This is a genomic window from Chryseobacterium indologenes (assembly GCF_001295265.1).
GTDB lineage: Bacteria > Bacteroidota > Bacteroidia > Flavobacteriales > Weeksellaceae > Chryseobacterium > Chryseobacterium indologenes_A.
Window position 1 is genome coordinate 346,029 of record NZ_LJOD01000001.1, and the last position, 57,671, is coordinate 403,699.

General features: G+C 36.2%; 50 protein-coding genes and 1 tRNA gene (2 of these 51 cut by a window edge). 21 read left to right on the top strand and 30 right to left on the bottom strand.

Annotated features, from left to right (window positions below; translation table 11 throughout):
• The 7 genes from AOB46_RS01535 to AOB46_RS01565 form a co-directional block, all read right to left on the bottom strand.
• Positions 1–1,009: the 5' portion of an ABC transporter permease gene (locus tag AOB46_RS01535; RefSeq protein ID WP_062696279.1), read on the bottom strand. The gene continues 173 nt to the left of window position 1, outside the view; 1,009 of the gene's 1,182 nt are visible here — the first part of the coding sequence; its start codon is at positions 1,007–1,009; the stop codon falls past the left edge of the window.
• A 1-nt stretch (position 1,010) separates the two neighbouring features.
• On the bottom strand, positions 1,011–1,967 hold the full coding sequence (locus AOB46_RS01540; RefSeq protein ID WP_062696777.1) for an HlyD family secretion protein: 957 nt from the start codon (positions 1,965–1,967) through the stop codon (positions 1,011–1,013).
• Positions 1,968–1,989: 22 nt separating this feature from the next.
• The gene (locus AOB46_RS01545; RefSeq protein ID WP_062696280.1) at positions 1,990–3,399 is read right to left on the bottom strand and encodes a TolC family protein; all 1,410 of its coding nucleotides are present in this window, start codon (positions 3,397–3,399) and stop codon (positions 1,990–1,992) included.
• 343 nt (positions 3,400–3,742) lie between these two features.
• Positions 3,743–4,231, bottom strand: a complete 489-nt coding sequence (locus AOB46_RS01550; protein WP_062696281.1) for an ecotin — start codon at positions 4,229–4,231, stop codon at positions 3,743–3,745.
• A gap of 43 nt (positions 4,232–4,274) precedes the next feature.
• Positions 4,275–10,157, bottom strand: coding sequence for an alpha-2-macroglobulin family protein (locus tag AOB46_RS01555; RefSeq protein WP_062696282.1), 5,883 nt, complete (start codon positions 10,155–10,157; stop codon positions 4,275–4,277).
• 24 nt (positions 10,158–10,181) lie between these two features.
• Positions 10,182–10,640: a hypothetical protein gene (locus AOB46_RS01560; RefSeq protein ID WP_062696283.1), complete on the bottom strand. Its 459-nt coding sequence runs from the start codon at positions 10,638–10,640 to the stop codon at positions 10,182–10,184.
• A 32-nt stretch (positions 10,641–10,672) separates the two neighbouring features.
• Entirely contained in the window at positions 10,673–10,948 is a 276-nt protein-coding gene (locus AOB46_RS01565) for a hypothetical protein (protein WP_062696284.1), read from the bottom strand.
• 18 nt (positions 10,949–10,966) lie between these two features.
• Between AOB46_RS01565 and AOB46_RS01570 the strand changes: the two genes are divergently transcribed.
• Genes AOB46_RS01570 through AOB46_RS01585 form a run of 4 tightly spaced genes read left to right on the top strand, consistent with a single transcriptional unit; the run spans position 10,967 to position 13,777 of the window.
• A complete protein-coding gene (locus AOB46_RS01570) occupies positions 10,967–11,722 on the top strand; it encodes a hypothetical protein (RefSeq protein ID WP_062696285.1) in 756 nt (251 codons plus the stop codon).
• A gap of 3 nt (positions 11,723–11,725) precedes the next feature.
• Positions 11,726–12,805 (top strand): DNA replication/repair protein RecF, encoded by a 1,080-nt coding sequence (gene recF, locus AOB46_RS01575; RefSeq protein ID WP_062696286.1) that lies wholly within the window; start codon positions 11,726–11,728, stop codon positions 12,803–12,805.
• Positions 12,802–13,482 carry a hypothetical protein gene (locus AOB46_RS01580; RefSeq protein WP_062696287.1) on the top strand — a complete coding sequence of 227 codons (681 nt, stop codon included), beginning with the start codon at positions 12,802–12,804 and terminating at the stop codon, positions 13,480–13,482. The genes recF and AOB46_RS01580 overlap by 4 nt, the downstream gene beginning before the upstream one ends.
• 1 nt (position 13,483) lies before the next feature.
• Positions 13,484–13,777, top strand: a complete 294-nt coding sequence (locus AOB46_RS01585; protein WP_062696288.1) for a hypothetical protein — start codon at positions 13,484–13,486, stop codon at positions 13,775–13,777.
• 166 nt (positions 13,778–13,943) lie between these two features.
• On the opposite strand, the gene AOB46_RS01590 is transcribed toward AOB46_RS01585, so the two are convergent.
• Positions 13,944–14,753: a hypothetical protein gene (locus tag AOB46_RS01590; protein WP_062696289.1), complete on the bottom strand. Its 810-nt coding sequence runs from the start codon at positions 14,751–14,753 to the stop codon at positions 13,944–13,946.
• Between the two features lie 153 nt (positions 14,754–14,906).
• Between AOB46_RS01590 and AOB46_RS01595 the strand changes: the two genes are divergently transcribed.
• The 6 genes from AOB46_RS01595 (at position 14,907) to AOB46_RS01620 (ending at position 19,204) form a co-directional block, all read left to right on the top strand.
• Positions 14,907–15,170 carry a hypothetical protein gene (locus AOB46_RS01595; protein WP_062696290.1) on the top strand — a complete coding sequence of 88 codons (264 nt, stop codon included), beginning with the start codon at positions 14,907–14,909 and terminating at the stop codon, positions 15,168–15,170.
• A gap of 39 nt (positions 15,171–15,209) precedes the next feature.
• A complete protein-coding gene (locus tag AOB46_RS01600; RefSeq protein WP_062696291.1) occupies positions 15,210–15,695 on the top strand; it encodes a pentapeptide repeat-containing protein in 486 nt (161 codons plus the stop codon).
• A gap of 70 nt (positions 15,696–15,765) precedes the next feature.
• The gene (locus AOB46_RS01605) at positions 15,766–16,329 is read left to right on the top strand and encodes a pentapeptide repeat-containing protein (protein WP_062696292.1); all 564 of its coding nucleotides are present in this window, start codon (positions 15,766–15,768) and stop codon (positions 16,327–16,329) included.
• Positions 16,330–16,365: 36 nt separating this feature from the next.
• Positions 16,366–17,289, top strand: coding sequence for a hypothetical protein (locus AOB46_RS01610; RefSeq protein ID WP_062696293.1), 924 nt, complete (start codon positions 16,366–16,368; stop codon positions 17,287–17,289).
• 471 nt (positions 17,290–17,760) lie between these two features.
• Positions 17,761–18,171 carry a 5-fold beta-flower protein gene (locus AOB46_RS01615; protein WP_062696294.1) on the top strand — a complete coding sequence of 137 codons (411 nt, stop codon included), beginning with the start codon at positions 17,761–17,763 and terminating at the stop codon, positions 18,169–18,171.
• Positions 18,172–18,394: 223 nt separating this feature from the next.
• Positions 18,395–19,204 (top strand): helix-turn-helix domain-containing protein, encoded by an 810-nt coding sequence (locus AOB46_RS01620; RefSeq protein ID WP_062696295.1) that lies wholly within the window; start codon positions 18,395–18,397, stop codon positions 19,202–19,204.
• Between the two features lie 126 nt (positions 19,205–19,330).
• Here the strand turns inward: AOB46_RS01620 and AOB46_RS01625 are convergent, their stop codons facing one another.
• From AOB46_RS01625 to AOB46_RS01635, 3 genes are read right to left on the bottom strand one after another with little or no spacing between them, the layout of a single operon-like run.
• Positions 19,331–21,364 carry a recombinase gene (locus tag AOB46_RS01625; RefSeq protein WP_062696296.1) on the bottom strand — a complete coding sequence of 678 codons (2,034 nt, stop codon included), beginning with the start codon at positions 21,362–21,364 and terminating at the stop codon, positions 19,331–19,333.
• Between the two features lie 13 nt (positions 21,365–21,377).
• Complete coding sequence (gene mtgA / locus AOB46_RS01630; RefSeq protein WP_062696297.1) at positions 21,378–22,022, bottom strand: monofunctional biosynthetic peptidoglycan transglycosylase; 645 nt, start codon at positions 22,020–22,022, stop codon at positions 21,378–21,380.
• A 45-nt stretch (positions 22,023–22,067) separates the two neighbouring features.
• The gene (locus AOB46_RS01635; RefSeq protein WP_062696298.1) at positions 22,068–23,114 is read right to left on the bottom strand and encodes an ABC transporter substrate-binding protein; all 1,047 of its coding nucleotides are present in this window, start codon (positions 23,112–23,114) and stop codon (positions 22,068–22,070) included.
• 59 nt (positions 23,115–23,173) lie between these two features.
• Between AOB46_RS01635 and AOB46_RS01640 the strand changes: the two genes are divergently transcribed.
• Positions 23,174–23,247: transfer RNA gene (locus tag AOB46_RS01640), tRNA-Arg, on the top strand.
• A 228-nt stretch (positions 23,248–23,475) separates the two neighbouring features.
• Here AOB46_RS01640 and AOB46_RS01645 read toward each other — a convergent pair.
• Positions 23,476–24,474 carry a YhdH/YhfP family quinone oxidoreductase gene (locus AOB46_RS01645; protein ID WP_185113837.1) on the bottom strand — a complete coding sequence of 333 codons (999 nt, stop codon included), beginning with the start codon at positions 24,472–24,474 and terminating at the stop codon, positions 23,476–23,478.
• A gap of 111 nt (positions 24,475–24,585) precedes the next feature.
• On the opposite strand from AOB46_RS01645, the gene AOB46_RS01650 reads away from it, so the two are divergent.
• Complete coding sequence (locus tag AOB46_RS01650) at positions 24,586–24,936, top strand: winged helix-turn-helix transcriptional regulator (protein WP_062696299.1); 351 nt, start codon at positions 24,586–24,588, stop codon at positions 24,934–24,936.
• An 801-nt stretch (positions 24,937–25,737) separates the two neighbouring features.
• On the opposite strand, the gene AOB46_RS01660 is transcribed toward AOB46_RS01650, so the two are convergent.
• From AOB46_RS01660 to AOB46_RS01670, 3 genes are all read right to left on the bottom strand, one after another.
• Positions 25,738–26,046, bottom strand: a complete 309-nt coding sequence (locus AOB46_RS01660; protein WP_062696301.1) for a hypothetical protein — start codon at positions 26,044–26,046, stop codon at positions 25,738–25,740.
• 16 nt (positions 26,047–26,062) lie between these two features.
• Positions 26,063–26,419 carry a transposase gene (locus AOB46_RS01665; protein WP_316934271.1) on the bottom strand — a complete coding sequence of 119 codons (357 nt, stop codon included), beginning with the start codon at positions 26,417–26,419 and terminating at the stop codon, positions 26,063–26,065.
• A gap of 72 nt (positions 26,420–26,491) precedes the next feature.
• Entirely contained in the window at positions 26,492–28,192 is a 1,701-nt protein-coding gene (locus AOB46_RS01670) for a hypothetical protein (protein ID WP_062696303.1), read from the bottom strand.
• A 500-nt stretch (positions 28,193–28,692) separates the two neighbouring features.
• Between AOB46_RS01670 and AOB46_RS01675 the strand changes: the two genes are divergently transcribed.
• The 3 genes from AOB46_RS01675 to AOB46_RS01690 all read left to right on the top strand — a co-directional run bounded on the left by AOB46_RS01675 (position 28,693) and on the right by AOB46_RS01690 (position 32,514).
• Complete coding sequence (locus tag AOB46_RS01675) at positions 28,693–30,225, top strand: LuxR C-terminal-related transcriptional regulator (RefSeq protein ID WP_117590546.1); 1,533 nt, start codon at positions 28,693–28,695, stop codon at positions 30,223–30,225.
• Positions 30,226–30,492: 267 nt separating this feature from the next.
• Positions 30,493–31,362 carry an AraC family transcriptional regulator gene (locus AOB46_RS01680; RefSeq protein WP_062696305.1) on the top strand — a complete coding sequence of 290 codons (870 nt, stop codon included), beginning with the start codon at positions 30,493–30,495 and terminating at the stop codon, positions 31,360–31,362.
• Positions 31,363–31,896: 534 nt separating this feature from the next.
• The gene (locus AOB46_RS01690; protein WP_062696307.1) at positions 31,897–32,514 is read left to right on the top strand and encodes a hypothetical protein; all 618 of its coding nucleotides are present in this window, start codon (positions 31,897–31,899) and stop codon (positions 32,512–32,514) included.
• A 274-nt stretch (positions 32,515–32,788) separates the two neighbouring features.
• Here AOB46_RS01690 and AOB46_RS01695 read toward each other — a convergent pair whose 3' ends face one another.
• The 8 genes from AOB46_RS01695 to AOB46_RS01730 form a co-directional block, all read right to left on the bottom strand.
• Complete coding sequence (locus tag AOB46_RS01695; protein WP_062696308.1) at positions 32,789–34,156, bottom strand: MBL fold metallo-hydrolase RNA specificity domain-containing protein; 1,368 nt, start codon at positions 34,154–34,156, stop codon at positions 32,789–32,791.
• A gap of 108 nt (positions 34,157–34,264) precedes the next feature.
• Entirely contained in the window at positions 34,265–34,684 is a 420-nt protein-coding gene (locus AOB46_RS01700) for an Hsp20/alpha crystallin family protein (RefSeq protein WP_062696309.1), read from the bottom strand.
• Between the two features lie 67 nt (positions 34,685–34,751).
• Positions 34,752–35,132: a hypothetical protein gene (locus tag AOB46_RS01705; protein ID WP_241489144.1), complete on the bottom strand. Its 381-nt coding sequence runs from the start codon at positions 35,130–35,132 to the stop codon at positions 34,752–34,754.
• A 79-nt stretch (positions 35,133–35,211) separates the two neighbouring features.
• Positions 35,212–36,264: a response regulator gene (locus AOB46_RS01710; protein WP_062696311.1), complete on the bottom strand. Its 1,053-nt coding sequence runs from the start codon at positions 36,262–36,264 to the stop codon at positions 35,212–35,214.
• Positions 36,265–36,285: 21 nt separating this feature from the next.
• A complete protein-coding gene (locus AOB46_RS01715; RefSeq protein ID WP_062696779.1) occupies positions 36,286–37,476 on the bottom strand; it encodes a PAS domain-containing sensor histidine kinase in 1,191 nt (396 codons plus the stop codon).
• A gap of 133 nt (positions 37,477–37,609) precedes the next feature.
• Positions 37,610–38,485, bottom strand: coding sequence for a universal stress protein (locus tag AOB46_RS01720; RefSeq protein WP_062696312.1), 876 nt, complete (start codon positions 38,483–38,485; stop codon positions 37,610–37,612).
• Between the two features lie 7 nt (positions 38,486–38,492).
• A complete protein-coding gene (locus AOB46_RS01725) occupies positions 38,493–39,863 on the bottom strand; it encodes a L,D-transpeptidase family protein (protein ID WP_062696313.1) in 1,371 nt (456 codons plus the stop codon).
• Positions 39,864–40,218: 355 nt separating this feature from the next.
• Positions 40,219–41,151: a 1-phosphofructokinase family hexose kinase gene (locus AOB46_RS01730; RefSeq protein WP_062696780.1), complete on the bottom strand. Its 933-nt coding sequence runs from the start codon at positions 41,149–41,151 to the stop codon at positions 40,219–40,221.
• Between the two features lie 168 nt (positions 41,152–41,319).
• Between AOB46_RS01730 and AOB46_RS01735 the strand changes: the two genes are divergently transcribed.
• From AOB46_RS01735 to AOB46_RS01755, 5 genes are all read left to right on the top strand, one after another.
• Positions 41,320–41,982, top strand: coding sequence for a BON domain-containing protein (locus tag AOB46_RS01735; RefSeq protein ID WP_062696781.1), 663 nt, complete (start codon positions 41,320–41,322; stop codon positions 41,980–41,982).
• 110 nt (positions 41,983–42,092) lie between these two features.
• The gene (locus AOB46_RS01740) at positions 42,093–42,857 is read left to right on the top strand and encodes an MlaE family ABC transporter permease (RefSeq protein WP_062696782.1); all 765 of its coding nucleotides are present in this window, start codon (positions 42,093–42,095) and stop codon (positions 42,855–42,857) included.
• Complete coding sequence (locus AOB46_RS01745) at positions 42,854–43,636, top strand: ABC transporter ATP-binding protein (protein ID WP_185113838.1); 783 nt, start codon at positions 42,854–42,856, stop codon at positions 43,634–43,636. The genes AOB46_RS01740 and AOB46_RS01745 overlap by 4 nt, the downstream gene beginning before the upstream one ends.
• A 12-nt stretch (positions 43,637–43,648) precedes the next feature.
• Positions 43,649–44,707, top strand: coding sequence for an MlaD family protein (locus AOB46_RS01750; protein WP_062696314.1), 1,059 nt, complete (start codon positions 43,649–43,651; stop codon positions 44,705–44,707).
• Between the two features lie 46 nt (positions 44,708–44,753).
• The gene (locus AOB46_RS01755; RefSeq protein WP_062696315.1) at positions 44,754–46,220 is read left to right on the top strand and encodes an SLC13 family permease; all 1,467 of its coding nucleotides are present in this window, start codon (positions 44,754–44,756) and stop codon (positions 46,218–46,220) included.
• Between the two features lie 21 nt (positions 46,221–46,241).
• Here AOB46_RS01755 and AOB46_RS01760 read toward each other — a convergent pair whose 3' ends face one another.
• Both AOB46_RS01760 and AOB46_RS01765 read right to left on the bottom strand, forming a co-directional pair.
• Positions 46,242–46,799 carry an inorganic diphosphatase gene (locus AOB46_RS01760; RefSeq protein ID WP_062696316.1) on the bottom strand — a complete coding sequence of 186 codons (558 nt, stop codon included), beginning with the start codon at positions 46,797–46,799 and terminating at the stop codon, positions 46,242–46,244.
• Positions 46,800–47,024: 225 nt separating this feature from the next.
• The gene (locus AOB46_RS01765) at positions 47,025–49,526 is read right to left on the bottom strand and encodes a cation-translocating P-type ATPase (protein ID WP_062696317.1); all 2,502 of its coding nucleotides are present in this window, start codon (positions 49,524–49,526) and stop codon (positions 47,025–47,027) included.
• 144 nt (positions 49,527–49,670) lie between these two features.
• On the opposite strand from AOB46_RS01765, the gene AOB46_RS01770 reads away from it, so the two are divergent.
• A complete protein-coding gene (locus AOB46_RS01770) occupies positions 49,671–50,351 on the top strand; it encodes a BON domain-containing protein (protein ID WP_062696784.1) in 681 nt (226 codons plus the stop codon).
• Positions 50,352–50,703: 352 nt separating this feature from the next.
• Here AOB46_RS01770 and AOB46_RS01775 read toward each other — a convergent pair whose 3' ends face one another.
• The 5 genes from AOB46_RS01775 to AOB46_RS01795 all read right to left on the bottom strand — a co-directional run.
• A complete protein-coding gene (locus tag AOB46_RS01775; RefSeq protein ID WP_062696318.1) occupies positions 50,704–51,348 on the bottom strand; it encodes a response regulator transcription factor in 645 nt (214 codons plus the stop codon).
• Positions 51,348–52,082 carry a sensor histidine kinase gene (locus tag AOB46_RS01780; RefSeq protein ID WP_062696319.1) on the bottom strand — a complete coding sequence of 245 codons (735 nt, stop codon included), beginning with the start codon at positions 52,080–52,082 and terminating at the stop codon, positions 51,348–51,350. The genes AOB46_RS01775 and AOB46_RS01780 overlap by 1 nt, the downstream gene beginning before the upstream one ends.
• Before the next feature lie 607 nt (positions 52,083–52,689).
• Entirely contained in the window at positions 52,690–54,120 is a 1,431-nt protein-coding gene (locus tag AOB46_RS01785; protein WP_062696320.1) for a hypothetical protein, read from the bottom strand.
• A 10-nt stretch (positions 54,121–54,130) separates the two neighbouring features.
• Positions 54,131–56,935 carry a hypothetical protein gene (locus AOB46_RS01790; RefSeq protein WP_241489145.1) on the bottom strand — a complete coding sequence of 935 codons (2,805 nt, stop codon included), beginning with the start codon at positions 56,933–56,935 and terminating at the stop codon, positions 54,131–54,133.
• Positions 56,936–56,944: 9 nt separating this feature from the next.
• Positions 56,945–57,671 carry the 3' portion of a WxL protein peptidoglycan domain-containing protein gene (locus tag AOB46_RS01795; protein ID WP_241489146.1) on the bottom strand. The gene runs 74 nt beyond the window's last position, so 727 of the gene's 801 nt are visible here — the last part of the coding sequence; the start codon falls outside the window, past its right edge; it ends in the stop codon at positions 56,945–56,947.

Here is a 57,671-nt window from a genome sequence, read left to right on the forward strand (position 1 = left end):
GAAACGGGGTAAGCGGGATGATGTTTGCGATAAACTGTACAAAAGCGGGCATCGCACTTAACGGCCAGGTAAATCCACTGATAATAAATGCCGGTGAAGCAATGACCATCAGGATCTGTGTAGCTTTCAGCGCATCCGGGATAAGGATACTGATGAATACTCCCAAAAAGGATACTGACCCCACAAAAACGGACGTCAGAAGGATGAAGTTGAATATTCCTTCCGGCATCGGAACCCGGAATATCATATGCATAAAGTAGTAGATGCTTACAATAAGAATAGAAAATATCCAGATGGGGATTACTTTAATAAGCATTGTCGGGAAAGCCCATTTTTTCATTTTAAGGTATTCCTTTACAAAGGAACCTCTTTCAAACTCGGCAGCAAAACTTACCGCCATTGCAAGAAGGATGACCTGCTGCAGAACAACTGCCAGCATAGCAGGCCACATGAAAATCAGGTAATTTCCGGTAGTGTTGAAAAGGGTTATATAGTTAGCTTTGAAAGGTTCGTACTGGGTTGCAGCCTTGGTTGCAGGCATTCCGGCTTTCTGTAAAGCTTTTATGGAAGCTCCGGCAGAGAATGTTCCTATGGTCAGCTGTAGTGCTTTGGAAGCAAAGTTTGCCGTAAGAACATTTCCGGTATTGATGTATACATTGAGTTCGGGGTATTTTTTCTGGAGCATATCTGCTTCAAATCTGGACGGAATGACAACCACTGCCGCTGCTTCATGCCGGATCACCTCATCTTTCATGCTGAGCGGTTCCTGAACATATTTTATAATTCTGATGCTTTTGTTATCATCCAGCATATCCGTCAGCTGGCTGGACAAAGGTGTATTGTCTCTATCAATGACCAATACAGGTGTATTTTCAACTTTTCCGCTTTTATAAACGAATCCTAACAGGGTGGCATAAAATACCGGGGCCAGAAAAAATACGGTCCTTAAGGTAGAATTACCTATAAAAAGTCTGAATTCACGTTTTAAAAGCCGGAAAAATTCTTTCATCTTATTTCAGAATAACATTAGCATTGACTAAAATATTTTTAGCCTTATTCATATCTTTAGGTTTTACTTTGATCTCGTATACGGCATCCTGGAGCTGGTAATCCGGATAAGCGGTGGTAATATCTGCATATCTTGTCAGCTGTTTGATGTATACAATAGTTCCGGCCAGGTTTTCTTTATTGTAAACCACCTGCATATTGACTTCCTGTCCTTTTTTATATTTTGCAATGGCACTTTCGGGAACGGTAAACCTGAAATATGTGCTTTCCGGAATATAGCCGTTGAATAAAGCAAAACCTGCGGTTGCCAGCTCTCCCGTATTCAGGCTGATGGTTTCTATTTCCATATCATTGGTGGCAATTACATACCGCTCGGAATAAGCTACATTGGCTTCCTGAAGCGCTCCTCTTGCCTGTGATGCCTGTCCGGCTGCCATTTCCACTTTTTCTACGCGGGTTCCTCTTTTTACGTCATCCAGTTCCGCTACCACAGCATCATATTGTGCTTTTGCCCCCTGAAGCTTTGCGTATATTTCATCATGAGCCTGAGGAGACATCAGACTATCACGGAACATATTGTTGGCTCTTCTATAGGATTTCTGAGCAAATTCATACTGCTCTTTCAGGCCTTTATATTTTGCCTGAAGCTGTCTCAGCTGATCTGCAGTTGCTCCGTTCTTAGCCATTTGTTCCTGGGCCGTGGCCGCATTTACTGCACCCTGAGCCTGAGCTATTTTTGCAGAAACTTCCGGCACATCCAGCTGTGCGAGGGTATCCCCTTTTTTTACGGTCTGCCCTTCGGTAACATATATTTTAACAATTCTTCCGGTTACTTTCGGAGCAAAGGAGATTACGTCTTTTTTGGTTTTCCCTTCGGAATCGTTAAGATTTTCTTTTTTTTCACCACAGCTCCCTAATAGAAAAAGAGCTGCAAAGAGTATGGGTATATTTTTATGCATCGTTTTAAGGGTAAGGAGTTCATTAATAAAGTTTGGCCACATCCAGTTCCTGGGTAGATCTCATCAGTTCAATTCCGGCTCTTCTCTGGTTGAATACAGCGTTTTGATATTCAAGTTCTGCTGCTTCAAGATCATTTTCAGCATCAATCAGCTGGGAAGATTTGCTCATTCCGTACCTGAATTCTTTCTCCGCCTGCACCAAAGCATTTTTTGCCAGTTCTTTTTCTTTTGCTTTCAGCTCAATCTGTGCAGTGGCAATATCATAATTGGTTTGGTTGTTAGCCAGATTTAGGGTTAATTTTTTCACGGCATCTTCTTTTTTGTTCTGGAGGACTTCTTTCCCAATCCGTGCGGTTTCTTCTGCATGTTTTCCTTCTTTTCCGTCAAAAATTTCCCATTTGAAGCCTACTCCGGCAGTGAGCAACGGAAGGACATTTATGTTATTTGGCCGCCAGTCCAGCTTTGCCCCGCCGTAACCTATTTCCGGAATAGCAGGAATGATATTTTCAGAGGTTCTGATTCTACTGCCATAGAGCCCAATGTAATAAGCTGAAGCCATCAACTGTACTTTTGGAATCATCCACGTTCTTTCTGCTTTGATTTTGTAATCTGCAGCGGTAATTCCGTGTTCAAGGGCTCTGATTTCTGCTCTCTGTTCAATTCCTTTTTCAGGGGATATAAGATCTACAGGTGAAAGTACCGGATCAATCATTCTGAGACGATCTCTGCTGATACCGGTAAGAATATAAAGCTGGGTAAGAAGAAGCTCTTTTTTGCCTTCATATTCTACCATTTTAGCATTCAGTGTTGCCTGAGCCAGTTCTATTTTCTTATGATCGTACGGAGTAATGAGGCCGTAACCTAGAGCTTTATCTGCTGTTTTTCTGTTGATATCCAGCCTTTTTTTGCTTTCATCCAGTACTTTTTTAGACTGATGAATTAATGCCAGCTGATCATAGGCTTTGGAAATACTGGCCACCACATCATCTTTTGTTTTTTCCAGAAGAATATCTTCGGATATTTTCTTTTCCTCAACCGCTTTTTTCATGTATTTCACCTTACCGCCTGAATAGAGGAGCATTTTAGCTTCTGCTTTGGCAATTCCGGAGAAACCGGATATATTGAGGTTGTTATTAAAGCTGCCTTCCGGAATGTTGATGAAAGGTCTGAGGTTAATTTCCGGCGATGTAAGTCTGGTGGTTGCATTAAGATACCCGACCTGTCCGCTTACTTCTAATGTAGGCAGAAAGATGTCTTTCAGTTTGTGTTCGTCAAGATCGGTGAGTTTATTCTGTGTGATCTGCATTTTCAGATCAGAATCGCGAACCATGGCACTATCCAGCAGCTCCTTAAAATCAGGGGCAGACTGTGCCCAGCCAAAAGCAGGGAAAGCCAGAAAACTAAACGTAAAAATCAATAAATTGTTTTTCATGGTTTATGTTTATAACAAATATAATGCAAAAAAATGTTAATTCGTTGCCGATATACATCAAAAATGAGTGAATTTAAAATACGTTTAAAATACGTTTAGTTTTAACACCTTATTTAACATAACTATAGAGCAATTGTTTAATTTTAATTTAAGAGATGTTTTAAAGGAAAAAAAATCAGTTTTTGTAAACGCAAAGCTTGATGTAGGGGTAATATTGATTTTTAAGGGAGCTTTTTTTGACTTGATGAAGCGGATGTTTTTTTGTTGATAATAGCTATAAAAACAAACCTCCCCACATTTCTGCGGGGAGGTTTTTATGTACTGCTGTTCAGATTATTTCTGATTATTTCTGAACGGCTGTCTTCATTTTGGCATCAGGGCGTAAAACTCTGTAACGTACTTCTAAATCTTTCGGTACGTAGAATACTAACGGCAGCTTGCTGTTGTATTGTACGATCTGCGGCTGAAGGGTTACAAATTTTTTCGTAAGCTTCTTATCAGGGCAAGCCATTAGTGTTCCGCCTGTTTCTCCGTTAGATTCTACTTCATAGTAGTTGTACCCCCATCCCTGAAGGTCCTGGGTTTTCACATTTCCCATCAGGAAGTATTTGTTACAGTCTAACATTTTTTCAGCACCTACAAAGAATTCTACTTTTAAATCTGCTTCATTTTTTACAACAGGCAGCTGAACGTACACCTGCTTGTATCCTTCTTTAGCTTTTGGGAACATTTGAATTTCCAGCTTCTCAAACTTTTCAGCCTTCTTTTGTGCGAAAGCATTTACACCTGCAAGCATTACCAATCCTGTAATTAAAGTTTTTGAAAATCTCATTTTGTTTTATTTTAAAATTTTACTACTTCCCTATAGCCAAAAATCATTCCAAAATAGAAACTGTTGTTCCTTTTGTATGTGAATTCATCTGCGGTGCATAGTAATTCTGCATTGTGGTAATCCCATTGGAGAACTTCCCTGAAGCATTGGCAACCACATCATATTCAAACACATACTTTCCTTTCAGCATATACTGAATATAGAAGTTAGCAGAGGCATCTTTAGTAGACTGATAATACCCTAAATTATTTTTCCACTGGTATCCGGACAGCACATCTACGGGTTCAAATCCGGCTGCACGCATATCCTTGATATGGATGAACTCCATTGCGCGGTCTGTATTCAGGATCATTCTTACCGTTACCTTATCTCCTACTTTCAGCGGAGTTTCAGAAGAAATTTTCTGAAGTTCTTCGCCATTGACTGTTTTTATCTTTTTGTACAGTTCTTTGGTCACAGAAATGTAACTTTCGGAAGATTTGATCTTATCCAGATCTTCATAATACTGCCAGAACAGTCCTCCCTGAACAATTCCAGGTCCCGGTTTTGTAATGGTAACAGTTGCTAATTTTTTATCTACAGCATCTGTTTTTACGGCAGATTTCACATATCCTGCTGCCTGGGTTTGTGGAGATAGTTCTTTTCCGCCCCAAACGATTGTAGCTTTATCACTTTCGGCACCGGTCCATGATTTTCCAGAGTTCAGGATCGTAAAGATCACTTCTGACGTTCCTCTTGAGCTGCCCCATGAGTTTACTTCTTTCTGGGTTACCAGCCAGATTTTCATCTCTTCAATGAACTTCTGGTCATTAGCCTTCAGCTTATTGAACGCTTCCAAAGCTCCTGCATGGTTCACTACTTTTGATCCGAACCATCCCCAGTCGTTCAGGTTTTGCTTCCAGTAAACGCCCTGTGTTTTGGTATCTGTGGAAGTTTCTTTCAGGTAATTCATCAGTTTATCTGAAACGTCTTTCAAGCCATAATCATTCATCAGCAATGCGGCACGGTGAAGTCCGAAGAAAGTAAAATCTGTGATCTTTGCGGTTTTTGCCTTCTGTTTTACCAATGATTTCAATGTGGCTCCTTTTCCTTTTAAAGGGTATTGACTCTCCCAATAATTTCGGGTATCAAGATAATCCATCGTCCAGTTATTCCATACATTTTCTTTTTTCACATCCCAGTATCTGCTGACTTCATTATCCACATACTGAACCAGTTTTGCAACAAGCTCCTTCTGTTCTGTTCCCTGGTAATCTTTTACATTGTCCTTTAGCCATGAATTGATCTTTCCTAAGTTTTTAAGAATGTATAAAGACGTTCCGTATGAACTAGGGTACCCGGAATACCATGAGAATCCGCCATCAGGGTTCTGCAGTTTTATCAAATCTTTCCAGCTCTGGCTGATGGAGTTTCTCATCATATTCACATCAAACAATAATGCCAATTTCTGCATCTGCTCATTTTCGTCTTTACTTTCCAGCACCCAAGGGGTTTCTTCCAGTAAAAGCTGTTTCAGTTCCTGGTTTTTCTCAAGGTTTGAGTTTAATAATCCTTTGTTCTGGTATTCTTCAAAAACGGTTTTCATTTTTGGATTGGCCCTGAAGATTTCAGAGGCTAAAACATCCGCAAACCATTTGTTGAACACGACATCGGCAGAATTATTCTGATCATTTTTCAGGCTTGGCAACGCAAACATGATCTCCCAGATCGGATTCGTCGTTAGTTCTAATGTGTTAGATACGTTAGAAATTGTTGTTGATGTGGTATTTTTAAGGTTTTCCAGAACAAATGTTTTGGTTTCTCCTTCTTTTACAAAAACAGGAACCGCATCTGTTACCAGCATTCTGTTCGGAAGTACCGCTACTGCCTGCTGCTCACCATCCGAGTAAGCCCCGGCCTTGGCAACCACTTTCATGATGATGGACGAAACATTATCCGGAACCTTCAGCTTCCACGTCAGGGCAGAATTTCCGTTTTCGCTTAAATTAAAGTTCTGAGCTCCTGCATTGATCCCGAATTTTGAAGTAATGTTCTCATTGGTGAAAGCATCCAGAATCTGTAGTTCTGCAGAACCGCTTAATTTTTTATCGGTAAGATTCGATAGTTTAGACTGAAGATTCAGTTCGTCACCCTCTCTCAGGAATCTTGGATAATTAGGGGTTACAGAGAATTCTTTCTGGGTCACCACCTGTTTTTCCAGTACAGCTGCTCTGGCATCTTTCGTATGGGCCAGGAACATCAGCTTCCATTTTGTAAGGGCTTCCGGAGAAGTAAACTCAAAGCTTACGTTTCCTTCGGCGTCGGTTTTCAGATCGGGATAGAAGAAGGCTGTTTCGTTCAGATTCTGACGTACAGGGACTTTTTCCAGCGATTCTTTTTGTTCAGCCTGATCATCAATATCTAATACTCCTTCAGCATCTGCTGCCTGAGCCTCAACTTTCATTGCTTTTTTCTGCCCATATCCCACCATCACAACTTCATCAATGCTTGCTTCTTTAGCAACGGCAGCGGGAGCAGGAACAGGAGCAATTTTGTTACGGGCTAAACGTCCTCCATTTCCAGCTGTGCCATAGGCATAAATATCATTGTCAAACCAGTTAAAGCCCGGAACCTGCACATATTTACCGTTATAGTATTTCAATCTTTTCTGATAATAAGCCTGCTGCAAATAGTCTCCGATTTCATAGGAGGTGATGAGAGTATAAGGCATATAAAGCTTCTGCCAGCTGAAACTGTTAACGGCAAACTGATCCAGCGACATATCATACATATTGGCCAGTACCTCAGCATTTACTTTTTCTTTGTCATTTCCGGAAACTTTTACGCTCCATTTTTCTTTGGAACCGGGTTCCAGCTTATCTCTGAAGGTTATGGTTTCTATTTTCAGAGGCTGTTCCGTATCTTTTATTTTCAGAACTACAGATTTTGTCTGTACATCATTGAATGCAACAATCTGGAACTGAATATTCAACGCTGAAATCCCCTTATCTTTTGGAATGTCTATGGTATATTCCAACACCCCTTTTTTAAGCTTATGAGTTTCTGAAACGGTTTTTCCGGTGCCATCCTGTACAAAAACATTTACCATGGCATCCGGTATTGCAGAATAAACATATATTTTGGCTTTCTCCCCTCTTGAAAATTCGTTTTTAGGTTCAATAATGCTCAGGAATGTCTTCTGTGAAAATTTTAAAGCTCCTTTATCCCAGATGCTGAAGTTCTGGGAAGATTTAATGGTATCTTTTCCTTCGATATTGTACAGTTCCAGCTGGTAATCTCCTGCATCCAGTTTTCCTAAATCCAGTTCTGCTGAAGGCTGTTGCTGTCTTTCCACAATTATTTTCTCTGTTTTCCAGTTTTTTACCTCATCATTTTTGTCGAAAAGATCATGAGGAAACCTGCTGATGAATTCTTCTTTTGAAAATTCCGGAAGATCCTGAACCGCTGACCGGAAGTTCTCCCTGAAAATCCTGTCCGGAGCAGCAAGTTTTGAAAGCTTAACCTGATAAGGTTTTTTCAGATCCTGCTCATTGTAGTTTCTTGTTTCCACTTTCAGTTTTACATTTTCATCACTGAAAGCATTGTTAAGCTCATCCGCTTTTATGTAATGAGAAACTGAAGCTACCTTCAGCTGGGTTTCTGCCGATTGGGTTTCTCCATTGATGTCTGTTACAGAGGCATTGATTTCGTAATTATCAATCTGAATTCCTTCTAAAGTTTCGTCTTTTTTAAGGTCCAGACGGATTACAAACTCTCCTTTTTCATTGGTTCTGGCTTCTCCGAGGATAGAATTTTCATTATCATTTCCGCGTGGATACCACCAGAAATACCGCCATCTGATGTTATGCTTTTTAATTTCATAATTCACGGTAGTATTGCTTAGGGCTACTCCGGAAAACATCATTGCTTTTCCTTTCAGCTCTATGGTCTGTCCGTATTTATATTCATTTTTTACGGGATCAAAAGTCACCTCAAATTTTGGTCTTTTGTATTCTTCTACCCTGAAATCTTTATAGCCTTGGGAACCGGCATCTGTTCTCAGGTAAAAAATACCGTTCAGCTGGCCTTTAGGAAGGATAAAGCTTCCGTGATAGGAACCCAATTCATTGGTGGTAAAATCCTGGGAGGAAACATCCTGGCCGTTAGCATCCTGTAGTGTGATTTTCTGCTTCAGGCCTGCTGTTACGGATTCTGTTTCTTTATCTATTTTTGTATTGATTACTTTAAAATAAACGATCTGTCCCGGTCTGTAGATGGCCCTGTCTGTAAAGATCTGAGCCTGGAGACGAGGCTGTTTATTCGGATTATATTCTTCCGCTGTTCCGTTGTTACCGTATATCTGCATGATCTGGAAATCATTGGTTTTCGGCTGACGGATCAGAAATGTTCTGTAATACGCATTACTGGCTGTGGACGGAAATTTGAAGACTCCGCTTTCATTGGTTTTACCATCAATTTTATTTAATGTTTTATTGGAAACAAATTCATAAAAAGTAAGTCCTTCGTTCGCTGCAGGTTTTCCGTTTTCACTGTTTACCAGTTTCATTTCGTTGGAAAGCTGGTTACGGTCTGTTTTATTCTGATAGATAACCCTGTTTCCGGAAACAAAAAAGTAGAAATTCTGTCTGGAATCATTATCCAATTGAGCGGCTCCCTTCACATGGTATTCAGCAACATAAGCTCCCGCCGGAAGAGGCTTGATCTCCAGGGAAGTTTTATGATTCTGATAATCTCCTGCATTAACGAGCCGGAAAGTTTCTTTTCTTACCAGATTTTTTTTGATCTTTCCGAATGTGTTGTCATAGCTGCTCTGTATATATTGCATGAATGGAAGAAAGTCTTCTTTTACTTCATAAATATTCAGAGAGAATTCGGATACGTTTTTATGTTCTGCAACAATATGAACGGGCAAATTACTCTGGGTTTGCCGCTCATATCTGATGGTAAGCAACGGATTGGTGATCTGGTTTTCCTTATTTTTAATGTTTTCTAGGAAGGGTGATTTCGGGTACTGTTTTTTCGCCTGATCCGCAACAGCCAAAGCTTCTTTTACTTTCTTTTTGACAATAAGCTCATTCATGATCTCTTCCATGATGACTACTTTGTAATCTCCTTCTGTTCCGGATTTCAAAAGATTCTGAAGCTGTTCAAGTTTATCTTTACAGTGGCTGTAATCACAGTTTTCCGTCAGTTTTTCCTTCATGAAATACAGTCTGGGGTTTCCGTTGTTCTGTGCGATAAGTTCATCGAAAACTGCATTAATCTTTATCCTGTTTTCTGCAAGTTCATTTTTTGTAAAAAATCCGTTGTCGGAAAGGAAAGCTATTTTTTTAAGAGAATACCAGTCAAGAAGTGTTGGAAAATAAGCGATATCCTTTGTTCCTGTCAGCATATCCTGATATTTCTGCAGGGCAATCTTTTTCATTTCCTGCTTGCGGTTATCCAGTTCCTGATAGCTTTTGGAGAGATAATTTTTAAAATCCAGCTTACTCCAGGTTTCTATTTGTGACAGGTCCTGTGAATTGATGTTAGTTCTTCCGTTTATTTTCCAGGAGTTCTGACTGTAATAATCATGAAAGAATTCGTTCATCAAAACCCTGAATACAAGCTGCTCTTCACCTTTCAGTTTTGCTTCTGTGGTCTGAAGCTTTTTAAAAAATTGGGAGGCTGTATTATTCTGATCGTCGTCTACAGTCTGGTTTACGATGCTGAATTCCGCTTTCAGGGAACGGATAAGCTGAAGTACATTATTTTCTTTCATAGCCTGGTTTTGGATGTCTAAAATAATGGGAAGATTGGATTTGTACGCTCCTCTGGTGCCGTTGTCCGCAATCTTTTTCCATTGTCCTTCGTAATACTGCTGGGCCTGCATTTTAGGATAAAAGCTAAAACACAGCAACATCATTAATAGTCTGACATTTCTCATCTGTTATATGTTATTTTCTAATTTCTATTTTATCTCTTTTGTTCTGGCATTCATCTGAGGTGCATAATAATTCTGCAGGATGGCAAAGCCGCTGAAGAAATTTCCTGAAGCGTTGCATACCAGATCATATTCAAATACATGTTTTCCTTTCGGCATGCGGTAAATATAGAAGTTGGCAGAAGCATCTTTGACAACCTGATAATATCCCAGATTATTTTTATACTGATAGCCTGAAAGCACATCTACAGGCTCTAATCCTGCTGCTCTCATATCTTTCAGGTGAATATACTGCATCGGACGGTCTGTATTAAGGATCATCCTGACGGTAATGCGGTCTCTTACGATGAGCGGACTATTGCCTGTAATCTTGATCAGCTCTTCCCCGTTCGTGGTTTTTATCTTTTTATAATACTCTCTTGTCATGGAAAGGTAGGTTTCTGTGGATGTTACATTTTCCAGGTTCTCGTAATACTGCCAGAACAATCCATCTTGTGCAATTCCCGGGCCGGATTTTGTTACGGTGAACTCCTACTATATCTTTTACAATCAAAATCCCGGGTAGCTTTATACACCTCAAATTCTGCCTTCAGGGATCTGATCATTTCCGTTGTATTGTTTTCTTCAACGGCTCTATTCTGAATCTCAAGAATAAGAGGCAGATTGGATTTAAAAGTTCCGGCTTTATAGCTTTCTGCAATTTTCCTCCACTGCTCTTGATAAAACTTCTGTGCAAAGGAAAATATACACAAAAAAGTAAAAAAGAGAAGAACACATTTGCAGATGATTTTCATAGGTATTAATTTTGATAAATGAATGTTTTAAAAATACTGAAAAAATACATTATAGACAGCCAGATTTATGTCTCTTTAATGGGAACTTTTTTTGCAGTATTTTTTATGAAAGAGCAAAATACATTCCGCTTTCCATCTGTGCTTCTGATCTTTATCACTTATTTCAGCGGTTATCTTTATACAAAATATCAGTACACCAAGCATTTCCTTAAGATTGTGGCCCTGAATGCTGTTGCCGGAATTGCCTGCGCTTTTCTGATTATTCATAATCACAATGAAATAAGGCTTCTTAAATGGTTCATTATTGTCGTTCTGGGGTTGCTTTACAACAGTTTTTTTCTGGATGTGTATATCCGGAAAATTCCGCTTCTGAAGGTTTTTTATGTAGGATTGGTCTGGGCACTGATGAACTGCTGGCTTACGCTTCCGGAATTCAGCCTTCCTATTTTTCTGGTCAGCTTCTTTTTTATAACAGCATTGGTTCTTCCTTTTGATATACGTGATATGGGTGCTGATACGGTAAAAACCTTTCCCCAGATTATCGGGATTCAGAAAACAAAGTATATTGCGTATGGTCTTGTGCTTATCAGCTGTCTGATTTCGGCTTTTTATCTTAAACCGTTATATGCGGGAGCATTTTTTCTTTCGGGTATTGTGACTTATATTTTTATTTATTTCGCTGAAAATAAACGTGATGACCTTTATTTTTCCTTCGGGGTGGAAACCTGCTCAGCACTTCCTTTTTTATTTTTACTAATAATGGAGTATTTTTGACGAATGATTATCAAGAAGCTTTCTCTTTACAATTTCAAAAACCACTCGGAGAAGAAATTTGAGTTCTCACCACAGATCAACTGTTTTGTAGGAAACAACGGTGCCGGAAAGACCAATATCCTGGACGCCCTGCATTATCTGTCTGTAGGAAAAAGTTTTCTGGGCAATACAGATGTTAACAATATTAAGCAGGAGGAAGATTTTTTCACTATTGATGCTGAAATCCTGAATGAAGACAGCGAGGACCTTATCAAGATCTCCCAGCCCAAAGAAGCCAAAAAGATCATTAAAAAGAATGATAAAAGCTATGACAGGCTCGCGGATCATATCGGTTACCTTCCCAGCGTAATGATCTCTCCTTATGACTCCAACCTGATTTCGGATTCCGGGGAAAGCCGCAGAAAGTTTCTGGATTCTATGATTTCTCAGACAGATTCCGGCTACCTTTTTGACCTGATCCAGTATCAGAAAACGATACAGCAGAGAAACGCCCTGCTTAAATATTTCGCCAAAAACAGAACCTGGGATAAAGATTCACTGGAAATCTATGATGACCCGATCACCCGCTACGGAACTAAAATTTTTAACAAAAGAAAAGATTTTGTAGAGCAGCTGAACCCTATTGTTCAGAACTTCTATCAGATTATTTCGGGAGGAAAGGAAACGGTTTCGGTTATTTATGATTCTCATCTTCTTGAAAGCTCTTTTGAAGAACTTTTAAAGGAAAGTCTTGAAAAAGACCGGATGCTTACTTATACCTCAAAAGGTGTTCACAAAGATGATCTTCTTTTTGAAATGGATCATATTTTAATTAAGAAAACCGGATCGCAGGGACAGCAGAAGTCTTTTCTTATTTCTCTGAAGCTGGCTCAGATGAACCTGATAAAAGAGCTTACCAGGAAAACACCTATCCTTTTACTGGATGATATTTTTGATAAGCTGGATGATACGCGGGTTTCCCAGCTGATTGAACTGGTTAACAAAGAAAGCTTCGGACAGATATTCATTACAGATACGCACAGGGAAAGAACGGAAAGTGTCGTTAAGAAAATTAACGAAGAAAGCATTATTTTTGAGATATGACATCAAAAATCCACATTCTGTTGTTTTCAGTGATTTTTCTGCTTTCTTTCGGACAGAAGAAAAAGAAAGCAAATGTGGATCTGTTATCAGAATATTCTTCTTACCGGGATGGTGATCTCAGAAAGGACTTCAAACCCATTGCCCCTGAAAAGAGAGCGACCAGATTTCCATTTAATAAAGCAACTCAGATAAAGATTATTTCTTATAATCTGAATTTAAAAAGAACGGGCGCCGGTTATACCCCGCCACCGCCACTACCAAAAACAAAGGAAGACTCCATCAACCTTACAAAATATTACGACAGCATTAAAAAAAATGTAAAACTTGAATTGAGGGAAGCTGTTAAGCATTCTGATTTTGAAGATATTCAGGAATCTAAAACCTTAACACGGTCTGAAATTTCTGAGCTCACAGATGTGATTTACAATACCTGCAATAAATATTATATAAGTGTTGTTTCTACAAACGGATGTTTTTTCCCAAGGAATGCCATCCTGTTTTATGATAAGAATGATAAAGTTTTTGCTTATTTTGAAATCTGCTTTGAGTGCTCGGGAATAGTGTCTTCTCCGAAAAATATGCTGGCGCCCATTGAGGCCTGTGAATACCTTTATCCCGAACTGGAAAAGTTTTTTAAAAGCAAGGGGGTAACCACTCAATTTATAGAAAGAAAATAGTATGAAGAAGAAAAAACGTGAATATCAGTCTTCAGAACTTGTGAAATCTTTTGCAAAGATTTATGGTTTTGAAGATAAGCTTGTTGCCTTTGAAATCAAAGATTTTCTGGAAGATTATCTTGATAAAAGTCTTTTCAGTGAAATACGGAGCGTTAATATTGAAGAAAAATGTGTGGTGATTAAAATAGATTCTCCCCTGCTTAAGCATGATTTCCAGATGAGGAAAAGCTTTTATCTTAAAAAGTTCCGGGATAAGTTTGGGGAGGAAAAGTTTAATGATCTTAAGATTTTATAGAACCCTTTTTGCCTGGCTTTACACAGGTTATTATTCAGGATTACAGGTTTTGGCTAAAGATTTATTATTTTGACGGACTTAAATTGAATAAATTCTATCAATCGTACATAATCCCTGCTAATGATAAGATAGAATGAATTACAACTTTCATTATAATTGATGTTTTTTATAACATATTCAACGTTTTTATGGCTTCTTCCGGATCAAAAAACAGTTTTGAATTTTTTACAAATCCATAAGCAGTATCCGTATCCTTATTGATGATATAGCTTATTTTAGCCGGGTTGCTGTCAAAATCTTCATAACAAGGCATAAAATCCTCTAAATATTTGTCTAAATACTGATATTTAAAATCCTTAATATCGATAATTATATGCTTTACCGCAGAAAACCTTAAAAATTTCTTCAAAGCAGCATACATTCTTTTTGTTTCCAATATATCATCATCAAGGTCTTTGGTAGGGCCCGGATAGACTCCTGTTATTTTAAAATAGCCTAATTTATTCTTTTTATCGTGTTTAATTTCAAAGGAAAGGAAATGAGTATGTTCCAGTGCTTCTACAAATTTAGGCTTATAGCGCTGATCATCATATATTCTTATTTTTCCATCATAATATGTTTTTTTCAATAATCCGGAACAATAGTTTAAAGCCTCTAATTCTGTATCAAAAACGTTATTTTCCTCAATGTTGAAGTTCCCTTTTATAAATATAAACCGGTCTTTGCAGATAGAATTTAATCTGAAAGCAGTATTTGTATTATTCTGTAAATCGGAAAAATTAATAATCCTATAAGAAGTAGTATCATCGTAAAACTCTTCATTAAGGTAAAATTTCAGTAACTCTGCCTCCTCCATTGAGTCAATTCTTCCGGTAATATTGATTATGGGAACATAACTGTCACTTTTTGTTAATTTCCAGTAAACAGTGTGGGGTATAAAATGGGTCTTGAGTTCTGTGTATGCTTCCAGTTTCATGTTTCAAAAATAGTAATTCTTACTTCTTATATATTCTGATATCATTTCTTTAAGCTTTTATTTTTCTGAAGGTAAAATAAATACAGCTAAAAAATGTAAATTTATCCGGATGTTTCCGAGTGGAAAAATTAACAGACCAAAAAACTAATAAAAATGAAAGTGACAACAATAATGTACGCTCCAACAGCAGTTACGCAGTTTACCTACAGATTCAATAAAGAAAATAATACCCACATTGAACATACTCATGAGATCATAGAAGGCTCCCCTTTTGTAACGATTGATTTTAAAGAAACCAGCCGGGATTTAGTGTTTCATTATTCTTATGAATTAGGCAGAATTCAGAAATATTTAGCCCAACAAGGAGAAGAATTATTACCCCTAGCAGATTATCCTTTTCCTCCTGAAAAGGAATAGACTGTTTCCGGATGTTAAAATTAATACCAGATATAAAAAGTGGAGAACAGATTTAATTTATATAGTGCAATAAGAGAGAAAAGTAATTACACGGCAGAAGATTTACCCGGTTTTAATGAAACTGAATTCAATAACCTGGTTATCAGAAGCCTTAATCTGGATGATCTGATCTCTGTAAAATCCCGATACAGCCATGTTGAATTTAACGGAACGTCGCTTTATTCTGCATATTTTGTTCAAACGTCATTTCAGGAATGTATATTTCAGAATGTTGATTTTACAAAATCCAACTTAAACAATACCTCATTTACATTATGTTCCTTTATCTCATGTTCTTTTGCCAGTGCTGAAATAATGGGAGCAGAAATTACAGCATGCAGTTTCAGGAAATGTAATTTTAAGGATATTATTTTTTGTGATAATATCATTCATGATACTCAGTTTGAGATCACCGACCATTCTTTTTCTGTTATTAACGATAATACTGAAAAAAATGTAGTGTGGTTATTTGATCAAAAAATATAAAATATTTTTATCAACAGCATAAATCAGAGCATTAAACTCACAAAAGGATCAGATATACAGATCAATAAACATGGAGACTATAAAAATACAGCAGCATCAGCAATGGCTTCACGATAACGGCGGGCAGCAGCTGGATATAGCCGATGAAGATTTTAATGATATCATTTTGAAAAATGAAGATCTAAATACGGCGATTTTCAGTAATACAAAATTTATATCCGGTATTTTCAGAAACCTGAATCTGGGAGGAAGCTCCTTCTTTAACTGTACTTTTTCTTCCGTCAATTTTGAACATTGTTTTTTAAGGAAATGTGAGTTTCATGAATGTACGTTTATAAATTGTATTTTTTCGGAAAATGAAATAACGAAAACTGAATTTTATGATACGGCCATAGAAACCTGTATTTTCAATAAAGTAAAACTGGGATGGAGCTATTTTGGAAATTGTGGCATATCAGATACAACTTTTGAATCAGCAGAATTGGATGGCTTAATGTTTATGGAAAGTCAATTTAAGGCCATTGATTTTAAAAATGCGGAATTCAGTACCGTTTATCCTGTAAAAATTAATGATAACATAAATATTACTACTATTGAGCAGCTGCAGACCGCAATTAAAAAAATCAGTGGATAAGGATGATTAAAAAACCAATAACAGTACAGACTAGCCATGACTTTTGAAGAAATTAAACAACGGATCCTTAATGCAGAGAAACTGCATATAACAAAATTTAAAGAATCATTAAAACAGGCCGGGCTCCCTCATGTATTACAGTACTGCTTTCCCCGTTTTCGTATTAATGATAAAAAGAAAGTGTATAGCTATGATGTAGAACTGCTTTTTGATATAGAATTTAATGAATACCTGTACCGGGAGGGCAAAAACTTAATCAGCGTAAATCCGGAGACAGGAGAAAAAGGAATTGTGATCAATAACTCTTATAAAGGAATTTTAATATATCAGTCAGAATCAGATTTGCTGACCTTGGAAGATCCTGTTATTGTAACAGATTTGCCAGCTACAGAAATCAGAAACATCTTAAAGACTGAAAAATTAGTTATTCAGGACTATTTCAGTCCGCTTTATTATATTGAAGAACCCGTACCTCCTCAAAAACATCCTATGCCGGATAAAACATTAAATCCCGTACAGATGTTTATCAACGGTCAGGAAACTGACTCCCATATGATCTTATACGATGAGTTTTATTACAGAAAATATATTGAAGGTAAAGAGATATATCCTTTTGAACTCTATATTGACCTGAATGATTTTAATGAAAGAATGCAACCTAAATATGCAGAGCTGCTGAATGAATTAATTGCAGATGACCTGCTGGTCAACGAAAACTATGCGCTGGAACTATTTGAAAACCTCACGGAATATCCTTCCTATAAAGATATTCTGAATGATACTCTGGACATGAAAAAAAAGATAAACTTTCTGGATCCATTTCTTATATCTCAGATCTTTAATGAATATTTTTGGAAAAACAATAAAGACAATTGGTGCTGGATCATAAGAGAGGTGCTGTATTTTAATAAAAAAGAAGATAAAATTATGATTAAAGGCAACGTCCAGAGAATAGATTAATTGTACTGTTTGCTTTTATTTTTTTCGCAGCAAAGCTACTTATCAAATGATTATAAGCCTTTAAAAATTTAAATAAAGCGGATTGTTCTTAACACCTTAATCTGTACTTTTATCCCTCTATATTAAAAAAGTCATGCCCCTCAACGGAAATACCCTCAGCTGCCACGTTTTCACCGGATAAATATGCGTTTGTTCATTTGCTTAAAAGGGTTCTATATTTTAGGTTAAATTTGAATTATATATTGTCCGGGCAATTAGTATCAAAAAAGAAATACAAACCCGGATGTATTAATAGAATGAAGTTCAGCCGTATCGGGCTATTTGGACGGATGACTGTTACTGTAAAATAGAATCTGCGGTAATGAATAAGTTGAAGCTTTCAGAATTTACAGCATATCACCAGATAACTGAAAAGAATAATCATATTTTTGAAAATAAAACCCAAATAACAACCATTTTAACCTTTAAACCATGAAAAAAACAGTATTCATTTGTTGTCTTTTATTCGGTCTGTCTATGGCAAGTGCACAGACTATAGAATCGGGAAGCCACAGCACAACGGGCTATATCAAAAGTGACGGTACCATAGAAAACAGCAGCCGTTCAACCGTTGGTTACATTAAAAGCGACGGTACTATTGAAAACAAAAGCCGCAGCACCATCGGTTACATCAAAAGTGACGGTACTATAGAAAACCAAAGTCGCTCTACCGTAGGATATGTTAAAAAAGACGGTACGGTAGAAAACAGCAGCCGTTCAACCATTGGTTACATCAAAGATGACGGAACCGTAGAAAACAGCAGCCGCAGCACAATTGGCTATGCCAGAGGTGTTAAAAAAGAATGGGCAGCGGTCGTGTATTTCTTTTTCAAAATGAATTAATTATCCAACCTGTAGGAAGGCTGCATCCTGTTAAGAATGCGGGCTGGCCTTCGGATTAAATCAGATATAAAAAGCGGCAGATATTTCCATATTTGCCGTTTTGTGATCTCAACAGGATTCAAACCTGCAGACTAAAACTATAGAAATGCAATATTTCTCCATTGAATAAGCTTAACATTAAACAGAATTTTGTAAGTTAGACTGGTGAAAAATGAACCAATGAATGAAAGTCGATTTTTATAAACCCCAAAACAGTATCCTGAAAAATTATATTGAGGGGTATTATTTTATGGCTGACGATCAAGGTTCAAATCCTACACAATATCTTACTTTTCCCAACAATTTCTGCATCTTATCCACCACTTACAATTCGGACACAATTCTCGAAGAAAACAGGATTACAGTTACCCCTTCCATCCAAAATAAAGTTCTGGCAGATCTGGTTTTCCGCTATAATTATCCCATTGAGGTTTTTTGCGAAAATCCAATCAATGAGATTACACTGTATTTTAAGCCCCTCGGATTAAATCATTTTGTGAGCGATGCAGAAAAAATATTTGCTGATCGAAAAAACATTACAGATTATATTCCTTTTCCCGATTTTAAGGATACCATGAAACAAATTTTAAATAACCAAAACCGGGAAGAACAAATTGAATTACTGGAAGACTATTGGATTTCAAAACTCCGGGCAAAAGATCTATCCTTAATGGAACAGATATTATCGGATGTTGAAAAGGATATGAAAATCGAAGAAATTGCAGATAAATATAACCTGTCGAGGCAGTACATCAACAAACTGTTTATTAAAAATATAGGAAAAACTTCATCTGAATACAGGAAAATTCACCGTTTCAGAAATACTCTGATCAGCCGGAAGAAGAGCAAAAACCTTACAGATTTATCTTACGGAAATCTCTTTTTCGACCAATCTCATTTCATCAGGGATTTTAAGGAGCTGACCCATATAAAGCCAAGCGCATTTTTCAAAAACGTTGACACAAGCAGGGAGAACATCTGGCTTTTTATATAGAAAGGCCGGATACTTTAGTCAGAAGTATTGATTGTTACTTATAAGCTCCTTTAAAAAGGTGAAACAGTTTGTTGATGATCTTTATTGTTTCCCTTTCCACTCCTCAGCCTCAAACCTATAAAATCTCTAATGCTGATTTTCAGATTTATTGGAAACCGTACTGTTCATCAGGTCATCTGCTTTTTTATCTAATCCGGAACGAAGCGGAATGAAAAATTTGAACGGATGCTTGATGAAATACCTGAAAATTTCTTTATAGATCTCGCTTACCTGCCCGAAATTCATTTTTCTTGACCTGAACGCCAGGAACATGGATAACGAAAAGCTTACCAGGAAGTTGAAGAATCCAATCAGGAACACCGTGATAAAAGAAATCCAGAAAGTGTAGGAATCTACTGAGAAGTCTTTACCATAAAGTCCTAATGCAAAATTTCCGGCTGCAAACGTAATGTGCCTGATGTCAAGATCAAGCCCGAAGAACAGTCCGATGGGTGCTGTTGCCCCCAGAAATACCCCGAACCAGAAGTTGGAAACAATACCCGGCCAGTTTTTAGCATAATATTTAGAAAGTCCTTTGGCAAACTTTTTACCGAAAAAGTTCCTGATAGAAAGGTTTTTGGCAATTCTTTCGGGAATCTGGTAAAATACGGAGTTGTTCCCGATATTTCCGGAAATAATCCCTGAGATAAAAAGATAGAATCCAGCTATGGACGCATGTAAAATAGCTTTTGACTTAAACGGATCCAGATCTTTTAATAATTTATCCGACCGTTCAACAGCAAGATTTTGTGAAAAAAATACATCCAATCCATAAATGATGGCGAGAGCAATCGGGAATGAAAGCAGTACATTTCCTACGAAAGCAATGAACTGGCTTCTGAACAGTTTGGATACAAGATGGGCGAATTCGGTATTATTTCTTTTATTATTGGCTTCTTCAGACAGCACTTTCGTCATGGTAGCGGCAGTCATTGCAGGCTGTTTCGTTGCCAGGGTAAAGCCCATCAGATAAATCATAACGAATCCCATCGCGTAGTTCATAGAATATAAAAACGCATGGGAGAAGTCGCTTCCCGGAATATAGCCGTAAAGCATTTTCAGGACACAGAGCGCTCCTACAATAATCCCTCCGCCACTTGCCTTGTAGAACATCGTCATATATTCTTTCCTTGTGGAAGTGATATAATGCGTACCTGTTTCTGCGGTATGGTTGGTAATAAGGTGCGAGATCAGACGTGTACTGTCGTTGATCAGATCTGCAATATTATTTTTGTGGGATTTATAATTCAGGATATTGAAGATCAGCTGTTTTGATTTAATCATTACATCTGCTTCGCTATCAATCACCAGAAGCTGCACTATTTCATAAATCCTTTCGGTCTGCTGTCGGATTTTTAACAGAGACTGATTGATTTTGCCTGATATCCCGTATTTATCTGAGTTTTTAAAGGCAATATTAACGAATTCAAGACACTGCTCTGCATATATTTTAATCTGCTTGTAGCGGCTGTCTCTGGAATGCAGCTGAAGCTCCGGGTCTTTTCTCAGATCTTCTGCCAATGTTTCCAGCTCGTTCTGCAAGGCCAGAAAAGGGTTATCCAGATTTCTGTATTGAGGCGCCATTCTTACAACCTCCACTTCCATAGCCATACCCGTAACCCTCCATGAAAGGATGTTCATTGAGAAAATCAGTTCTTTTTTTACATTAGGCCTGATGATAAAATCGGAAGCCCCCAGAAGTGTAAGAAACTCGTCAATCTCATTTTCAGGAAGATTATGAAGATATTTCAGGTCTTTTTTAGGCCTTAAGCTTACATTATCAATCATGTACCACACTGTTTTTTCATTTTCAACAGGCGGCAGCAGCTTATTCAGGATTCTTTTTTTAAGCTCGGGAAAGAAAGCATTTTCTGAGAGAATATTAGCTTCAGTCAGTGAAAGATTGAAAGGTCTCCCTCTAAATATATTATGAATATAATGTTTAAAGTTTTCAGCAAAAACGGGATTGTTCCTTAAAAAATTAAGAACATCCGTAAAATCAGCTCTTTTAATACTCTCCAGGAACTCTGCAAAGGGCTCCAGAGAAAGGGTCTCATTCTTAAACGAGAAGTATTTTTTAAGAACAGATTCAAAATTTGCGCTGGAATTAAAGAATTTCATTAGTACAAAGATACTATTTCAAACTCACATTCCTCATTTGTCTCATGATCCAATTGTGCTTCTTTCTTAAATAAGGAGATGGATTCTTGGGATCATACTTCTTGGGATTAGGCAATACCGCGGCAATCCATGCAGCATCTGAAGCGCTGAGATCTTTGGAAGGTTTTCCAAAATAATATTGAGCGGCAGCTTCCACACCAAATACTCCCTGCCCCATTTCAATGGAGTTCAGGTATCTTTCAAGGATAATATCTTTACCCCATGCTTTTTCTATGATAAAAGTGTAAATGGCTTCCAATCCTTTTCTCAGCCAGCTTCTCCCCTGCCACAGGAAAACATTTTTTGCGGTCTGCTGGGAAATGGTGCTTCCTCCTCTGATCTTTTTTCCCTTTTCATTGTATTTCATTGCCTTTTCTATAGCAGTATAATCAAACCCATCATGATTAAAGAACTTCTGATCTTCGGAAGCAATAACAGCTTTTTTCACGTTATTTCCCATTTCATCATAGGAAATATAATCCCGGTGCAGTTTTCCGTATTCAAAAAGGCCTCCTATCTGAGTGATGGTAATAGGCGGATTGAAAAATCTACCCCAAATGATAAAAACTACATTCAGGACAAGAACGATGAAGATCAGCTGTTTAATTTTTTTCCACATAGCTTTTCGTAAAATGAAATGCAAAAATACGCAAATGTCCGGATTTTATTGCAGTTCTTTCATGTAGGTAAGCTGATAATCCTGTAAAATTTCAGGATGGAAGATTTTAATATAATCTTTAAGCACCAGATCTGCTCTTACCACACCGCTTTCAAAGAAATCATTGGCTTTCTGCTTCTCCTTCCCTGCTATGGTGTAGATCCTGCCTTTGTTAAATACGTCCAGCTTTTCATAAAAAGGATTGATATTCAGCATTTCCTTTTTAGAAGTGTGGCTTCCTGCATTTACCCAGTACTGTACGCCGCCGGACTTGGCATATACTTCCTCAAATCCCATTGTTAAGGCTTTTTCATCTTTATTCTCTTTCATGATATAACTGGCGCCGGCATCTGCAATATAATGAGCTACCGACGTATTCCCGCCCGGAAGATACCAGACGTCACCGTACATTTCATTGGCCAGAACAACAGGCTTTTCTTTTGCTTTCTGTGCAAGCTGCTTCAGATCATTATAATTTTTTTCAATCTCTTTATATTTAGTTTCAGCTTCTTTTTCTTTTCCTAAAAATTCCCCGAAAAGTTTAATGTAAGCTGTTTTCTCAAGAGGCTTCTGTTCCATATACTCATCCAGAAATACGACCTGAATTCCGTTGTTCTTCAAAAGTTCGTACGTATTATCAAAGCTTGCGATATGATTGGTAAAAATAGCATCCGGCTTCATGGAAATAATTTTTTCCACGTCATATTTCTGCTCATTCCCTACATTCTTGATTTTTCCTTCTTTAAGAAGGTTCAGAATTTTCTCAGAATAGATATATTCCGGACTGGATATTCCGATGATGAGATTTTCAGCTCCAAGTTCTGAAATATACCCGGCCATACTTGCATTTAACAGAATAATTCTCTTAAACGGAGTCTGATTTTTCTTAAAATTATAGGTAAAATTCCCTGATTTCAGCTCTAAGGTTCCGTTATTCTCTTTAAACCGGGTACGTTCTGAGATTTTGGTCCAGTCTGAGGACAAAATTTTTGTTTCTCTCTTACAGGCAATTAGCGAAAAAACCGTTAATAAAAGTAAAATTCTCTGTTTCATCTTTCAAAGAAAAGAAAAAAGTCCTATATTTGCAACCGTTAAATAACAAGATAACACAAGGCCTCGTGGCGCAACTGAATAGCGCATCTGATTACGGCTCAGAAGGTTACAGGTTTGAATCCTGTCGAGGTCACAAGACCGACATTTGAAGATTTCACTCTTCGATGTCGGTTTTTTTTATTTCCTAATCCGTTGTTATACTAGTAGATACACTGAGCAACAATATTCATTTTAGGTGTTTGAAAACTTTTGCCGTCAAATTCGGCTTTTTGGGGAAATATCAAACACCCAATCGTTCTTTTTGTTTGAAGACCTCCCTGTTGAAACAGGTTTACAAGTTTTTGTTTAAATCATATATAATCTAAAAGGAATGGTTGAGTACAAATCGTCCTTTGGCATTTCCTTCTAAAATTGTAGTAAGAACATCAGGCAGTTCTTCTATAGAAATTTCTTTCACTATTTCTTTTAAATATGTCGGCTTCCATTCATGTGCCAGTAAATTCCATATTTCCTCTTTAAATTCTAAAGGCTGTTCAACGGAATCTATCCCTATAAGTTTTACTCCCCTTAAAATGAATGGGAAAATACTTGTTGAAATTTCAGCAGAAGCCACATTTCCACAAGTTGTAACAGCTCCGTTATATTTCAACGATTTTAATATACCTGATAAAATGCTTCCACCCACCGTGTCTATTCCTCCTGAATAATCAGCTTTAGACATCGCTTTTTGATCATAGGTCTCAATAAATTCCTTTCTAGAAATAATTGAGCTCGCTCCTAATATCTGATTAATAAACTGGTATTCCTCTTTTCCTGATATTGCGACCACTTCATATCCCAGTTTTGAGAGTATTGCAATGGAAATGCTTCCTACACCACCCGTAGCACCACTAACAACTATTGTTCCTTGCTCTTTTTCAATACCGGAATGTATGAGATTGTAAACTGACAAACCTGCTGTAAGTCCCGCAGTTCCAAAACACATTGCCTCAAAAAGGGAAAGACCGTCTGGTAGTTTAATTACCCAATTAGCAGGTACACTCACAAACTCACCAAAACCTCCCCAGGTATTCATACCCAAATCATATCCGGTAACTATTACATTATCTCCCTTAGTGAAGCAGCCAGAAGTTGAGGATACGACCTGACCTGCTGCATCTATTCCCGGTATGTGAGGAAATTTTCTTGTAACACCTTTATTCCCTGAGGCTGACAAAGCGTCTTTAAAGTTTACAGATGAATAAGCAACTTTTATCAGGACTTCATTCTTGGGGATTTCCGTCATAGAAATTTGCTCTACATTTGCATTAAAAACACCATTGGTCTCTCTTGCCATTAACGCTTTAAACTGATGTATCATAATAATATTTTTTGTAAATTTGAGGAATAAATGATTATTAAACAATAACTTACATTTTATTTATATACTGAAATAAAGTGCAGTTTTGCTGATAATCAAACATATAAAACTATGCAGGAAGTAGAAAAAATTGAAACGGTTTGCCCTTCTGATGTTTTCTTACAAGTAATAAAGGGTAAATGCAAAACCACGTTAATAGTACTTATCAAAAAGGGGCGTAATCGTTTTTCAGAGATGAATAAAACATTGCCTACTATTAGTGAAAGGATGCTGGCAAAGCAATTAGATGAACTTGAAAAAGATGGTATAATTACCCGGAAAGTGTTTGCTGAAGTTCCACTAAGGGTAGAGTATTATTTAACAGAATATGGAGACAGCCTATATCCTATTATCAATGATATGAGAAAATGGGGATACCGACATCTTGAAATAAAAAAAATACAACAAGAACATATTTTGTAAATTATTCGATTGTTTACTAAGAAATTGCTTTCCTGTCCAGATGACATCTATGCCGAGAAAAGGCTTCAAGTATAGTAAAAGTAAATGGTGGGGATAAATTTTTGATTTAAAGCACCTACAAAACTCATTGAATTGGAATTTTTTTTAGCCTGGAGACTTTCAAGGGGACATTCATTAGAAATATTCCGTCGGATTTCAAATGGCAATTCACAGCTGTACAGAGCTATAGTCTGTCCTTTCTTAAAGAACACTTCCTTCTTCTGATCCCGTTGATCAGAACTGACTACGATTTTTTATTCTACCTTGAACAATCCTGTTCCTGCCAATTCTGTTAATCCGAAAACTAATCTCTCTTCTATTCACAGAACTTTTGGTCAATATTGAACTACAATTTAGCATTACAAAATAAAGGTACGAGTAGAAAAATCACATGAGATTATTAAAGAATTAAAAAAATTTAAAATTCTTTTTGACGAATATGTTGATAAAGATAATCCTTCAACTTCAGGGTTATCATTGGGTACGAAATAAATGATATTCAGTTTTTCTTCGTTGGTGCCAAAATCAGAGTTGATATTCATTCTGGAAAATGACTGATTCATTGTAGATTCAATATTCTTCTGCTGGGGAACCAAATCATCTGGGGACAATAGGTCAATAAATAAGTGATAGAGTGCAGATTTTTAAGAATTTCATAGAATTTTAATTACTGACTTATATTTTAGTAAGTGGTTAACAATATTAAATTAAATACACAGAACACGATAAGTTAATACGTAGTTTATATCTGAATAGTGTTATCTACACAATAAAGATTTTTTTCCATTTAGCCACAGTATTCCTACTTAATTTAAAATGCGTTGCCAGTTGCTTATTATTGAGTTTATTCTTCTTTTGATATGCCAAAATATATGTTATATCAGGGGCGCTAAATGAACGGTTTTTCAGGCTATCTTTTTCATAACCAAAAATAATCGTGTTGATTTTAATTACATCTAAAGAAGTTACCACATTCTTTTGGAAAAAGAATTCACACTGCTTCATTTTCTCTGGACTCTTGGTTTGAATATAATCAAAGTAAATCTTTTGATAATCAGGTCTCTTCATCATATTTATTTTATAACTTTTAATTTGAATATTTTTCTATCCATTTATAAAGTGTTGTTTTAGGGATGCCATAATCGTCAAGAACCTGTTTTTTAGTTTTTTCACCGTTTCTGATCATTTCCAATATAAACTCTATGATTTCTTTACTGTAAATATTCTTTCTGAAACGTGGGAGTAGAGCTCCATCACCAGATTTATTTGACGCCCCTGAAGATGGCGGGGAAAATAAAATGATATGATGTGAATAGATTCTAAAAAAATCATACTCCAGCAGTTTACACCATCGTATAAGAACTTCTGTATCCAGACTTTTTTCTTTGTACATCTGTTCAATATCTTTTGGGTCTACATCAAAGAATTTTATTATACGTGACATTGCTATATTGCATTCCAAAACACGGGTCTTTATTAGATACCCAATATGTATATCCTTAAAATTCATACAGAATTAATTATTTAGCAAAACCCAACCTGTTGATTTACAGCCGTAAAAATTATCCTCAACAAAAATAATCTGGCCTCTGTTATTATTATCACATATATTACCGGATAATGTAGCAGACTGTGCGCCCATCTTTATACCTCCATTAACCTGAAGCTTTGCATTACTTGTGTTAGTATGAAAACTGTCAATATCTATTCCAACCTGTCCGTTTTTAAGTACTGTGAAAGCATCACTTCTGGTAACCTCGAAGTTACCAACAGTTAAAAATATGTTGTCATAATTATAATTTCGAGTTGCTTTTCCATTTCCAAGATTAAATAAACGATCTTTAGAATTAGCCGGATCACTTAGTACTCCTGCTGAATACCCTGAATATGTATAGGCATCAGGATATTGAGGTGTATAAAGAGTTCCGAAAAGACCCAACGAGACTTCACCTACCGACTGAGCTGCGTTACCTATCCCCCCTGCAATAGAATAACTTCCTGCTGATGCATTTCCTCTTCCCCCAAGTACAGAACCATAATGTGCATTAATAATTTTGTTGAACTGCCCACCTACTATCACTCCATTTCCTGCCCCATCTGGATAGTTAAGATGAGAACCAGCCAATTTTATTAAATTTCTATCACCACCTCCAATAAAGGAATCATAAGCATTAATTTCATTACCCGAGCCTCCAGCAATGTTGTTGTTAGAGAGCCACACCTGGTCATATGGTACATCACCAGGTTTGATTTTATTAGCAACTCCTCCAGAAATAGTATTACTCCGTCCTTCAGTTATTAAGTTACCACTGCCACCTACTATTGAATTATGATTCGAATAGACACTACCTGTTATTTTATTAGATCCCCCACCTAGTATGCTATTATTTACCCCGGTAAAAGTTGTGGGATTTAAATTTGGAGTGCCACTATAGGTAATCTCATTATTAATACCGGTCAAAATTGATGAGTTAGCCGCAGTATTTACCTTATTGTTTGTGCCTCCTAATATACTAGAATTGTCTCCTTGTGCATAATTAAGCTTTCCGAAAGCTAGAGAATTAGTTTGTGTTGCCTGTGATTCTTCCCCAAATGCAAAAGAATTTATTCCTACAGACCTGGTTTTCTTTCCTCCAGCAAAAGTTGAAGTACCTCCAGCTTCAGTATTAGTACCTAATGTTGTGGAAGCATTTCCTCGTGAAATAGTATTAAGACCTGCAGCAAAAGAATAATCACCAGTAGCACCATTAGGCGCATAAAGTTGATCACTAAATGAAATATCAACTGCATTATTACCAATAGCCCCATATTTTTGAATATCTGCATCAATAAATCTTATCCCGGACTTTCCAGCCTGGATAATTCTTTCAAATGCAGTAGGTTCCATTCTTCTCCAATACTGCTGAAAGGGACTAGATCCATTATAAGTGTAGCGGTAGAATCCCGGCTCTGTAATTTTGCTGGTAACAAAAGTTGAGTGAGAAGGTGTATCTGTTGCAAATACAATTAAGGAATGTTGTTCACTGCCAAGCTTATTCTGAGTTGTCATTGCAAAAATTTCAGCAGATGTGAGTCTTGGCACCAGCAACCCCTTTGCTGTAGCACTACTTTGTGCAACAATGTCCAAACTTGCCTGTGGGTTAGATGTGTTAATACCAATCTGACCGGATAAGCTCGTTATACAAAACAAGCAGAGTGAAACATAATTTTTTTTCATTTTTTTATATTAAATACTATATTATTCTATGAGAAATCAGGATTTATCATTCTTGATTTGAAAGTGGCAGTTGGATGAGGAAAAACCTTTGACATATGGATTATAAAAATTTATATCTCCACTATCATTTTTCCATATAAAAACCAATTAATAGTTTTTATGGATTTCCAATCTTAATTTCAAATTCTATTGTTTTAAAACGTATAAATTAAGGCCGCCAAAAAATTTTCTTATTTATCATGTAGGTGTTCGTAATTATTAATTTATACCTGGGATTCCGCTGCAAATATATTGTGTAAATAATTAGTATAAGCCCTTCAAACGCCATGTAAGTATCAATTAAGTATGTCTATTTAGGTACTTATTATATTTAATTTCATTCTAAAACCCCAAATTTGTGAACCCCTTATAATTTTATAAGTATATTATTAATTACTAAGAATACCTTTACCCAAAAGGATAAAAAAACTAATATTAATAAAAAACACTTCACTATTATTATGCAGTCAATTGTTATTACAGGAAAAAAATACAATAACAATTCAAAAAAACATAAATTATTACTATACGGTATGTATATTTGCATCTTCTTAAAGCACATCATGTACATAATTATTTCAAGAGTCAGTATTTTTATAATATGGCTGTTACCATTTATTGTTTTCGCGCAAAATTCAGATCAATTTGATCCGGTTTTACAAAAAGACCTAAATAATGCAAAAACTAAAGCAGTTGGTAATCCAAAACAAGGTATTAGTGAACTTGATAACTTAATAGTTAAAGCAGAGCAGGGCAATAATTTATATTACAAAATGTTGGCTTACTCTAATAAAACGTTTTTTTATACAGATCTTAATGATTTTAAGAATGTTTTGAAATCAGCAGATAGTACCATAATATTAGCACAAAAACTAAACGCTTATGAAAAAGAAATTGAAGCTACAGTAAAAAAGTCATGGGCTTTGATGCATCTTGGCTTAATCAATGAAGCAGAAACACAGCTTAAAAATTCTTATCCTCTGCTATCCAAACTCAATACAAATAGTGATTACCATTTAGCAATTATTGGAAACTACTGGAATACGTACCATGAATTCTATAATGTTCAGGCTAAAGATGCTGAGGCTATAAAAAAAGGCATTAGAGCTCTGGAATACTATTCTAAAATAAAAGACAGAGAGGATAGAAACAGACGCTTAATTCAATCTTATACAGGCCTTGGATCAAGTTATCTGTTTGAAAAAAAAACAGATTCAGCATTATATTATTTTCAGACAGCAAATAATTTATTTTCTTATAATAAATATAAAGATAAGAAAGCACAAGCTATTATCTATTCCGGATCAGGTATGGCCTATAATATGCTTAAAGAATACCAAAAGGCTTTACCATTTCTCCTTCAAGGCCTAAAAATCAGTAAGGATAATTATCCTGATATCTATACTGAAACATTAAACCAACTTAACATCAATTTTAAGGCTACCAATAGCGATACTGATAATAATCCTTACTATAAGGAGTTTCTGCGTATAAAAAATGAAAACGAAAGGAAAAATAAACTTACATCAGAAGAGATCCAGGAAATAAAAGGCCACAACAACACAAATTTACTGAGTATTAAAACCATACAGCTTTTCATTATCGGATTTATTATTATACTGAGCCTTATTATTTACATTGGAATAAATAAATACAATAAACAAAAAGAGCAAAGTAAAAATATAGTTGATGAAAAGTCTTCACATGATTTTAATGAAATCATTAACCTAGCTAAAACCAATGATTCAGCATTTATTACAAGATTTCAAGAAATTTACCCTGGATTTTATGGGACATTAACAAGAGAATATCCTCTATTAACGGCAACTCACATAAAAATTTTATTATATTCTTACCTTAATTATACTACGAAAGATATCGCTGTTTTTATGAGTGTTAGTGTAAGAACAGTGCAAACACATAAATATAGAATTAGAAAGATCATCAATATTAGTTCCGAACAGGATATTATTGAATGGACAAAACAAATATGAGTAACCTGGGCTTGGAAAAAATCCTGTTCCAAGAGATCAGAGCGTATTCAAATAACAGTTTTATGGTATTAATGAGAAAATTATTTTCATCTTTTTTACTATAACCTATCAGTTTAAAGTTTTATAAATTTCAGAAGAACTCGCCATGCGCAGATAGGGATTAATACACTTTCATATTTAGAATTTTATTTAAATAATTATCAATATAAAGTCACTATAGTTTACAAAAATCACACTCTTATCAATTTATAAACATTACCCGTATAATTGGAAAATATCAAAGATATAGAATTTGAAAACGTTAGAGCACCTTACGGCTGCCAGATATTACAGCTATCCCGTTTTTTTAAAATACTTCCTCAGTTCCAGCAATATGGAAAAAAGGAAAGAATAAATTTTTTTATTTCCATTATAGTCACTAAAGGAAAAGGGAAGCATTATGTAGATTTTAAGGAATATGTGCTTGAAGAAGGAAGTATCTTATTCATTTCTCCCGGACAGATTCATCAGTATGAAAAAGATCCGCAATACGAAGGACAGATGTTGATATTTAATCAACAATTTTTCAGTAAGCAGATAGAAGAATTCAAATTATATCAATCTGCTGAATTTAATTCAGCACAAGATATATTACTAATCCCTGATAAAGTTGCTTTTAATCAAATACTAACAATACTAGCAATATTAAATTCTGAAATCACCTCTCCCTTTAATTTTTTAAAAGAGAAAGTCATTCAAAAACTAATTGGTATATTTTTGCTATATACACAACGCAAAAATAAAGCTGAAGACAATGGCAATGTTTACAGCTATAATTCAACATCAAATCTGTCACAATATTTAATATTTAAACAGTTATTAGAAAAACACTTTAAACAAGAACGTAGTGTATCTTTTTATGCATCAAATATGGCTATTACAAGCAAAACTTTGAACAGAATTATTAAATATAATATTCAAAAAGCAGCTAAAGAAGCTATAGATGAAAGAGTTATTATTGAAATAAAGCGACTTTTGCTATTTGAAAAAATGAGTATAAAACAGATCGCATATGAATTGAATTTCTTTGAACCCTCAAATTTAATTAAGTACTTTAAAAAACACACAGGTCAGACTCCTTCTTCTTTTAAAAATTAATTTCCATTTTTTACAGTCCATTGTCCATTTTTAACCTTTTACACAAAAAGGATATACCCTAATTTTGCAGTAAATAGCATAGGAAATAATAATCCAAACCACTATTTAATTACTGGCTTAAAATCTAAAAGTAAGTCATTTGCTTAAAAGGTAAAAACACAAAGAATGCTGTCTGCTGTTATGTAGGCAGCAATTTTAAATAACTCCTAAAATGATAGATTGCATCACGCAAGCTTTAGAAACTATTATTCTTTTTTGACCTATGTGGATAAATGGCAAGCAATATTCTCCCGGAATGACAAAAAATGAAATTCTGGAAAAATGTGATCACAACAACTACCAATATTCTCACAATAAGGCCTATATCACTATGAGTGAAAATTTTTGGGATAAAAAGATATTATTTATTGAATTTGAAAATGATATTGCAGTTTATTTGTCCATCAAATATATTAGAAAAATAACACAATGGCTTAAGGTTATAAATAGTCTTTAAAATCATAATCTCTATTAAATTACAAATAATAATTAAGCATGAAAAAACATTATTTTATAGTAATCCTATTTTTTTACTGTACAATACATGCACAAACCGGGATTAATACACAAAATCCTCAAGGAGCATTTCATATTGATGGTGGAAAAGATAACAACATAACAAGTCCTCCAACTTTATCACAGCAGGCTAATGATGTTCTGATTACATCAAACGGAAGCTTTGGTATTGGCACAGTTACTCCAAATAGTATATTACAGTTGAATGGATCATTATCTATGCCGGTGGTTGTTACAGATAAAAATTATACTCTTTCTGATAGAGATTATTCTGTTATTTTCAATGGACTTTCACAAGATGTGGCCAGTCATGTAATTTTTACGATTCCAGATCCGTCTACTTGCAAAGGACGTATCTATAAAATAACGTCATTAAACGGAGGAGTTAACGGTCATTATAATGGAGTATATCCTGACAATAATGAATATGGGCTGGCTTTAAGTATTCCGATAATTTACGCAAAAGATGATGATGGAACAATTCGTTCTTCTACCAGTGTTTATAAAATTGGAAATGCAGTTGGGGGGACAAAAGGTTATGCCGATAGAATTACAATACAAAGTGATGGAATTAATTGGTACTGTATTGACTATTAACTACAATATCACAGCTCAACAATTACAAATCACTCTGATTCCTATATTGATATTCTATATATCGGTTACATATATGCTTAAGAGTTTTTCTAATAATAGAAAGCAGCTGCAAATATTGCCTTTGTTTCATAAAGGATATATAAAAACGAATAAAGGACCTCTGAAAAGAGCTCCTTTATTAATAGCCTCAAGTGTGTTATGACAATAGATTCGTTACAAATAAGAGGGCATATAAAGTCGTGGCTATTACAAATTAAACAATATCGTTGCTATCTTAGCAAACCACTTCCCTATCTTTTATCAGAATTTTAGCAGGTATTTTCAAATCTGTCTGAATTTTAACCCGTAATGCTTCCAATGCGGAGGGTTCACCATGTACCAGCATGATTTGTTGAGGAGAATTCTTATATTTCCTTATCCATTCTATCAGTTCAGATTGATCAGCATGAGCGGATAACCCCGTTAATTCTACTATTTTTGCTTTTACCGGATAATATTTTCCGTGAATTTTTAACTCATGAGATCCATTAAGCAATGCTCTTCCGCGAGTACCTTCTGCCTGAAACCCAACAATCAATACTGTATTCCGGCTATTTCCTATATCATGCTTTAAATATTCAAGTACACGTCCTCCTGTCAGCATACCACTTCCTGCAATAATTATTTTACTTTGCTTATCATGAATGATTTCCGCGGTATTTGCATATTCTTTATTAATATTGACGTGCTCTATAATTTCCAACCATTTATCATGATCTACAGTAGTATACTCAGCATACTCAACCATAATATCAGTGGCTGAAGTTGCCATTGGGCTATCCATTATTATTGGAAGGTTATGAGGTATTCTGTTTTGTTCCTTGAGCCGATAAAGAATATAAATAAGTTCCTGTGCTCTTCCAACAGCAAAACTTGGAATAATGATATTGCCATGGTTTTTAACAGTATGATTAATCCAATGCGCCAAACTATCATACAAATTAGTACTGTCATGAAGCCTGTCTCCGTACGTTGATTCCATCACTAAAAAATCAGCTTGGGTAAAAAAATCAGGTGGCGGGAGAATAGCACTATGGCTACGCCCTATATCACCCGAAAAAATTATCGTTTTATCAAAACACACAATTTCTACAGAACAAGCTCCAATGATATGACCACAAGGCTTGAATCTGCAGTGTATATGATTACTTAGCTGTATGCTGACATTTTCCTTAACAGTAAAAAATTGTTTAAAAGATTTTTCAGCATCATTTATCGTGTATAAGGGTTTTGCGGGATGATGCTTCGTATAATGATGATAGTTTGCTTTTTCTGCATCCTCTTCCTGTAATTTTGCACTGTCAAGCAAGATTAATTTTGTCAGTTCCCTCGTGGGTTCAGTCATATAAATTTTACCCTTAAATCCGTTTTTTACAAGAAGGGGAATATATCCGCAATGATCCAGATGGGCATGGGTAAGAATGACAACATCGAGTTCTGCTAAATCGATACTTAAACATTCCCAGTTTTGTTCACGAAGCGCTTTTAACCCTTGAAACAATCCACAATCGATTAATAGGGTAAGCTCGGAAGTTTTTAGTAAATGCTTGGATCCGGTAACGGTCCCCGCTCCTCCAAGAGATTTTATAATCATAGTATCCATCTCTTTATTTTTATAATCCTGTTGCTCATTTGAAAATGATCTTGATCAAAAGATATTGGAATACATTTTTAAATGAATAACAGATTTTTTTGAGTTAATAGTGAAAAATCAGCGTATTTTAATCTCTTTTACTTCTCTTTTATCCAGATTAGTTTTACTGATCGTAATATTTAACAATCCGTTTTTATAATTCGCTTTTATATGTCCCAACGTGATGTTTTCCGGTAAATGGAAACTGCGGGAAAATGAGGTAGCAGAAAACTCTTTTCTTACAAAATTTTCCTTTTCTTCTTTTTTCTCTGCACTCTTTTCAGCACTGATAATCAGTGATCCGTTTTCCACTGCTACCTTGAAATCTTTTTTCTTAAATCCCGGAGCTGATACTTTAAACTTATAAACACCATTCCTGTCCATGATATTAATGGTAGGTTCCCTTTTCATTGTCTCATCTAAAAATCCGTCATTTTTCCAGAAATCTTCTATCATATTCTCCAGTGGAGACTGATTGTTTTTTTCTAAAGTTTTCATAATAAAAATTATTTTAGTTTGATATTCCAAAGGTATTATGGGAATAGCATTCAGCCCATGATCTCAGTTAGGTTTTCATATGATCCCGGTCACTTTTTCCCCAGCCATGTAAGGCTTCAATGATCAGGGAAACAGCCAGTCTTGAATCGGTACATTCAATAATATTGTATTGTACTCCTGAATTTTTAATAATCGATAAATCAACAAAAAACTCTTCTGCCGATCTTAAAATAAGGTATTGTATTCCCAATGAAATAAGCTTCAGGATAAAACTATGTGAAAGTTGATTTTCCTGCCCCATGATAATGACAGCATCTTTTGCCTCTGCAAAATGAACTGTATTTTCATTCAAAGGATCTGTTATGATGGTAATCTTGTGTATTTTACGATTAGCCAACGCAAGAAGTTCTTTTTCTTCCTGATTTATGTTATAAACTATCACTTTCATAATGTCTTTTGAATAATCAAATGTATTGAACCCATCAGAACTATTCAATGTATACAATCATTATAAAAAGTGACAGATATTAGTTTTTTAATTTTTGAAGACGTGAAGCATCCAGTATCGTAATCCTGCCCGCATTTCTATCTATTAAATTTTCTTCTTTAAAATCGCTGAGAATCCTGCTTACCGTTTCAATAGCCATTCCTGCCATAGAAGCCAGGTTTTCCCTGGAAATCTCAAAATTTTCAGCGTCTTTATATTTACCATGCAGTTTAAGCAGTACCTCTGCCATTCTTTTTCTTACTGAAAAATAGGCAAGCTGCAGTAGCTGTTCTTCATGGCTAATAACATTTCCGGCAAGAATTTTAATAAATTTTCCTGCTACATCTGGATATTTGTAAAACAATTGATCAATAACTTCTCTGGGAACTGAGCATAAGGTAGCATCTTCCAGAACTTCTGCCGTTTCCTTATACTCGTTTCCTGCAAATAATGAGGTAATGCCAAAATAATCTTCAGCTCCATATACTCCTGTCATAAATTCTTTTCCATCTTCTGTCATTTTTGTTGTTTTTACAGAACCGGACATGATTAAATATACCGTACTTGCCGCATCTCCTTCATAATATATTACCTGCTTTTTTTTAAAAGACTTAATTTTCCTTTCATTAAATGCTTTTTGCAATTCTTCAAGTCCATGTGATGCCTGAAATAAATTGGTAATTTGAGTAAGATTGGAACTGTAAATATTTCTCTGTCGTTCCCTTTTTTTCAGACGGCTTTCTATGGCACTCAGAAGTTCTATATCATCATAAGGTTTTGTAAGATAATCATCTGCCCCCATTTCTATACCTTTTCTTATTTCTATCCTATCCGCTTTTGCCGTTATGAAAATAAATGGAATGAGTGCTGTATCTTCTCTTTTACTCAAAAGGTGCAGTACACCATAGCCGTCAAGCTCCGGCATCATAATATCACACAGTATGATATCCGGAATATGTTTTATAGCCAGATCTACGCCTTGCTTACCGTTAGATGCCTGATATACTTCGTAGCTGGCAAGCTCAAGGATCTCAGATGTACTTTCACGGATGTCCTCATTATCCTCTATGATCAGTATCTGTGTTTTTTTCATCTCAACTTAATTGAAGTATTATTATAAATTTTTAGGAAATGATAAAGTAAACTCAGTTCCTTTACCGAATGTGCTTTTAAAATGTACTTTCCCATCCATAAGACTGACATATCGCTGTACAATATTGAGGCCCAGGCCTGTTCCGGGAATATTACCTGTATTATGAGCCCGGAAAAAGGGCTGGAAAAGAGCAGAATGATCATCTTCAGGTATTCCTATTCCATTGTCCTTTACCGAAAATACATATTGATTTTCTTTTACTTCTGTGGAAAATTCAATCAGTGTATGTTCTCCGGAATATTTTATAGCATTGCTCATCAGGTTCATCAGACAATTCTTTAATAAGCCTTGGTCCAAATTTATTTCACTTTCCGATCCTGTATGCTGGTAAATTATAATTTGATCTTCTTTGGTGATAAGCTGCATTTCTTCCGTAAGCTCTTCGGAAAATTTGATGATATCAAATAGACAGTAATTAGGATGTACAATCCCTGCTTCCAGTTTTTCCAATGAAAGAAAATCATTGAGAATACCGTTCAGACTCCCAATAGCTGTTTTGATTTTATGAAGGTGCTTTACGATCTGGAGACTGTCCGAAACCTGAAGATATTTCTCTATCAAAATAACAGACAGCTGCATGGAACTTAGAGGAGTGCGAAACTCATGAGATGCCATTGATACGAAACGGCTTTTCATACGGTTGAGTTCTTTTTCTTTTTCCAGCGATACATTTGCTTCGTTCTTTGCCTCTTCCAGCTCATAAAGCATTTTTTTTAGTGATTTTGTGCGGTCTTCGACTAACTCTTCCAGCTCCAGCGTATAATTTTTAAGAAATTCTTCCGCTTCTTTTTCTTTGGAAAGATCATGGATAAATCCTGTGTAAATAATTCTTTCCTGAAACTGAACCTCACTTACCGCAAGCCTGAAAGGAAACTGTGTGCCATCTTTTCTTAATCCTTTTACCTCTCTTCCTTTTCCAATGATTTTTTTTTGACCTGTAGTCTGATAATTAAGCAAATAACCATCATGCCGGCTTCTGTCCGGTTCCGGCATTAACACTGCAATATTTTTTCCGATTAATTCTTCAGCTTTATAGCCAAATATTTTTAGTGCAGAGGGATTCAGGCTTTCTATACACCCTCTGTCATCAATGGTTATAATACCGTCAATAGCCGTTTCAATAATGGCTTGTAACAGTTTGGCACTTTCCATAGTTATTGTTTTATGCAGCAATATAAAGTTATACATTTTAGCATAATGAACATGTATAATCTATGAAAATGTTTATAATATTCAATATTATCTGTATTATTAACAACTATATTTACTCATTAATTTCAAATATTCAAAAATGGACATGACCATTTTCAGGAATGGTTAATAATGGAATTTCTAATTCGGAAGCCTGTTTAGCTGCATGACTTCCAAAAAATAGTCTTTTGAAAAAACTTTTGTCATGATGTCCCATCACAAGCATATCGATGTCTTTATGCTTTACTATTTCCAAACCGTAATCTATATTTTCACTGTATATGCAATTGTAGCAAATTTTACCATCAAGGTTCTTTAGAAACACCTCTTTTTTATGCTCATAATCAACATCCTGGATCACATCATTATTGCTCTGAATAATATGGGTAATTAAAAGCTCAGCATCAAAGTATTTGGCAAATTTAATTAATAGTTGAGCTGTTTTTATGTCTTTTTTATTCAGATCTGTAGCGAAAGCGATCTTCTTCAGACCGTTATATTTATGACCTAAGGGAATTAAAAGAAGCGGATACTTTGTGGTTTCAATCATCTTTATGCTGTTGCTTCCGAGAACAAAGCGGGTAAGCATCCCTGCTCCCTGCATGCCCATCACAATAAGGAGCGGGTTTTTATCGGCTGCCATATTGTTAATCACATGAACGGCATCACCTCCCTCACAAGCATAATCTATTGAAGGATGAAAAGGAAAAGCTTCGTCTCCCCATATAACTTTTTCTCTGTCTTCCAGCACCTTTGCCAACTTTTTAAGCTCTTTTGTATTTTCTTCCTGTAAAGCCGGATATTCATACAAAGACCAAGCAGTCTGCCCAAGCATAGGACTTTCAATCGGTAATCCAAATGCATGGCATAAATCAATATTGGACTTCAGGGCGTTGGCTAGATGCAGAGCATAAAAGGCAGCATTTTTCGCTGGCTTTGAGTAATCTGTGGGTACTAATATTGTTCTCATAATCTGATTATTTATTGGGGTTGAATTTATTTTCTAATGAATCATCTAAATGGTAAATATCTTCATATAATACAGGCTTTCCATCTATTATAAGACAGGTCAGATAGGTTATAATGATGGGAACAGGTTGCTTCAGAACAAAATCTTTTCTTTTATACTCTGCCATTGCATTTTCCAAAACAGGAATCTTGTTTTCAGAACCGTCATTTTTTAACATAAGAGAGGCGAGTTCTTCAGCGTTCTCAACACGAATACACCCATGACTCAAAGCTCTTTCATCTTTATTAAACAATTGTTTCTGAGAAGTATCATGGAGATATATTCCATAAGAGTTTTTAAATCTAAAAACCACCGCTCCTAATGCATTATCACAGCCGGATGATTGTCTTATACTATATTGATGAGGATTTTGACGGATCTCTTTTAATTTTGATGAACTTATTTCAACCTGATTACCTCTCTTGTCATAAACTGAATAATGATGACTCTCTAAATATTGAGGATTTTTTAAGATTTTAGGCAGCATTTCTTTTACAAAAATACTTTGGGGGACCTTCCAGTCAGGCGCTGTTGTAAAATAAGTAATATTGCTTCTCAAAACCGGTGTTTTGGTGGTTGGTTTTCCTATGATCACTTTAAAATCAACCCCATCATTCTGGTGATAAAGTCTTAAGATATAGGAAGGAATATTTACCAGAATATAGGTCGTCTCTTTGGTATCAATCCATCGCAAGCGCTCCATATTGATGATGATTTTTTCATATTCTCTTTGTGGGGCTATACAGTCATTTTCCGCATAGAGAGCATTTAAATAGTTCTGGAAGTCCACATAAGCTTTTATTTTAGGCTGAACCTCAAGGATTGTCGTAAGAAAATCTGTCTCCTGCCTTGTATTCATTAGTATATCCTCAGATCGAAATCCATTGATATCATTGGAATCAATATATAATGAATCATAGAAAGGGTTGTATTTTCCTAAATGCAGATTATTGATGAAAGTGATAAGAGCATCCGTCATCAGAATATCGAACAAAGCTTTCTCCTCTTGATTTGTTTCAGCAGAAGTATCCCGCAATTTTCTTAATTTCTGAAGAGAAATAGCGTCCCAATGATAATCAGATAAAGACAATCCAAATCGGTAGGAATATTCCAACAGTAACATTGCAATTTCAGACTGATCTGATCTTTGTGCAGTTATCCATGCATATTCAGAATTATTTCTGGCATAAAACCTAGCGACCGATTTGGGGTAATGCAGTTTTGAGAGCGTAACATTATCTTTAAGTAAAGAAGGAATCTCCTGCGCTATTTTCATATCCTGAGCTTGTGTAATTATTGCAAAGCAAAGAATAATGGTGAATGTTAAAAAGGCTTTCATAATCTGAAATTTATACAACGAATTTCCAAATTATCTTACTGCCAGATAATGACTGCCATCACTAAAAATAATGATATCGCTATACCTTAATCTATTTTTAGAATATACATGCTAATGATTGGAAAAAAGAGAAGACCATGATACGGTGGTAACAATGAGGCTTATTGACACCCGTAAAGAAAAAGTATATACCCACAGCAAAAATCTGCGGGTTATTATGCCATCACTAAAAATTATATTGAAACTATAACTACTTCATTAAAGATGATAAAAGAATATGTTCAGGATTACAGAAACTTATGATCCGAAAGAGGAAAAATGGAGTTCACTATAACATATCATTTCTGAGTAACAGTTATTTCCAAATTTGATCAAATAAATGCTTTGCATTTTCCCTTGTAAAAAGTCCTGTTCCTTCGGTCATTGTAGTGGCTGTTCCACAAGCGATTCCCATGGAAAGGACTTGTTTATAGTCTCCTCCTTTTACCAAAACAGAAACCATTCCTGCAACCATGCTGTCTCCGGCACCAACAGTGCTTTTAACTTCTACAGGCGGTGCCTCAATCCTAATTTTTTCGCTTGCTGAAAATAAAACAGCTCCAAGAGAACCCAATGACACTACTACAACCTCAGCTTTCCCCTGCGAAATAATAAGCTGGGCAGCCTGGTCTACATCAGTTTCTTCCAGCTTTTCTTTTCCCACTAAAAAGGCAACCTCTCCTACATTCGGTTTTAATAAAAACACACCCTCTTCTACAGCTGTTTTCAGGGCTTCTCCTGATGTATCAATAATTACTTTACTTCCCTTTGATTTATACATATTAACAAGCTTTCTTATAAAATCCGGATTTGTTTCTGTTGGTAAACTACCACTGATGATCACAAAGTCCGGGCAAGCATTTACTGTAGGCAGACTGCTTAGAATATTTTTTTGTTGTTCCTGCGTCAGCTCTTCTCCGGGAAACCCAAACCTGTACTGCTTATTGCTGGAGATATCCAAAACAATGAAATTTTCCCGGGTTTCTGAAGAAACATGGAAAGGGAATATATTCAGCTCTTCGGCTTTAAGCAATGTTTCCAGCAATCCGCCGGTTCTTCCTCCTGAAATAAAAAAAATATCTGAAACTATCCCCAATCTTTTTAAGGCTCTGGATACATTAATTCCTCCTCCTCCCGGTTCATATTTAGGAGAATTACAGCGTAATTTTTTTTCAGGAATGATGCTTTGAACACTGCTGCTCTTATCTACCGCCGGGTTCAATGTTATTGTTAAAATAGTCTTATCCATTTTTATTATTTTTTTTAATGTTATATGTTTCCATATGTATCCAAATTTCAATAATAAAATACATACTTCCAAACATTTGCTCTGATTAGCATCATGACTCACTGTGATGTTGATCACCTTATATTCTGCGAAGTTTCTGGAACTTTGAAATATAAAATTATATTAAAAATGAAAACAAATGCAGAATTACAAAAAGATGTTCAGGATGCCATTCAATGGGAGCCTTTGCTTCATTCAGCAGAAATTGGTGTTGTTGTAAACAACGGAATTGTTTTCCTTACAGGTAATGTGGACAGTTATGCAAAAAAACTGCAGGCTGAGCATGCTGCAAAAAATGTTCTGGGGGTAAAGGTTTTGGTAGAAGATATCGAAGTAAAATTACCAGATCCAAAGTCAAAAACCGATGTCGAAATTGCCAGTGAAATTATAGCTGCATTTAATGCAAACTCATTTATCCCGCAAGAAAAAATAACAGTAAAAGTAGAAGACGGCCGGATAGATCTGGATGGTGAAGTATCTTGGGAGTACTTGAGGGAAATTACAGAAAATGCCGTTAAGTATCTTCCCGGCGTGAAAGGTATTTACAATAATATTACCATTAACCCCGAAATCCGGGACAATGTTGAAAAGAATGATATCGAAAAGGCACTTGACAGAAGCTCGATTGATAACAGTGAAATCCATGTATCCGTATCCGGAACAACTGCCACATTAACAGGGACGGTACATACCTGGCATCAAAAGGAGGAAGCTGGTCGTATTGCCTGGAAAACACCTGGCATACAGGATGTAAAAAATAAGTTAGAAGTAGATTATGAATATGATTTATAATTAATAGATCTGTGCCCGGTTTCTAAGCATTGCAAACCGCCAGTTTTACCAACCCGCTTAATTTTATAGATCATAAACAAAGCTACTGGAATATTTTAAAATGCAACATCGTGAAAACCTATTTTAAAAATAATCTTAGCATTGCAGGCAATGTAGCTTTATTTTCGGGGCGCTTTTTCAAAGAAATTTTCAAACCGGGATTTGAGTTTAAGGAGTTTATACGACAGTGTTTTGTTGTTGGTTATCAGTCATTACCTTTAGTAACGATAACAGCCTTTATCATGGGATTGGTACTCACTATACAGTCACGTCCGGCTATGGCAAGGTTCGGGGCAGAATCCATGATACCCGGTATGGTTTCACTGTCATTAATAAGGGAGATTGCACCGGTTATTACAGCTTTGATTTGTGCAGGAAGAGTTTCCTCAGGAATTGGGGCAGAATTAGGTTCTATGAAAGTAACGGAACAAATTGATGCCATGGAGGTTTCAGCGATCAACCCTTATCGGTATTTGGTGGTAACCAGAACCCTTGCTACAACATTAATGCTTCCTGTTTTAGTATTATATGCCGATCTGATTGGGATTATGGGCGGCTTTATCGGCATTAATATGCATAGCGAAAGCAATATCGAACATTATTTCTCCCACGTATTTCAATCCTTAGAATATGAAGATATTCTACCAGCTATTCTTAAAACTTTCTTTTTCGGATTTTTTATTGGGATTATTGGTTGCTATGAAGGGTTTAATGCTTCAGGAGGTACTAAAAGTGTAGGAAAAGCGGCTAACTCAGCCGTAGTTTCAGCATCACTGATCATTTTTATCATTGATCTTATAGCCGTACAGATAACTGATTTATTTTTTGAATTATGATGGAAAACAGGGAAACATTTACAGCCGGGTATAAAGGTTTACAAAACCGCGAAACATTGATAGAATTTAAAAACGTTTACAAATCATATGGCAGTAATAAGGTACTGAATGGTATCAGCTTTGCCGTTAAAAGAGGAGAAAATCTGGTCATTTTAGGAAAATCGGGCTCGGGAAAATCTGTTACTGTTAAATGCCTTGTAGGTCTCACAAAAGTTGATAAAGGAGAAATAGTAATTTCAGGAAAGGATATAACAAAATTGGATGAGGAAGAGCTCAACCAGATCCGAATGAAAATTGGTTTTTTATTCCAAAATGGAGCCCTATATGATTCAATGACGGTTAGAGAGAATCTGGTGTTTACATTGCAGCACAATACTAAAATCCTTACCCAGAAGGAAATCGAAACGGCTGTTAAAGAAGCATTACAAAATGTAGGACTGGAGGAAGCGATTGACCTATTGCCGGCAGAGCTCTCCGGAGGAATGAGAAAGAGAATCGGGCTGGCCAGAGCATTAATCATTAAACCTGAAATTATCATTTATGATGAGCCAACCGGAGGTTTAGATACCATCACAGCCCGTGAAATTATAGGGCTCATTCGAAATATCAAATTAAAATACAATACCTCATCCATTATCATCACACATGATTTAACCTGTGCAAAATATACAGGTGATAGAATCATAGTCCTGAAGGATGGTCTCATTAAAGCTGAAGGCAGCTATAAAGACATTGAGCATAATGCCGATGATTGGGTAAAATCTTTTTTTGAGAAATAAATAAAATCAGTCATGAACAACGAGTCATCAAACAACTGGAAATTGGGAATTTTTGTCACCGCTGGCATCCTTCTTTTCATAATAGCCATCTACTTTATTGGTGTCAACAGAAATTTATTTGGCTCTAATTTCGTTCTTCGCTCAGAATTTAAAAATGTCAGCGGATTAAAGCAGGGCAGTAATGTACGTCTTTCTGGTATTAACATAGGAACTGTAAGTAAAATAGATTTTATTTCAGATTCATTGGTTTCGGTAAAATTAGTGATCAGAAAGGATGTACAAAAATACATTAAAACTGACGCCGTTGCCAGCATAGCATCAGACGGGTTAATGGGTGATAAAATTCTTATTATTTCTCCCGGAACCACTTCTACCACCATTGTAAAGGATAATGACATAATTACTTCTTATAAAACCATTGAGATAGATGATATACTCTCAAGTGTAAAACAAAGTACCGACAACGCCAAAGCAATTACCGATGAACTTGTTGAGTTCAGCAGTAAAATGAATAACAAGAATAGTTTATTGACAAAAATAATGACGAATAAAGATTTTGCCTCGAGAATTGACAGAACTGTAGAAAATCTGCAAATAAGTTCCAAAGAACTGGCAAAATTCACCTCCATTCTGAATAATAAAAATGGAATTGCATCAAAAATTTTTACCGATAAGAAATGGTCAGATCATATTGAAAACAGCATTTCTAATCTACGGAACAGCTCCCAGGAAATCAGTCTGTTCACCAAAAAACTAAATGATAAAAACAATGTATTTTCTCAATTATCTTCCAACGATTCTTTAGCTCTTTCAATAGAAAAGACACTCCACAATCTTGAAAAAAGCTCTGATGATCTTATCCAATTTACGTCGAAAATAAATAATGATGAGAATGTCCTATCAAAGCTGACTAACAATCCTAAACTTGGCAGGTCTGTAGATTCTACTATCATTAATATTGAAAAAAGTGTCGGTGAATTGAGAGAGATAGAGGCCGCTGCCAGGAATAATTTTTTGCTGAGGGGGTATTTTAATAAAAAGAAAAAAGAAACCGAAAAACAAAAAAGATAATTGTTGTTAATTAATTCAAAACTCTGATTCATTTATACTGAACGTCATGCCAACCTACTACAAGATCCACAGAAAAGAAATCGGTATGGTCATTGGGCTTTTACTCAGTGTGGTGTGTTTTATAACGAATCCTTTTACATTATCTCATCACGCCAACCAGGTCCTTTCTGTTGCTTTTCTTATGATTATCTGGTGGATCTTTGAAACAGTACCTATGGCTGTTACCGCTTTAATACCTCTTGTTTTATTTCCTGCTTTTGGTATTTCTTCTATAAAAGGTGTCGCACAAAGTTATGCAGACCCAATCGTTTTTTTATTCATGGGAGGTTTTTTCATTGCAATAGCCATCGAAAAATGGAATCTTCACAAAAGAATAGCCCTGGGAATTATAAGAATTACAGGAACCAATGGAAATCGTATCATCCTTGGCTTTATTATGGCAACAGGTTTACTCAGTTTATGGCTCAGTAATACTGCGACAACTATGATGATGTATCCTTTGGCCGTATCGGTCATTCAGGTTGTTCAGAATCACAATAAAAATGAAAAAAATACACAAAACTTTTCTTTAGCACTCCTTCTTTCTATAGCGTATGCCTCCAACTTTGCTTTAGGTACCGTCATTGCGACCCCTCCAAATGTGGCATATGTAGGATATATTAAAGACAGATTTAATTATACCATCAGCTTCTCTGACTGGATGGTGCTGTTTTTACCGCTGACTTTAATTTTGTTATTAATGCTTTACAGCGTACTTGTCAAAATAATACACCCTAATAATATCCAGCATAATAATGAGGCCTCAGACACAATAAAAAAATCCCAACATCAGTTAGGAAAAATAAGCAGACCTGAAGCACGAGTCCTGCTGATTTTCATTTTTACCGTTTTATTATGGATTTCAAAAGATCTGGTGAACAAATGGCAAAATTTTATAACATTGGATGATACGGTTGTTGCCCTATTGAGCGCCGTTCTTTTATTCATAATCCCGTCAGGCAATAAGAAGAAAAACAGAAAACCTGAAAGATTACTGATTTGGCGCGATACTCAAAAGATGGCATGGGATATATTACTCTTATTTGGAGGAGGAATTGCATTGGCCAATGCTCTTGAGGCATCACAATTAGCCAATGAGTTGGCCAACGGACTAGCTTACATTACTACAGGTAATCTGCTTTTAGTTATAATAATTATATGTGCCATCTCCATATTTTTAAGTGAAGTGATCAGCAATCTGGCTTTAGTGATGATCCTTTCGCCCGTTGTGACTTCCCTAGCCCTATCTTTACATATTGATCCTCTTCTACTAGGAATTCCAATGACATTAAGTGCAAGTTGCTCATCCATGCTTCCTATGGGAACTCCTCCAAATGCAATAATCTTTGCCAGGGGTAATATCAAAATTCAGACTATGATGAAAACAGGATTTGTACTTAATGTCATTTGTGTAATCATCATTTCGTTGGTGTGCTGGTACTTTATCCCGATGATGCCAGGTATGAGATTATAAAACCAAAAGATCTTATTAAAATTAATCCTCTTTTATTTTAGGTTTAATTTCTTTGATATACATTGATAAACTTTCTTCAATGCAGTCGAAAGCTTCTTCCTTATTTTTAAAACCAAACACCTGTACGGCTTTTCCCTCCAGTTTTTTATATTCTTCAAAGAAATTCTGAATCCCGTCGATCGTGTAAACTGGCAGATCTTCAATATCATGAACATGTGTCAGAGAAGGATCATTTTCAACCACAGCTATTATTTTATGATCTTTTTTATCTTCATCTGTCATTTCGAGTATTCCTATCACTCTTGCCTTAACTAGGGTTAGCGGAACGAGACTTTCCCAACATAAAACCAAAATATCTAGTGGATCTCCGTCACTGTAATAAGTCTGTGGTATTATCCCATAATTGGCAGGATAATACATAGAAGATAAAAGAATCCTATCCAGTCTTATCAGTCCTGATAGTTTGTCGATTTCGTATTTTGTATGGCTGCCGCTGGGTATTTCAATAACAGCTGTAACTATTTGTGGCAGATGCTCTCCTGGAGAAACGTCATGCCACGGGTGTTGATTTCCTATCATTATCGTAGTATTAATTTTTTAGCTAAAAGAAGAGCACTCCTGAATGAAGGCTCTTCTTTCGTAAGATTTTCTCAAACAAACTGCATGCTGCATGAATCTTCATGGTTATTAATGTGCTTGCGTAAAATTCATTAAATTATTAATTCTAAGAAATGATATCAGTCACTAAAAAAAATGATAGTACCAGATGAAAACACCGGCTTAAAATCCGTTCTTTTTAAAAGGTTATTTTCTTTTCCTTTTCAGACATTTATAGACCTCGAACCATAAAACCGAAACCGCTGCGATGAAAAAGGTAAGTCCCAATTCGTTTATATTAAGCGATGTTACTTTAAAGAATAGAGAAATCGGCTTTACATATAATATGATCATAAGCATGATAAGTATTAAAACAGAAATGCCGATAAGTAAAGGATTACGGTTTTTGAAACTTTCCACCACACTATAAAAGAATGATCGGTTGACAAAACTCAGTAATATGTTGGCAAAGATCAGAGTGCTGAATACCATTGCTCTTGTCTTGTCTTCACCACCTCCATTTTGAAAGGTAAACTGGTATACAAATAAAACTCCAAAGGTTATCATCACCCCTTGAACAAAACTGATTCCCAGTTCATTCAAACTTAAAAAAGTATCTCCCATAGCTCTTGGTGACTGTTTCATTGTATTTTTTTCCATGGGCTCATTCTCATAAACAATAGAACAAGTTGGTCCCATCACTAGCTCAAGAAAAATAACATGAACCGGAGTAAATATGTGCGGAAATACCCATCCCAAAAACAAAGGCAGGGAAACCGTCAGTATAATAGGAATATGAATAGAAATAATATACTGAATCGCCTTTTTAATATTGTTATAAATTCTTCTTCCTGCGGCAATTCCTACAATCAGTTTTTCCAAATCATCATTCGTAATAACCAGCGCAGCAGCTGATTTGGCAATTTCGGTTCCTTTATTTCCCATTGCTACACCAATATGTGCCGCTTTTAGGGCAGGGCCATCATTTACACCATCTCCAAGCATGGCTACTACTTCGCCTTTCTTTTTCAGGGCATTAACTACTGCAAGTTTCGCATCCGGAAACATCCGGGTGAATAAAGTTGTCTGCTCAGAGATCCGCATTAACGCTTCTTCAGAGCTATTTATTATTTCACTGCCATTGATTGCCGGAGTAGTGTTGATAATTCCTGCCTGCATTGCGATAGCCTTGGTTGTATCTTCATTATCTCCCGTTATAACCTTTACCTTAATGCCGGCATCATAAATACTTTGAAATACGTCATGAATTCCTTGTTTGGGAGGATCATAAAATACCGTAAGTCCTAAAAGTTCAAATACAAAATCCTGCTGTCTTTTGGGAAAATTGCTTCCTTCAAAATGCGACTTCGCAACTCCCAAAACACGGTAGCCTTGCTGTCCAAATGTTTTCACAATATCTCTTATCTTTTCTTTTTCATTCTCTGAAAGGCGGGAAACATTCAAAATTGCTTCCGGAGCTCCTTTTGCTGCAATAATCCTGTCCTTATTTGTATTTTCAAAAAGATGGGTCATCATTGGAGGTTTCCCTTCAAGCGGATATTCATGAAACATTTTGTATTCTTTTCGTAAATCATTCTTTTGAGTTTCCTCATACGTTTTATGCAGAGTGACTTCCATAGGGTCAAAAGGGACTGGCTCACTGCTCCACATTGCATAATCAATAAGTTCAGTTAAATCATCATTTTTAAATTCTTTTTCTTCATAAATCTTATCGGAAAGGTAATTATATAAATGTTGAAGCTTCATCGAATTCTCAGTAATGGTACCTGTTTTATCAGTACAAATAACCGTCGTACTTCCTAAAGTTTCTACAATACTGCTCCGCTTAATAATAATTCCCTGACGCATCAGTTTCCACGCACCCAAAGCCATAAAGGTTGTAAATGCTACAGGAATTTCCTCCGGCAATACAGACATTGCCAACGTTAATCCACTAAGAAGACTCGTTATCAAATCTCCGGTTTTAATATAACTGAAGATACAAACCATAAGAAAAATAATGATCCCGATACCAGCCATCCATTTTACAAACTTCCGGATCTGGATATGTAATGGTGATATTTCTTCTTTTATATTCAGTATTGATTCTCCAATTTTTCCGACACGGGTCTCTGAGCCTATTTTTTTAACCTCAAAAACGGCCAAACCTGAAACCGTAACCGTACCGCTATAAACAAGGTTATCCTCAGATTTGCTGTCTTTAAAAACTGAAAAACTTTCACCGGTAAGAGAAGATTCATTTACGGAGAAATCATTACTGTGTACAATCACTCCATCAGCATTTATATTTTTTCCCTCTTCGGTAATACATAAATCACCTACAACAATTTCATGGGTCGGAATTTCTACTACTTGCGAATTTCTGATGACCATACTTAAAGGTTCGTTCAGTTTCTCAAGCTCCTCCAAAGCTTTTTTACTGCGATTATCCTGATAAAATGAAATTGCGGTTACCGCCACAATAGCTACAAACATAAAAGCAGCCTCGCCATAATCTCCCACAATCACATAAATAAGTGAAATAATGATAAGCAAGATCAGCATTGGTTCTTTTAAAATATTAACGACCATATCAAACCATGTATTCTTACGGATCTCCTCTAAACGATTATATCCATTTTGTTGTCTGGAAGCTGTCACTTCATCATGTGTAAGACCTGTAAGACCTTCGGGTATATTGTAAGACATATCAAATAAATAGGTGATCTAAAATAAGCAATTATTATATTCAAATTGAATTTTCCTGCTTGACCATTATCAGGTTTCGGCGTGATGCATATCATAGCGTTTTCTCCAAAGTTTATGGAATTTTGGTTAATAAATTACGATATCATGAAGACCAATGCAGAATTACAAAAAGATGTTCAGGACGCCATTAAATGGGAGCCATTATTACATGCTGCAGAAATAGGAGTTACCGCAAAAGATGGTGTAGTTTCTCTTACGGGAATAGTTGATCATTATGCAAAAAAAACAGAAGCTGAAAATGCCGCAAAAAAAGTTATTGGAGTAAAAGTTTTAGTAGAAAATATTATCGTGAAAACTTCGGATTCTTCATCAAAAACCGATAATGAAATTGCCGATGAGATTTTAAAAGCTTTCAAATCCAATGCATTGATTCCAGAAAACAGAATCAAAATAATTGTGGAAAATGGTCAGGTGACTTTAGAAGGTGAAGTACAATGGGAATATGAGCGGGAAATTACTAAAAATGCAATCCATTATATTCCAGGTGTAAAAGGGATCATTAATCATATTAAAATCAAATCAGAAATAATAAATGATATCAAACAGAAAGATATTGAACATGCAATGAAAATGAACTGGGTAGTATATGATAGTGATATTCACATACAGGTATCCGGAACCACAGTAATTTTAACAGGAACCGTAAATTCATGGCATCAAAAAGAAGAAGCTGAACGTATTGCATGGAAAACTCCAGGGATACAGCATGTAGATAACAGGCTATTTGTAGATTATGAATATTCAAAAAATAGTTTATCATCTTAGTTATAAGCCTATAATTCAATCGAGTTATCAGAATATTGAAAAATTACAGCAGACATCTCTTTCAAAATGCAGAGTAGCATTTTCAGACACATATTTCTAAATCAGTAAAAAAGAGTTTGGAAAACGCCCTGTAAAGCTCACAAATACGTAAATGGCTCAGTTTAGATTAAATTGAGCCATTTTTTTATTCTTGATTCCGAAACAAGCCAGATGTTTTGGCAGTAGATATGACAGGGTTTCTAGCCGCAAAATATTCCGGTGTTTTTTGTAGGACTGATAAATTCTGTTAATCCCATTTAAATTAAAGCAATAATATCAAAGTAATATCAATCAAATTTTTGTGATAGAATATTTAATGATTATACAGCCTGAGAATTTCCACCAATTCGGGTATAGACCGTATTTTCAGCTTCTCAAACAACCTGTTTTTGTAGGTGCTGATCGTTGATGAATGGAGATTAAGCTGATTAGAAATTTCTTTGAGGGGAAGACCTTCTGCAAGCTTACTGGCAATTTGCAATTCGCGGTCTGATAGTGCTTCAAAAGGAGAATTTTTTGCTGCACCAGTTAATGATTCTAAAAAAATCGCTTCTTTTATATTATCACTGACATATCGGCCCTTACTGAGCATCGACGTTAAAGCAGTCTCAATGACTTCAGTGGAGCTTAGCTTACTTAAATAGCCGCCAGCACCCATTTTTAGATAACGCATCCCATACAGCTCCTCATCCTGTGAAGAAAATATTAGCGTTTTTAATTCAGGCTGATGAATCTTTATGTAATCTATTGCTTCCTGAACAGTACCATTAGGCATATTAACGTCCATAATGGCCAGATCCAGTTTTTCATTCAGAATTAATTTGTACATCGATTTATAATCCTCTACTTCTGAAATTATGGCATCGGGTCTTAATCGTTTGATTGTTTGTATCAAACCCATCCGGACAATACCATGATCATCTGCTACTACAATACGAATGTTTTCTTTTAAACCCATTATTCTATAAATTTATGTAAAAAAAGGGAAACCGTAGTGCCTTTATTTTCAGTGGAAATGATTTGGATGTTTCCTTGCAGCAAGGATATAAAATTTTTCACAATTTTCAAACTTAATCCAACTCCTTTCTCGCCCGCAGTTCCTAAGAATATAGGATTGCCATAAGTATAGATCCCGGGTAAATACTTTTCATTTATTCCCGTTCCGGAATCAATTACAGAAAGCACAACCTGATCAGATTCTGTAATTACCTGTAAATAAATATCCTGACCCGAAAAGGAGTATTTTACCGCATTGTCAAAAATTTTGTCTAAAACATATTCGAGCAACAGGCGATCGCTTGTAAGAAATGCCTTGTGATCTCCTTTAAAATAAAATTTAATATTTTTTTCTTTTAATTTAGCCGCGTGTTTTTCTTCTAAATAGTGAAAAAGATCCATCACCATGATTTTAACGGGTTTCACCTTAAATTCCCCGTATTGTGTTTTTAGCCAAGCAACGCTGTCCTGAATCGTTTGCAGATTCTTCCGGGCATCCCTTTTTACCTGTGGCAGCAATTTAAAAAAATCTTCCTCACTTATGGTCTTCTGCTCTAGTTCTTCTATAAGCCACAGAAAGGTACCAAACAGTTCTTTTGAGTCATGAGACAATATCGAGATCAGTCCGTTCTTGAAGTTGATTTCGTTTTCAAGTCTTTCGATTTTTAATTGTAGTTCGTTGATAAAATCATTCATAAATTCAGTATCACGGTTAGAAACTGTTTGAATTATTTTTTTGAAAGAAGGCAGAAAGAGTTATATCGTTTAAATACGAATAAAAACATATAGTTCAGACCTTTCTTTCAGGAACTGGCAAGTTATAAAAAATATCATTTCAGTAAAAATAAAAATCAAATGGGATTTGCCTGAAATAGCAAATACCCTATTTTATTTAACCAAAAACAGATTTTTGAAGAATAATATTCCGAAAGGATTCCACCCTGTAACGGTTTACTGGCAGGTCAAAAGATGAAGCATAGGGCAATTCAACAGAGTACTTATTGCAAGCAGCCGACTGATCCAAGATAAAAAACAGCTTACTTTATGCCAATGGAACTTTTGAAGGAACTTTCGCCAGCAAATGAGAACAAAAAAATATCTCCTTCCCTCTTCATACCATAAGATGTTTCAAAGATTATGAAGAAGAACCGAAAATGCCAATGCTATATTGTATAGCAAGCATCAAAAGACTAACTAATAAAATTTAATTCAAACAGCTTCTCAATTTTTCTCTTCCCTGTTAAATAAATTTAAGTGAGCGATTCGTCCAAAAAGAAAGTGAGGACTATTTAAGAAAGTATTGTTAAATTGCCGTAAAGCTGTAGTAAACATTGACAGAGTAAGTAGTATTTTCCTTCCCTACCAGGCTTTGGGCGCCCGCAGGTGATATGGTGTATCTTACGTTCAGCCCCCGGTCCAAAACCGGAGCTCCGTTAAAGAGGAGTTTTTGGGGAGTTTTGGATAGGGGGACATTGACAGAGCTTCCATCCACACCAATTTGTAAAATGTTTGAACTGATGTTGGTCTGCAGGCCGCCTTTCTTGAAATAATTTTCGTCCGATTTTACATAGAGCTCAAAATTTTCATTGTTGGACAACATAATCTGGTTGGGAATCATTTGTGACTGACCATCGGTGTAATGGGCAGCAGTATTAAAATTGAAGTTTACATTACGCCCGGAACTCGGGATGGTAATCTCCGACAGAGGAAGCACCTTCAACTGAACAGCCGTATTTTGCAAACTGTTTATTGAGTTATCTGTACTTCCGGCATTGAAGTTCAATTCAAACGTATACGTTCCGGCTTCAAAAAAAAAGTTTTTAAAATCTTCCGCAGACACATAAAGCTGAGGAATGAAACTGTTTCTGTTTCCCGCTACAACACTGAAATTAGCCGCAGAAAAATTCTGGAAATCGGCAGATAAGGCTTTGGTCGTGAGTGCTCCATTACTACCTAATTTAATGCTTGCTATATTTCTGGTTCCCGGAACACCTTTAGAGGACGTAAACTGAATGTTTGTGCCAGCAGCTTTCGCCCAAAAATTAAAATCAACCGTATGCGCGATTTCCATATTCCCCAAATCCCACACCCGCGTGCCTGTATTGCGGTAGTCATTCAAAGAAGATATTTCTATGTATTTTGTTAAAGAGCTTGTGACCCATCGTATAGATGAAGGAATCACTAAAATTGTTTTAAAATTACGAGGTGTGAAATCATTATAATTCTGAGTAATATCCATGGAGTAATTACCGGCCCGAAAGGCATTGGCAGTAAATTGTGCGGCAGGAATCTTAAATGTAAAATTGATATTCCCCCGGTTGAATCCTCCCCCGAGGCTGATCGATGGCGGTTCAAACCATTTTACAGCGCTTGTACTGAACGGCTGAAAACCTGGTAAATACCCTGAAAGCCCGGTAGATGGCAGCTGCCCGCCCATGCTTTCCAACTGCCACAGAAGCGTGGAACCGGGTAAAGTGAATGAGGAAGAAGAGTGGGTAAAAGCCGATCCGGAAACAGAGGTAAATGTAGGTGCTGTGGGAATTAATCCCAAAAAGGCATAATCCCAGTTTGTTCTGTTGGCATTCGTCATTACCCTTGTAGGTATTGAGGTAAATTCGCTCCTGTTAAAAATAGTATTTTCAGGAACCGACAGGTACACATCCTGAGCTTTCGTGGCTGCAGACCCGCAGAGCACGGTAAAAATTCCTATAAAAAAAGCCCTCATCTTTTTCATACTTTTAAATTTAAAACTTTTTCACCTTAATGGTAGTGTCTTTCTTCTTATATTCAAAAACCACGGTTTTTGAGTACCCTTCTTTTGTCACCTGAATAGTTTGGATGGGTTGTGTATAGCTGTATTTGTCATTTTCAATATAGAGGTTGTACTTTCCATCTTTCAGGAAAAACTCAAACTCATTTTTCTGGTTAACCACGGCAGTATAGATCTCGCCATCTTCACTTTTTGCGTACACTACTATTCCGGTTACGTCTGTTTCCAGAACATCATAGGCCTGTCTGATCTCTGTTAATTTTCCACTTACCCTGATGTTTTTTACCAGGCCCACTTTGCGGTTAATATTGTTATGAACCATAATGACAGGATCCATCATCAATCGGGCACCCGCATTTTCGTTCACCTTCAGTGTGTAAGTACCTTCAGGCACATTCTGAAAAACTACTTTTCCATTTTTATCCGTCATCGCCACATAATTGTCCAGTTTTACAACTTCATTAGCAAGTACCGATTCACCTGATTCCAGAAGTCCATTGAAATTTTTATCTTCAAAGAACTGGAACGCCACTTTATGATTTCCGAAAGCCGTAGCCGGGGTAAAATATTTTTTAATTCCTACTCTGAACTGGTAATAACTGCCACTGGTAGCGTATTCAGCCGTAGATTTGTAACCGGAAAGATTAAAATAACCTGTGGTGGACCAGGAAGGCGAAATCTTATATTCCAGATTACCGGTGATATTGCTGTTTAAATTTTTATAAAGTTCCGAATAGAAGCTTCCAGCCGAAAAAGATCCGGTGAGATTATGATTAAGCATCTGGAAGTTATACGATGCGTATACATTGTAGTTGGCGAAATTACGGTTTCCATCATAATAAGAATTTAAATCAAAGACACTGATTGCGTTCCATTGGGCTGTTCCGTTGAGAGAGAATGATTTATATCTGTACGACAGAGTTGTTTTCAGACTGTTGAACCAGTCCGGTTTATTATTCTCTTTTGAATAAGAATATTCCGCCGTCAAATTCAACCCGTGGGCACCTAATGTAGTGTTGATACTGGCTTCTAACCGGTATGAAAAAAGTTCCTGCGATGTGTAAAAATTAGCTGTTTTTTGTTTTTCAACCTTTGGAGACAGTAGAAAATTCCACTTCTTTAAAGAAAACTGATACCCTAATCCCAAAGCTTCTGTACTGTTGAAATAATAACGTAAATCAGAGGTATTCCCGGATTGGGCTGGTGCACTCTGGAAACTCAGGAACTCGGGTTCTATCTGCGAATTCTGATATTGTATAAAAGCACGCTGAGAAGCAGAAAATTGGCGGCCAATACGCTGATTTAAGTAAATAGATCCCCGTTTGATTCCTGCATAACTTTTGGTGGCAAGGGAATTGACAGATTGTATATCCCATTTCCCTATTTTCCCCTCGTAATTGGCTCCCACTGAAGCTCCTGCATTTTCATCTTTGTTTGAAAGACCCTTTTCGTTACTCAGGCCCACCTCCGTGCGGATGGTGTGTTTATCGTTAACTAAAAATGATGTTACTGCATTCGCTACCTGCGTATCTGTGTTAAAGCGCGGATCATGGTCGAATATATAGGACACTTTCCCATTGAAAGATTTAGCATTCCCAAAACCATATTTTGCCCCCACCATGGTAGATCCTTCTGTTTGCTGAAAATAAGTACCGTACAGGTTATAATTATTTTCAAGCGCAAGAATTTCAATCTGATTATTTTTCCCGAATTTGGCAGAAGCTTTCCCTCCTCTTCCGAAAACCGGGTAATCATAATCGATGCTATTAACATTTCCCACCCGTAACACCGTATTTTTTCTCTCCAGTTCCAGCCAGGTATCATACAGGTTATAACGGCCGTCTCCAACATAGTAATCCGCACCAATATTGAAGCGCGACTTCAGATTATCAGTCACCTGAAACGCTGTATTTCCCCTCAATTGAAGATAATTGAAACCTGAACTGTTTTCATTATAGCTAATTTCCGCAAAATTACTTCCGCTCACCGCTTCGTTTCCCCTTGCAATTTGCCTGTTGTGTGATAAAACGACCAAGTAGAGCGTGTTGCTTCCCACGATTTTATGATCAAGAAGGTCTGTGACGATTGCATTAATATTAAATTCGGGATAAAGTGTATTCTGTTTTCTGACCGCAACTTTGATCTCAACCGTTTGTTTTTCCAGACCTTCAAGAGATACAGTTTGTTGTTTTGGCATCACTTCCAGACCATCAGGAATGGACTGCAAATCAATCCTAACGGTTCGTTTACTATACCCTTGGTTTTCTACAGTAAGCAGAATTGAGGATTGTGGCATAGCGGGATTAATGAAATTTTCGTATGTGGCCGTATAAATCGCAATGTTTTTGTTCTCGCCTTTAGCAACGAAGAACGAGGCGCTTTCTGTTCTGGTAACCGTTGGGGTAGCATACGAAACCCGGAATTGAATCTCATTGGATCTCAGTTTCATAAAATCCACATTGGCGATCAGTTTTACAGGAAGAGTTTTTGCCTGACCCGCACTTAAGGTAAAGTCATTTTTGGGATAGAAAAGCAATCCCGGATAGTTTTCCTGAGGTATGATATTCTGAATGATAATCTCTTCAGAACTTTTGTTCTCAATAACCAGGAAATTAGTAAAAGTAGAACCCTTCTCAACAGCTACACTGTCATTTTCAAAATGGATTTGAATATCCTTCTTTTCCTGCGCAAAGGCCAACGAAAATTGCAGAAGAACAAATACAAAAAATAAGATTGTTCTTCTTAGTACTGATATTGATATTCCATTCTGTGGTTTCAAGACTTAATTTTAAAATTTAAAGTTTTTTTCTCCTACACGTAAATCATTGGATTCTGCCATTTTGATAATAACCACGCCCAGAAAGTTCCCTGAAATATTATCCGGTAAAGAAAATTGAACAACCTGATTGGTATCCGGAAGCATGGAGATTGAAATTGCGGGTAATTTTATTTCCTTACCACTGTCTGTGTTGGTGAGTTCAAACTCAACGGTGGCATCATTCACAGTGTTTCCATCATTATGGATGCTTACTGCCACTTTTCTGTTCCCTGCATTCCCATTATTCACTTCTGAAATATTGGTAATATCCAAACTTTTTACATGGTTCCCCGGTGGAGTATAAAAGATGTGAAGCCCCACCTCAAATAAGGTGATAATACCAATACCATTCTGAACACGTGCCTTATCTGCCTGCTGAGGAAGCTGGGTGAAAAACAGCATGCTGTTTGTAACGGCAGATGGTGTTGCGTTGGCCGGAATCTGCATGGTTACTACAACCTCCTTTGTACTTTTCGCAGGAACTGTTACAGTGTTTTCTAAGGTGGACACCCAGGAGGCATTGGAAGTTTTTGAACTGCCCGCTTCAAGATAAACCTTATTTCCGTCTTCTTCTCTAAACCAATCTTTATAGTTGAGATTAAAAACATAATCCTTATCCGAGCTGTTTTGAAGCGTGACTGTCTTTGTTACTTTTTCTCCGGGGTTACCTGTGAAAAACAAGCGTGTAGGCGACATA

Excerpts from the sequence above, each read along its gene's own strand:
- AOB46_RS01540 (WP_062696777.1), bottom strand. The coding sequence starts at position 1,967 with ATGCATAAAAATATACCCATACTCTTTGCAGCTCTTTTTCTATTAGGG.
- AOB46_RS01545 (WP_062696280.1), bottom strand. The coding sequence starts at position 3,399 with ATGAAAAACAATTTATTGATTTTTACGTTTAGTTTTCTGGCTTTCCCT.
- AOB46_RS01550 (WP_062696281.1), bottom strand. The coding sequence starts at position 4,231 with ATGAGATTTTCAAAAACTTTAATTACAGGATTGGTAATGCTTGCAGGT.
- AOB46_RS01555 (WP_062696282.1), bottom strand. The coding sequence starts at position 10,157 with ATGAGAAATGTCAGACTATTAATGATGTTGCTGTGTTTTAGCTTTTAT.
- AOB46_RS01565 (WP_062696284.1), bottom strand. The coding sequence starts at position 10,948 with ATGAAAATCATCTGCAAATGTGTTCTTCTCTTTTTTACTTTTTTGTGT.
- AOB46_RS01570 (WP_062696285.1), top strand. The coding sequence starts at position 10,967 with ATGAATGTTTTAAAAATACTGAAAAAATACATTATAGACAGCCAGATT.
- recF (WP_062696286.1), top strand. The coding sequence starts at position 11,726 with ATGATTATCAAGAAGCTTTCTCTTTACAATTTCAAAAACCACTCGGAG.
- AOB46_RS01580 (WP_062696287.1), top strand. The coding sequence starts at position 12,802 with ATGACATCAAAAATCCACATTCTGTTGTTTTCAGTGATTTTTCTGCTT.
- AOB46_RS01585 (WP_062696288.1), top strand. The coding sequence starts at position 13,484 with ATGAAGAAGAAAAAACGTGAATATCAGTCTTCAGAACTTGTGAAATCT.
- AOB46_RS01590 (WP_062696289.1), bottom strand. The coding sequence starts at position 14,753 with ATGAAACTGGAAGCATACACAGAACTCAAGACCCATTTTATACCCCAC.
- AOB46_RS01595 (WP_062696290.1), top strand. The coding sequence starts at position 14,907 with ATGAAAGTGACAACAATAATGTACGCTCCAACAGCAGTTACGCAGTTT.
- AOB46_RS01605 (WP_062696292.1), top strand. The coding sequence starts at position 15,766 with ATGGAGACTATAAAAATACAGCAGCATCAGCAATGGCTTCACGATAAC.
- AOB46_RS01610 (WP_062696293.1), top strand. The coding sequence starts at position 16,366 with ATGACTTTTGAAGAAATTAAACAACGGATCCTTAATGCAGAGAAACTG.
- AOB46_RS01615 (WP_062696294.1), top strand. The coding sequence starts at position 17,761 with ATGAAAAAAACAGTATTCATTTGTTGTCTTTTATTCGGTCTGTCTATG.
- AOB46_RS01620 (WP_062696295.1), top strand. The coding sequence starts at position 18,395 with ATGAAAGTCGATTTTTATAAACCCCAAAACAGTATCCTGAAAAATTAT.
- AOB46_RS01625 (WP_062696296.1), bottom strand. The coding sequence starts at position 21,364 with ATGAAATTCTTTAATTCCAGCGCAAATTTTGAATCTGTTCTTAAAAAA.
- mtgA (WP_062696297.1), bottom strand. The coding sequence starts at position 22,022 with ATGTGGAAAAAAATTAAACAGCTGATCTTCATCGTTCTTGTCCTGAAT.
- AOB46_RS01635 (WP_062696298.1), bottom strand. The coding sequence starts at position 23,114 with ATGAAACAGAGAATTTTACTTTTATTAACGGTTTTTTCGCTAATTGCC.
- AOB46_RS01645 (WP_185113837.1), bottom strand. The coding sequence starts at position 24,474 with ATGATACATCAGTTTAAAGCGTTAATGGCAAGAGAGACCAATGGTGTT.
- AOB46_RS01650 (WP_062696299.1), top strand. The coding sequence starts at position 24,586 with ATGCAGGAAGTAGAAAAAATTGAAACGGTTTGCCCTTCTGATGTTTTC.
- AOB46_RS01660 (WP_062696301.1), bottom strand. The coding sequence starts at position 26,046 with ATGATGAAGAGACCTGATTATCAAAAGATTTACTTTGATTATATTCAA.
- AOB46_RS01665 (WP_316934271.1), bottom strand. The coding sequence starts at position 26,419 with ATGTCACGTATAATAAAATTCTTTGATGTAGACCCAAAAGATATTGAA.
- AOB46_RS01670 (WP_062696303.1), bottom strand. The coding sequence starts at position 28,192 with ATGAAAAAAAATTATGTTTCACTCTGCTTGTTTTGTATAACGAGCTTA.
- AOB46_RS01675 (WP_117590546.1), top strand. The coding sequence starts at position 28,693 with ATGCAGTCAATTGTTATTACAGGAAAAAAATACAATAACAATTCAAAA.
- AOB46_RS01690 (WP_062696307.1), top strand. The coding sequence starts at position 31,897 with ATGAAAAAACATTATTTTATAGTAATCCTATTTTTTTACTGTACAATA.
- AOB46_RS01695 (WP_062696308.1), bottom strand. The coding sequence starts at position 34,156 with ATGGATACTATGATTATAAAATCTCTTGGAGGAGCGGGGACCGTTACC.
- AOB46_RS01700 (WP_062696309.1), bottom strand. The coding sequence starts at position 34,684 with ATGAAAACTTTAGAAAAAAACAATCAGTCTCCACTGGAGAATATGATA.
- AOB46_RS01705 (WP_241489144.1), bottom strand. The coding sequence starts at position 35,132 with ATGAAAGTGATAGTTTATAACATAAATCAGGAAGAAAAAGAACTTCTT.
- AOB46_RS01710 (WP_062696311.1), bottom strand. The coding sequence starts at position 36,264 with ATGAAAAAAACACAGATACTGATCATAGAGGATAATGAGGACATCCGT.
- AOB46_RS01715 (WP_062696779.1), bottom strand. The coding sequence starts at position 37,476 with ATGGAAAGTGCCAAACTGTTACAAGCCATTATTGAAACGGCTATTGAC.
- AOB46_RS01720 (WP_062696312.1), bottom strand. The coding sequence starts at position 38,485 with ATGAGAACAATATTAGTACCCACAGATTACTCAAAGCCAGCGAAAAAT.
- AOB46_RS01725 (WP_062696313.1), bottom strand. The coding sequence starts at position 39,863 with ATGAAAGCCTTTTTAACATTCACCATTATTCTTTGCTTTGCAATAATT.
- AOB46_RS01730 (WP_062696780.1), bottom strand. The coding sequence starts at position 41,151 with ATGGATAAGACTATTTTAACAATAACATTGAACCCGGCGGTAGATAAG.
- AOB46_RS01735 (WP_062696781.1), top strand. The coding sequence starts at position 41,320 with ATGAAAACAAATGCAGAATTACAAAAAGATGTTCAGGATGCCATTCAA.
- AOB46_RS01745 (WP_185113838.1), top strand. The coding sequence starts at position 42,854 with ATGATGGAAAACAGGGAAACATTTACAGCCGGGTATAAAGGTTTACAA.
- AOB46_RS01750 (WP_062696314.1), top strand. The coding sequence starts at position 43,649 with ATGAACAACGAGTCATCAAACAACTGGAAATTGGGAATTTTTGTCACC.
- AOB46_RS01755 (WP_062696315.1), top strand. The coding sequence starts at position 44,754 with ATGCCAACCTACTACAAGATCCACAGAAAAGAAATCGGTATGGTCATT.
- AOB46_RS01760 (WP_062696316.1), bottom strand. The coding sequence starts at position 46,799 with ATGATAGGAAATCAACACCCGTGGCATGACGTTTCTCCAGGAGAGCAT.
- AOB46_RS01765 (WP_062696317.1), bottom strand. The coding sequence starts at position 49,526 with ATGTCTTACAATATACCCGAAGGTCTTACAGGTCTTACACATGATGAA.
- AOB46_RS01770 (WP_062696784.1), top strand. The coding sequence starts at position 49,671 with ATGAAGACCAATGCAGAATTACAAAAAGATGTTCAGGACGCCATTAAA.
- AOB46_RS01775 (WP_062696318.1), bottom strand. The coding sequence starts at position 51,348 with ATGGGTTTAAAAGAAAACATTCGTATTGTAGTAGCAGATGATCATGGT.
- AOB46_RS01780 (WP_062696319.1), bottom strand. The coding sequence starts at position 52,082 with ATGAATGATTTTATCAACGAACTACAATTAAAAATCGAAAGACTTGAA.
- AOB46_RS01785 (WP_062696320.1), bottom strand. The coding sequence starts at position 54,120 with ATGAAAAAGATGAGGGCTTTTTTTATAGGAATTTTTACCGTGCTCTGC.